The sequence below is a fragment of the Denitromonas halophila genome (assembly GCF_007625155.1).
Lineage (GTDB): Bacteria > Pseudomonadota > Gammaproteobacteria > Burkholderiales > Rhodocyclaceae > Nitrogeniibacter > Nitrogeniibacter halophilus.
This window is the reverse complement of sequence record NZ_VMNK01000003.1, coordinates 612,983-670,653: the sequence shown is the minus strand read 5'-3', so window position 1 is coordinate 670,653 and position 57,671 is coordinate 612,983. Positions and strand designations below refer to the sequence as shown.

The following is a 57,671-nucleotide window of genomic DNA, read 5'->3' as shown; positions in this document are numbered from 1 at the left end:
CGAAAAAAGCAGCAGGGTAAGACTCGGGCCGCCGACCACTTGTGGCAGCAAGCTTCAAGGCAAACAACGCATTCGGCACCACGCAAGCCAATCCGCCAACGGCGGCAGACAGCGCCCCTTTTGGCCCGAACAGCGCTGCGGACAGCACCGCGGCGAGTAATGTCGCGATGAGCTGAAAACCGACAGCCTTGAACATCCCTTCCCTTACGCGCTGATCCGCAAAATAGCCAATCAGCGACTCAAAAAATCTCGGCAATACTAGGGGTTTACCGTAGTAAAGTCAAACCCGTTTTGCACCGCAACAAGGCGCACTCCAAACCCTTGCCACGGCTGGAAAAGCGGCCCGTCGGGCCGTGATCCGCGCGGGGCCTTGGATCCAGCCCTGATGTTATTTATAAGACATTGCAGTCAACGCTGGTGCGCCATGCACCGGGATGACGCATTGGCTGGCTCAGCGCAGCCTCGACAGCAGACCTTCGAGCTGATCGAGGCTACCGAAGCCGATCGACAGCGCACCCGCCCCTTTGCGATTGGCCTTGATCGTGACGCTTGCGCCGAGCGCATCCGACAGCTCTTCTTCCAGACGCAGCAGATCCCGGTCGGGCGCGGCCTTGGCGCGCAGACTGCGCGGCTTCAGCTCGTGATGCACCAGGCGCTCGACCTCGCGCACCGACAAGCCTCGCCCCGCCGCGCGATTGGCAAACTGGATCTGTCCGGCCGGATCAAGCGGCAGCAGCGCGCGCGCATGGCCCATGTCAATATCACCGGCCATCAGCAACTCCTGCACCGGCGAGGCCAGTTGCAGCAGACGCAGCAGGTTGGTCGCCGCCGGGCGCGACCGACCGACCGCGTCGGCGGCCTGCTGATGCGTCATTTCGAATTCGTCGATTAGGCGCTGAATACCGGCGGCTTCTTCGAGCGGATTGAGGTTTTCGCGCTGGATGTTTTCGATCAGCGACATGGCCAGCGCGGCCTCGTCGGGGATCTCGCGCACCAGGCAGGGCGCTGAATCCAGCCCAGCGATCTGCGAGGCGCGCCAGCGCCGCTCACCAGCAATGATCTCGTAGCGATCCGGCCCCACCGGACGCACCAGGATCGGCTGCATCACGCCCTGGGCCTTGATGGAGGCGGCCAGTTCTTCGAGCGAACCGGGGTCCATGCGCGTGCGTGGCTGGTATTTGCCCGGCTGCAAGGCGCCTACTGGCAAGACCTGCAGTTCGCCCTTCTCGGTATCGTCTGCGTTTGCCGCGAGGAGGGCATCCAGCCCGCGACCAAGACCTTTGAGTTTCGGAGGCGCCATAGTCAGTCGTTTCCTAGAGGGTCTGCACCCGTTTGATCATTTCTTTGGCAAAGTCGAGATACGCCACGGCGCCCTTGGCGGTGCGATCGTAGACCACGCCCGGCATACCATGGCTGGGCGCTTCGGCCAGGCGCACATTGCGCGGCACCACGGCCTTGAACACCTTGTCGCCAAAATGCGATTCGAGCTGCGCCGACACCTGCTGCTGCAGCGTCATGCGCGGGTCGAACATCACACGCAACAGACCGATGATCTTCAGATCGCGGTTGAGGTTGGCGTGCACCTTCTTGATCGTGTTGACCAGGTCGGACAAGCCCTCCAGCGCGTAGTACTCGCACTGCATCGGGATGATCACGCCGTCGGCCGCACACAGGCCATTGAGTGTCAGCAAGGACAACGAAGGCGGGCAATCGATGAGCACGAAATCGTAGTCTTCCCGCACCGAGGCCAGCGCCACTTTGAGCCGATGTTCGCGCGCTTCGATGCCGACCATCTCGACTTCGGCGCCGGCCAGATCGCGGTTGGCCGGCAGCACATCGTATTTGCCGGTGGGCGAGCTCACCCGCACGGCGGCCAGGTCGGCTAGGCCGACCAGCAAGTGGTACACGGAGCGGGTCAGCGTGCGCTTGTCGATGCCGCTGCCGCCGGTGGCATTACCTTGCGGATCGAGGTCGATCAGCAACACGCGCTGCTTGCGCGCAACCAAAGCAGCAGCGAGATTCACACAGGTGGTGGTCTTGCCCACGCCGCCTTTCTGGTTTGCCACGCAAAAGATTCGGGCCATCAGGCATTTCCGTTTCGTTCGATGATGATCAGGTGGCGGTGGGCGTCGAGCGCCGGCACCGTCAGTTCGACCGACTCGACCACCCGAAAACCTTCGGGCAGGCGCGCGATTTCCTCGTGAGGGTACACGCCTTTCATGGCGTAGAAACGTCCGCCCGGCGCCAGCAAGTGGGCGGTCAGGCGAATGAAGTCCGACAACTCGGAGAAGGCGCGCGAAATGATTCCGTCAAAACTCGGATCGCGACGCACTTCTTCGACCCGCGCGCAGACCGGTTCAAAATTGGCCAGCTTGAGCTCGATCTTCGCCTGCTGCTGAAAGGTCGCCTTTTTGTTGACCGTCTCGATCGAGGTCACCGCCAGTTCGGGCCGGGCGATGGCCAGCGGAATGCCGGGCAGGCCGCCGCCGGAGCCCACATCGGCCAGGCGCGTCACCGCGCCCAGATGCGGCAGCACTGACAGCGCGTCAAACAGGTGCAGCGTCATCATCTGGCTGCTGTCGCGAATCGCGGTCAGGTTGTACACCTTGTTCCACTTGGCCAGCAGGGCGGCGTAAGCCACCAGTTTTTCATGGGCGGCTTCGGGCAATTCAATGCCCATCGCAGCCAGCCCGCGTTCCAGCGTTGCCATATCGCTCATGCGCGTTTCACTTCGTCGTTCAAGGCGGCGGCGCCGCGTTTGCGTTTGAGATAGACCAGCAGCAAGGAGATGGCCGCCGGGGTCACGCCCTGAATGCGGCCGGCCTGGCCGATGGTCTCGGGCCGGTGCTCGGCCAGTTTCTGCTGCACTTCTTTCGACAGGCCACGCACCTCGCTGTAGTCGAGATCCAGCGGCAGCGTGGTCGATTCGGCCTGTGCGGTGCGCGCCACTTCGTCGAGCTGGCGGTCGATATAGCCTTGATACTGCGCGGCGATTTCCAGCTGCTCGACCACCTGCGCATCCGTCTCCGGCGTCTCGGGCGCGGTCGGCAGGGTCATCAGATCGGCGTAGCGCACATTGGGTCGGCGCAGCAGATCGAAAAAGGTGTATTCGCGCTCCAGCGCCTTGCCCACCACGCGCTCGGCGTCCGCCGCCGGAATGCGGGTCGGATGTGCCCAGGTCGCCTTGAGGCGTGCCGTTTCACGCTCAATCGCTTCACGTTTGGCGCAGAACGCGGCCCAACGCACATCGTCCACCAGGCCCAGTTCGCGGCCTTGCTCGGTCAGGCGCAGGTCGGCGTTGTCTTCGCGCAGGCTGAGGCGATACTCGGCGCGCGAGGTAAACATTCGGTAGGGCTCGGCCACGCCGCGGGTGATCAGGTCATCGACCAGCACGCCCAGATAGGCTTCGTCGCGGCGCGGGCACCACGCCTCGCGCCCCTGCACCTGCAACGCGGCGTTGGCACCGGCGAGCAGGCCCTGCGCGGCGGCTTCTTCATAGCCGGTGGTGCCGTTGATCTGGCCGGCGAAGAACAAGCCCGAAAACGTCTTGGTTTCGAAGCTACGCTTGAGATTGCGCGGATCGAAGTAGTCGTACTCGATGGCGTAGCCCGGACGCAGGATGTGGGCGTTCTCCATGCCGGCAATACTGCGCACCACCTGCAGCTGCACATCGAAGGGCAGAGAAGTGGAAATCCCGTTCGGGTAGATTTCGTGCGTCTCCAGCCCTTCGGGCTCAAGAAAGATGTTGTGGCTGCTTTTATCGGCGAAGCGGTGAATCTTGTCTTCGATCGACGGGCAGTAGCGCGGCCCGACGCCTTCGATCACGCCCGAATACATCGGCGAACGATCGAGGTTGTTGCGGATGATCTCGTGGGTGCGCTCATTGGTGTGGGTGATCCAGCACGGCAGCTGCGCCGGGTGCTGCGCCACCGAACCGAGGAAACTGAACACCGGCACCGGGTCATCGCCCGGCTGCACGGTCATCACCGAATAATCAACCGAGCGGCCGTCAATGCGCGGCGGCGTGCCGGTTTTGAGTCGGCCTTGCGGCAGCTTGAGTTCTTTCAGGCGCTGACCCAGCGAAATCGACGGCTGATCGCCGGCGCGCCCGCCTGAGTGACTGGTCAAACCGACATGAATCAGGCCGTTGAGAAAGGTGCCGGCGGTGAGCACCACGGTCGGCGCCTCGAAGCGGATGCCCAACTGCGTGACCACGCCGGTGACCCGATCGCCCACCACAGTGATGTCATCCACCGCCTGCTGAAACAATGTGAGATTCGGCTGGTTTTCGAGCCGGCGGCGGATTGCCGCCTTGTACAGCACGCGATCAGCCTGGGCACGCGTGGCACGCACCGCCGGGCCCTTGGAGGCGTTGAGGATACGAAACTGAATGCCCGCCTCATCCGTGGCCGCCGCCATGGCGCCGCCCAGCGCGTCGACCTCTTTGACCAGATGGCCCTTGCCGATGCCGCCAATCGACGGGTTGCAGCTCATCTGACCGAGGGTCTCGATGTTGTGGGTCAGCAGCAGGGTATTGACGCCCATGCGCGCCGCCGCCAGCGCGGCTTCAGTCCCGGCGTGGCCGCCGCCAACAACAATGACATCGAATCGAGTGGGATACAGCATGACGCGTCCTGCGCGGAGAAACGGCAAAAAGGCAAGGCCGCGATTCTACTCGCTTGCGCCGCGCAAGGCCAGACTTGCCCTGCAATGTTTCACGAACTTATTGCTTTAAAACATGAGCTTACATACAACGAACCGCGCATCCCGAATCGCCCGGCCATTTCCGACGCGCAGGCCCCTGTTCTCGAGCCGCCCGACGCGCCTACGGTGCGGGCACGTGTCCATCGTCCGCTTCGCCCCCCAACCGCGCGCCGAAGCCTTCGATAGCCGCGGCGGACGCCTCGCCGGCACGACCGTGCTCTGGTTCTCCCCCGGCGCCGCCGTCCATCGGGCACCTTGATGCCCCGCTTGGTCCACATCAAGAAATCGCCACGTCGCGCTGGCCCCGGCGTTGCGGCCTGACCATACTGAAAGCACCCCAAACCACTGAGAACGACACCACAGATGTCGATCGCGACACCCGTTTTCTCGGCGCCAATTGCGCCCGTCCTTGGTCGCATACCCGGCAACAAGGCGATCTGGGTCGGCATTTATTGCGAGCTCACCGAGTTCGCCTTGATGTTTCTCGTCTACTTTGTGGCCCGCGCCCACCACCCGGACGCCTTCCGCGGCGGCCCACAGCAACTGTCCACCCTGGCCGGGGTCACCAACACGGTGATCATGCTCACCAGCAGCTACTTCGTCGCCCGCGGCGTCATGGCCATGCGACGCAACGCGCGCGCCACCTGTCTCAAGTGGCTCACGGCGGCGCTGTTCACCGGCATGGGCTATCCAGTCGTCAAGTTTTTCGAGGTGCAGTGGAATGTCGCCCAAGGCCTGTCGGGCAATGGCGAAGTCTTTCAGATGGCCTATTACTACCTCACCTTCAACCATCTGGTGCATGTGTGCTGGGGGCTGCTCGGGCTGATGTGGGTGATGTTCCGCACCTGGATGGGTGCCTACGACGCCACGGATCACGACGGTCTGGAAGCCTTTGCCTGCTACTGGCATGCCACCGACCTGATCTGGCTGATGATCTTTCCGCTGTTCTACGTACTGCCATGAGGACGCCACGCATGCACAACGAACGCAGCCTCACCCTCGCCTGGCTGCTACTGCTTGGCCTCACCCTGGTCGGCGCCGTGCTGGGCAACGCGGGCAGCCCCGGGCTGTGGGTTACGGTGACCGTCGCCGCCATGATGGCCTTCAAGGGGCGGGTCGTGATTGATCACTTTCTCGAGCTCGGCGGCGCGCATCCGTCAATCCGCCGGCTGGTGCGCTTCTACGCCGTCGCGCTACCGGTTATGCTGATCCTGACCGACCTGTTCGGACCACAGATTGCTTGGCTCACCACACTTTGAGTCGGCCCCACTGACACCCTCCGGGAGGCGCTGCCCATGACTGCCTACGTGATTTTCGATGTCGAGATTCGAGACGTGCCGCGCTACCAGGAATTCATCCAGAAGGTAAAACCCGCGCTCGAAGCGGCCGGCGGGCGCTATCTTGCGCGCGGCGGCGCCCACAAGGTGTACGAAGGCGACTGGTCGCCGCGGCGCATCGTGGTGCTCGAATTCCCCTCCATGCAGGCCTGGGAAGACTTCTACACCGGCCCGATCTATCAAGGACTCAAGGCCATTCGCGACGAATGCAGCTCGGCGCGGCTGATCAGCGTCGAGGGGCTCGACCCGTAAGGCGGGTTTCAACCCGCCGGATTGGGCAACGCCGATCCAACCTCGCCCAAGGCCGGATGAATCCGGCCCTACAACGCAAATTTTGATACCCCTCGCCTGAGGCCGGATTCATCCGGCCCCCAACACCCTCACAGCCGCCACACCAGCGAGCTGGTGTAATTGAAGTCGTTGCGCCCCACGCCCGGCTCGCGCGCCGAGTCGTACTCGTTGGTCACACCAATCTGCAGACCCGCCCCCAGGCTCTTGTCCAGGTCGATCACCCAGTCCACCGACGTAATGTTGCGAAACACGCCATGCTCACGCACATTGGGGTGGTAGGCATTGGTCAGGGCGACCGAATGCTGGCGCGTCACCCGCCAGTTCAAATCCACGCCGAGCAACAGCTCGGGCGCAAACCGGCTGCCGTCTTCACCCCCCCAGGTCTGGATCGCACCCACGCCGCTACGGCCGAGCAAGCGCCAGCGCTCGGTCGATACAAACTGGTAACCGATACCGGTGTTCACGTTAAGGCGGTTGCCCCAATCCTTGAAGTCGTCGCGCACAAACTGGCCGCCGGTGAAATAGAAGCGTGGCGAACCCGGCACCAGGCCGTCGCGGTTAAGCGCGACCGATAGCGTCTGCGAAGTGGTTTCGCCCTCCGACTGCCGGCGATAAAAACGCGTCCGGTGATTCCAGCGCTCCTCGGTGTCTTCAAAATCGGCCATGAAGCCAACGTTGATCCGCTGGTTCTGCGACTTGCCCGAGGCGCCGCTCACGCCCACTTCCATGCGGCGGCGCCAGTCGGTCAGCCAGCCCGAGCCGAGCAGCCCGTTGTCCGGCACGCGGGCAATCGTCGGCTTCGGGCGCGGCGGGGCCACGGTGTCGCCGTCTTCGAGCGTGCGCACCTTGTCGCGCGCCACCACCACATCGCCGAGCATCGGATGCTTCAAGCGCAATTCGGTGGGCGTCTCGGCCACCAGCTCACCGCGCAGGCGGTCGCCGTTTTCGAGTGTGATGGTGACCATCGCCAACGTCTGGCTGGCCCATACCAGGCCCGCCAGCGCGAGCCCCGAGCGAAACGTCCGCCCCATTCCGTGTCCTTTCACAAAGAAGTCCGTGCCGCCCCACCGGCAAGATCACGGCTTGCTTCGGCGCCCGATCAAAAGCGTCGTTGCCAGCGCCACGACAATCAGTGCCGCGGCAAAATAATCTTCAACAAACGGCTGCTCGCCAGTCAATACCATCGCCGAGCCCAGCCCGATCACCGGAATGAACATGATCGACAAGCCACTGGCCACCGGCGGCACGCTGCGCGCAATCGAAAACCACAAAATCTGCGCAATGCCGTAGTTGATGGCAAAGCCATACACCAGCACCACCCACATGGTCGGCGAAAAATCCAGACTCGGCACCGGCTCCAGCGACACCGCGAGCACCCACACCACCGGCACGACCAGCCCGATCATCCACACCGTCAGCGCCTCGGTGGACAGCGGCACAGACACGCGCTTGAGCAACAAGGTTCCGAGCGCCCAGCAAAAGGCCGCCGACAGCATCCACAGCACGCCCACCGGCCGGCCGGTGAGGGCATCCAGCTCGTGCCAGAGCAGCAACACCACCGCGCCCGCCGAGCAGACCGTGGCCAGCCACAGACGCGGCGTCATCTTCTCGCGGAAGAACAGCACGCCGATGATCACCACCCAGATCGGCATGGTGAAGCCGACAATCGCCGCCCGCCCCGAGGCCAGCGCCTGCACCCCGAAAATCGACAGCGCATGCCAGCCCAGAATGTTCGGCACCGCCAGCAGCACCACCTGCGGCAGCGCCGACATCGGCAGGCTCAGACTGACGCGGCGCGAACGATACCAGCAGATCAGCAGCAGCAGGCCGCCACTCATCGTAATGGCGCGAAAATACAGCGGCGACAGCTCGCGCAGCGAGAGCTTCATCACCGGCCAGTTGATGCCCCACATCAGGGTCAGCACCGCCAGCCCGATCAGGTTGCGGGCAGGGATCATGGCAACACCTCCGACCGGAAAGCGGCAGATTCAATACGCACGGCAGACTCCGAGACCAACAAAAAACGGCGAACCGCAGTCCGCCGTCGTGTGCGCAAGCCCGCAGGCTTACTGGAGTGCAGCCAGCGCGGCCGCGTAGTCCGGCTCGTCGCCGATCTCGCCCACCAGCTCGGAATGGGTCACTTTGTTGGCTTCGTCCAGCACCACCACCGCGCGGGCGGTCAGACCGGTCAGCGGGCCATCGGCCAGCGCGACGCCCCAGTCCTTGGCAAAAGCCGGGCTGCGGAAGTTGGACAGGGTCACCACGTTCTCGAGGCCCTCAGCCACGCAGAAACGCTTGGCCGCGAAGGGCAGGTCGGCCGAGATCACCAGCACCACGGTGTTCGCCAGGCTGGAGGCCTCGGCGTTGAACTTGCGGGTCGAGGTGGCGCAGGTCGGGGTGTCCAGGCTGGGCACAATATTCAGCACCTTACGCTTACCGGCAAAGGCATCCAGGCCGACATCGGCCAGATCGGCGCCAGTCAGCGTCAAAGCGGGGGCGGCATCGCCTTTTTGGGGCAGGCGGCCGGCCACAGCTACCGGATTGCCATGCAGAGTCACTGTCGTCATAACGCTTTCTCCTGTTGAAATTGGGGGCGTGCTTCACTGTATCGCGAAATCACACACTGCCAGTTTGGCACAGCCGGCTTGCGTTGGACACCGCGATCCATTGATCATGCCCCTGTCACTTCTTACGGGCTCGCCCATGCGCTTCGTCGCCTCGTCACTCCTCGTCGCCGTGTTTGCCACGGCCGCCCATGCCGCCCCGCCGCTGCCCGCGCTCGGCGTGCAAGCCGAGCACATCACTGTGTCGGGCATTTCCTCTGGCGGCTATATGGCAGTGCAGTTTCATGTGGCCCACTCGGCCATCGTCGACGGCGTCGGCGTGATCGCCGGCGGGCCGTACGAATGCGCCGCCGGCAGCATGTGGCAGGCACTGTCCAATTGCATGGAGCCAAGCGACAGCAAACCCGTGCCCGACGCCGCCACCAGCGCCGCGCGAGTGGCCGACGATGCCGCTGCCGGCCGCATCGACCCGGTCGCCGGTCTTGCCGCCGACCGCGTCTGGCTGCTCACCGGCGGGCAGGATCGCACCGTGGCCCGCCCGGTCATGGACGCGCTCGACGCCTTCTATCGTCGCTGGGTCGCCGCCACGCAAATCGCTTATGTGACCGTACCCGACGCCGGCCACGCCATGCTCTCGCTCGACGACCCGCAAGCCAACGCCTGCGACACCTCCGAGCCGCCCTACATCAACCGCTGCGAGGGCGTCGACGCGGCCGGCCAGCTCCTTGCCCACCTGCTCGGCCCGCTCCAGCCCAAAGCCGCCACCGCCAGCGGCGAGCTCGTCACTTTCGACCAGAGCCCCTTCACCCGCGCCGGTGGCAGTGCCGGCATGAGCGATGGCGGCTACGCCTACATCCCCATCGGCTGCCGCGCCGGCGGCTGCAAACTGCATGTGGCCTTCCATGGCTGCCGCCAGAGCGCCGACCAGATCGGCGATCGCTTCGCCACCCGCGCCGGCTACAACCGCTGGGCCGAGGCCAACCGCCTCGTCGTCCTCTACCCGCAAACCACGCCGCGCTACGGCTGGGCGTGGTCGGGCAACTGGCCGCGCTGGGTGTTCAACCCCAAAGCCTGCTGGGACTGGTGGGGCTATGAGTCGGTCGACTACGCCACCCGCAACGGCCCGCAAGTGAAGGCGGTCAAAGCCATGATCGACCAGCTCACCCGGCCCGCCGCGCCCAGCCAGTAAGCGCCATGCAGACCGACCAGATCCTCCTCTTCGCCATTCTCGCCGCCACTATCGGCCTGTTTTTATGGGGGCGCTGGCGGCACGACGTGGTGGCGCTGGCCGGCCTGCTGGCCTGCGTGCTGGCCGGCCTGGTGCCCTCGGCCGAAGCCTTTGCCGGCTTCGGCCACCCCGCGGTGATCACCGTCGCAGCCGTGCTGGTGCTCAGTCGAGGCGTGCAAAACACCGGCGCGGTCAACGCCCTGGCCCAGCGCCTTCTCGCCCCGGAGGCCGGCCCCACGCTGAGCATCGCGGTACTGATCGCCGTCGGCGCGGTGCTGTCGGCCTTCATGAACAACGTCGGCGCCATGGCGCTGCTGATCCCGGTGGCGGTGCAGACCGCCAGCCGCCACGAGCTGCCGCCCGGCAAAGTGCTCATGCCGCTGGCCTTCGGCACCTTGCTCGGCGGCATGACCACACTCATCGGTACACCACCCAACCTGATCGTCTCCAGTTTCCGCAAAAGTACCGGTGCCGGCAGCTTCGGCATGTTCGATTTCACCCCGGTCGGCCTTGCCGTGGCACTGGGCGGCATCGTCTTTCTGGCCGTGCTCGGCTGGCGCATCGTGCCCCACCGAGAAACCAAAGGAGCCGCCGGATTCGACACCGGCAACTACCTGACCGAGGCTTGGGTCACGGGTGACGGCAAGGCCGTGGGCAAGCATCTGCACGAGATCGAGCGCGCGCTGGAGGCGGCCGACGCGCAGGTGGTCGGCATGGTGCGCAACGCCTTCCGCGTCTCCGCGCCCAATCCCTGGCGCCTGCTGCGCGAGGGCGACATCCTGGTCATCGAGGCCGACCCGGAATCGCTCACCACTGCGCTCGCCGACCTCGGCCTCAGCCTGCAGGGGCCTGCGAAGGACGACGACGCCACACCCGAGCGGCGCAAGGGCGATGAAGACGAGAAGAAGTCGAAGGACGCTGACGAAACCGAACTGCAGGAGCTGGTCGTCCTGCCCACCTCCTCGCTGATCGGTCGCAGCATCGGCAACATCCACGTCGGCACCCGCTTTGGCCTCAACCTGCTGGCCATCTCGCGCCAGGGCCGGCAAAGCATCAAACGCCTGCGCTCGACCGCCATCCGCGCCGGCGACGTGCTGCTGATGCAAGGCACCCCCGAAGCGCTCGGCGCCTTCGCCGGCAGCTTCGGCGGCGTGCCGCTGGCCCCGCGCGACATCGCTATCCCCAACCGCGGCCGGGCCACCATCGCCGTCGCCATCATGGCACTGGCCATTGCCGGTGCCGCTTTCGGCCTGCTGCCCGCCGCCATCGCCTTCGCCTGCGCGGTGCTGGCCTTCGTGGTGCTGCGCATCGTCACGCCTGACAAACTCTTCGACGCGGTCGACTGGCCGGTCGTGGTGCTGCTCGGCGCCCTGATTCCGGTGGCCGGCGCCATGGCCAGCACCGGCGCCGCCGATGCCCTCGCCCAGGGCCTGCTCGGCGGCATCGCCCAGGGGCACCCGGTGGTCGCACTGGCGCTGATTCTCGTCACGACCATGACGCTGTCCGACTTCATGAACAACGCCGCCACCGCGGCCGTCATGTGCCCCATTGCCATCAGCATCGCCGAGCAGCTCGGCGCCACCCCCGACGCCTTCCTGATGGCCGTCGCCATCGGCGGCTCCTGCGCCTTCCTCACCCCCATCGGCCACCAGAACAACACCCTCATCCTCGGCCCAGGCGGATTCAGTTTTGGGGACTACTGGCGGCTGGGCTTGCCGATGGAGTTGCTGGTGGTCACCATCAGCGTGCCGATGCTGCTGTGGGTGTGGCCCTTGTAGGTTTGCTGAATGCCCCGGATTTGAGCAGGCGCGTCGCTACGGCGCCAAGGTGACGCCTGCAGGTGCGCGCCACCCACTGCGGCCTTGCGGTCGGGAGTTTGACGTATCCGGGTATCTGAACCGCCAACGCAGGCACCCGGCCATCGGGATCGGCACCTCAATGTCGTCACTCCCCGCCGGGGCGGTACGTTTCAGACGAGCCGGCTTACGACGGCAGCACGAACTGCCCGGCCTCCACCGGCTGGCTGAAGTAGAAGCCCTGCGCGAGCTCGCAGCCATTGCGGGCGAGGATCGCCAGTTGCGCGGCCGACTCCACGCCTTCGGCCACCACGCTCAGGCCGAGGCTATGGGCGAGCTTGATGATCGCCTCGGCGATGGCCGCATCGTTCTCGTTGCGATCGATGTCTCGGATGAACAAGCGGTCGATCTTCAGCTCGTCGATCGGGAAGCGCTTGAGGTAAGCGAGCGAGGAATAGCCCGTACCGAAGTCGTCCAGCGCCAGGCGCACACCCAGTGCACGCAGCCCCTCCAGCACGCCGATGATGCGTTCGCTGCCCTCCATCAGCATGGTCTCGGTGAGTTCCAGGGTCAGCTGGGCGGCGGGCATGCCGGTGTCAGCGATGACCCGCGCCACCATGGCGGTGAAGCCTTTGTCTTGGAACTGGCGAGCCGAGATGTTCACCAGCATGCGCAGCTCGCCGTGCCCGCCCTCGCGCCAGCGGGCGTGCTGCAGACAGGCGGTGCGCAGCACCCACTCGCCAATCGGCACGATCAGGCCGGTTTCCTCCGCCAGCGGGATGATGTCTGCCGGCGGCACCAGCCCCAGTTCGGGGTGGCGCCAGCGCAGCAATGCTTCGGCCGCCGCCGTGCGCCCAGCGCGGATATCGACCAGCGGCTGGTAGTGCAGCACCAGTTCCTCGCGCGCCAGGGCCCGGTGCAGGGCGCTTTCCAGCGCCAGGTGCTCCAGCGAACGGGCGTTCATGGCCGGCTGGTACAGCTGGAAGGCGTTACGGCCTTCGTCCTTGGCGCGATACATGGCAGTGTCGGCGTTCTTGATCAGCGCCACCGGGTCACAGCTGTCATCCGGGAAGATGCTGATGCCGACGCTGGTGGTCACGGTGAGTTCGTGTGCGTCCACCTGTACCGGGCGGCGCAGCGATTCGATGATGCGGGTGGCGGTGTGTGCGGCGTCGTCCGGATCGGTGAGATCGCTCAGCACCACGATGAACTCGTCGCCGCCCATGCGCGCCACGGTGTCGTCCTCGCGCAGGCAGGCGCGCAGCCGGCGGGCGACCTCCATCAGTAGCTGGTCGCCGACTTCGTGCCCGAGGCTGTCGTTGATACGCTTGAAGCGATCCAGATCAATGAACAGCACCGCGGCACGATTGCGATTGCGATGAGCGTGGGCCAGCGCCACCTGCAGCCGATCTTCGAGCAAGCGACGGTTGGGCAGGCCGGTGAGCGGATCAAAGTAGGCGAGGTGGCGGATGTGCGCCTCGTTTTCCTTGATCTGGCTGATGTCGCTGAACACCGCCGCATAGTTGGTCAAGGTGCCGTCGCGGTCCTTGATGGCGGTGATGGTGAGCAGTTCGGGGTAGAGCTCGCCGCTCTTTCGGCGGTTCCAGATCTCGCCCTGCCATTGGCCTTCAGCCGACAACTTCACCCACATCTCACGGTAGAACTCCGGGCCCTGGCGGCCCGAGTTGAGCAGCGACGGATTGCGCCCGATCACCTCGTCCGGGCGATACCCGGTGAGCCGGGTAAAGGCCGGATTCACCGAGATGATGCGCGACTTCTCGTCGGTGATCAGGATGCCTTCGAGCGAGCTTTCGATGACCTTTTCGGCCAGGTGCAGGTTGCGCTGCGAGGCATTGAGCGCCATGTCGCGCTCGCGCAACGCATGCTGCAATTCATGGACGTAAGCCAGCTCCATGCCCGACAGAATGTCGGTAAAGCTCACCAGGTCAGCCAGGCTGCCATCGCGACGCATAACGCCCACGTGCCGCACCCGGCGGTCGGTGAGCATGCAACGCACATGGTAAAGGCTGGCGTCCTCGCTCACCGTGATCATCGGGCGGCTGGCCAGTTCGCCGACCGAGCGGCTGCCGGCACGCTCAGCGATCAGGCGGGTCAGATCGCGCTCGGTGAGGATGCCGTAGCTACCGTCGGCATAGGCCACCACCACCGCGTCCTGCGCGGCGCTGCGCATCTGCCGCACGGCTTCGCCAAGCAGCGCCGACTCAGGCAGCGGCTGCAGGCTGCCCTTGATGATCGAATCGAGCTTGCGCAGCTTGAGGTAGTGCTCAATGCCCTGATTCAGCACCACGTCGGTCTGGGTAACAATGCCACAGCGCCGGCCGTCCTCATCCACCACCAGGTAGTGACGCATGTGTTCGTCACGAAAACGGATTGCCAACGCCTGCAGGCCCAGGTCGCGGGTGACGGTGCGCACCGGCGCGCTCATCGCATCGTGGACCGGCCGGTTGAAACTGTCGGGATGATCGAAGTCGATGGCCAGGGCGTCGCGCTCGGTCCAGATGCCGACGGGTACGTCATCCTCGACCACGAGAATCGAGCTCACGTGTGCGGTGCTCATCCGCCGGGCAGCTTCATGGATGGCAAGATCCGGCGCGCACTCGAGAATGCTGCCCCGAACGATCTGCCCCACCGTCACCTCGGACGAGATCAGCGCGCCGAGCACGGCATCTTCGGCAGGTTCGGCGTAAGCGTCTGTTTCATTCATCTCGGAGCGTTCGCGATCGTTGCGGATACCTGCCGCAGCATCGTGTGCCTGCAGCGCAAAGCCCCGGACTTCGGCAGATTCGGCCTTATCGGAGCGCGCGACACCTTAGCACCGCGAGAAAAGTCCCGCCAGCGGATAGAACAATACAAGAGATCAAACGAAACTCGACCGCGGCCACACGGGCGACGCGGTGGGGCAAGGCGTGTCGGTCGATGGCTCCGAGGTCATTCGTGATAACCCAAGCGTCGCGCCTCAAAGAGCTTGGCCGTGGGCGCCACGGGGTTGAGAATGTCGCAATTCAAGACCAGACCCTCGCGACTCTGTCCGACTTCATGAACAACGCCGCCACCGCGGCCGTCATGTGCCCAATCGCCATCAGCGTCGCCGAGCAGCTCGGCGCCACACCCGACGCCTTCTTGATGACCGTTGCCGTCGGCGGCTCCTGCGCTCTCCTCTCCCCCATCGGCCACCAGAACAACACCCTCATCTTCGGCCCGGGCGGATTCCGCTTTGGCGACTCCGGCTGCTGATGGAAATCCTGGTGATGACGGTGAGTTTTCCGATGCTGTTGTGGATCTGGCCGTTGTGAGGGGCTACTGGCTCAGACGAACCGCGCATGCAAGTGCGGCTAGCGCGCGTCAGGCAGAATCCGCAAGAACAATGCCGAGCTACTGAACCCTCGCCACACAAACAATCGAATAGCCTGTCAATACCGAAAGAGGTGTTTCACGCATTAATCAGCATCGGGAACGAACTGCACTACGTCAACATCCGGCAATAACTCAAAAGCACTTCGTGCATACTTTCTAACCTTGCTTGATTCCGCTTGAACCGAAACCATCTCAAGCAGATCTCTATACCTTGAATTACTGCTTTTTTCCAGAACCCGGCAAAACCATGCGATCGCGTCAATAGTATTTCGATCTTCCGTGCTTTTCGCAGACCAAATTTTTTTGGCTACCAAATCAAGGGTCTCAACATCAATTTCGTCGCGTCGATAGAAATTTCTAGCTACATGCCGCAAAATTGAACCTTCGGAATTTAGCTGCGCCTCTACTTCGGAGTCAAACTGCGCCTCAATTGGCGAGCCTTGTTGCAAATAATTCAGGGCTGGGGCTACCCTCTCGACGAATTCCGGCTCAGAGTTCCGCGACAAGAACAACACACTGCCTAGACCAGCATATTTATACGTTACCGTGGACGGACTATTTGAGAACACGCTCGCTCTATATTTCTCAACAGAATTCGGGGCCCCCAGCTTCTCCTCTACTAGGCCCACACTCTCTCCTCCGGACAGTCCGAAGAACAATTCCTCTCTTGTCAGGACGCGCTTTTCTGAGCGCTCGCTATCGCCTATCTTGAAGTATCCTGGTGCCTTTGCTTCCACCATGGTCGACACAACATTTCCATTTATATCTTCGATCCAGACAGCTGAATAGTACTCACCCAACTCTCCAGAAACCAAATACCTCTCTCCTGCTGTCGGAGTAAAACTCACCCGTCCTTCAACAATATAATTCGATTTAGAATTAATAAGATATCCGATTGGTGCTGAGTGATAAACTCGGCCGACGACATACAGGCTCAACGGCTCAGCGGGAACAAGGCGTGATGCACCCATTGCAATCAATTGCGCTCCTCTTCCTTCGGTGGCTTCATAGGTCGCCGTTAGCGCATTCTGAATATTTTTATCGTTCAACTGCCGTATATAGTAAAACTTTGCCGTGCTTCGACTGAGTCGTTGAAAGCTGTCATCTATGGTTGCGGTATCACCGGAGTAATTTTCCGGCAAGGATGGTGAGAACGAGGCACAGCCGGCCAATAGAATAATGACGACAACGCTAATTATATTCTGCACGCTCACCTCATCACTGATATATCATTCTTTGCCAATTAGATCGGCAACAAAACAGAACTTGCGAATCGACCTGTCTCTAGTATTTTGTATACGCACTGAGGTTTGCCCCGCGCCAGTATTCGTAGCAACTGCGCCAACGGCATCGGAATGCAAATCCGGAGGTTGCGCCGCTAGCCGAATCGTATATTAACACTGACAACCACTTTACCGCCGTATGTCTCTGGCGTGAATCCGAGATATTGTTCCGAGATGACTCCTCGCCCCCCAAACAAATGGCTCGCCACACTCCTCGGCTTTCTCGCCCCACCCGCTGGACTGCTCTACGCCGGTAGTGCGCGCTGGGCGGCAGGCTATTTGGCACTCGTGCTGGCTGCGGTTGGCTTTCTCTGGTTCGGACCGGCTGGGTTGGTTGCCGGCCTCATGGGTTTCGTGCTGTCGGTCCTCGCCGCGGGGCACGCCTACCGGCTGACCGGCAAGTGGCCCGCCAGGCGCATGCGGCCGTGGTACAGCCATTGGTATGGCGTGCTGGGCAGTGCGCTGGCCGTTATGGTGATGGTGTTTGGCGTGCGGGCCTTCGTGGTGGAGCCGTTCTCGATGCCTAGCGTGTCGATGCAGCCGACGATTGCACCGGGCGCGGTGTTGATTGTGAGCAAGTGGGGGTATGGCAATTACGGCAGCTACGGCATCAGTGTGGCGCATCGGCCGGTATCGGCCGAGATTCGGCATGGTGATGTGATCGTGTTCGCGTATCCGGTCGAGCCGCTGATACGCTACGCGAAGCGGGTGGTGGGTTTGCCGGGCGACACGGTGCGCTACCAGCGCGGACAGTTGAGCATCAACGGCCTGACGGTGAAGCGCGCGCCGGTGGCGGATTTTGTGGACCCGGCGCAGGCAACGGTGATGCTCCAGTTTGAAGAGCAGCTGTCGGGCACACGCTACCGGGTCATCTACGACCGCGCTGAACGGCCGTACTTTCAGGTCATCCAGGATTTTCCGATGCGCGACAACTGCCGTATCGACGCCGAGGGCATCGAGTGCGAGGTGCCGGCGGGGCATTACTATGTGATGGGCGACAACCGCGACAACAGCAGCGATAGCCGCGCCTGGGGCTTTGTGCCGGCCCACAATGTGGTGGGCAAGGTGTGGCGGGTGATGGCGCCCCGCTAGCGTCGGCGGCGAGCCTCGTGCGCCAGGCGTCCGGTTCGCCGAGGCGAGATTGTCCAACAACGGCCGAATGACGCGGCCTTACCTACTCAGATCTTTCAGGCAGGCCGGGCCGCGGTGAATAAACGCGCGGTGGACCTGCACGGCTGAGGCGCCGACCGCGTGGGCATCTTGGACATCGCGGGCGTTGCGTATGCCACCGACTGCGACGAGGGCGGGCCCGCCAGCCAGCCGGTGGGCCAGATCGGCGAGTCGGGCGAGTTGCTCGCTGCGCCGGGCGGGCGGATCAGCCAGCACCAGGGTGAGACAGTCAATGCCGGCGTGGGCGGCGGTATCGGCGAGGGCCGGCAGCGGGTCGTGCCGGTCGCCGAGCGGCAGTTTGAGCGCCAGAGCGATATACCGGGGCAGGCGATTGCGCTCGCGAACCAGCGCGCGCAGGGTAACGGCCAGCATGGGGTGATGTTCCGGTGCCAAGAGGGGGCGGCGGGCGCGGGCGCTGAGGTTGAAGCTCAGGTAGTCGGCGACGCTCCAGGCATCGTGCAAGGCGTCGAGCCATTGGGCCGGCAAGGCAGTGGCCGGCGCATCTGGCGACAGGCCAACGCTGATCCCGATGGCGCTGGTATCGACGCTGCGGGGTGGCAGGGCGGCAAGACGCGCGACCAGTGGGGCGAGCGAGTTGGGCGCCTGTGGATGGGCGGCGACGGTGCCGAACTCGACGCTGCCGAAGCCGAGCTCCAGCAAGGTGGCGGCCTGACGGCCATCGGTGTCGATGCCGCCGGCGAGGCCGGGGCGGTCGTGCCAGGGCAGGCTGGACCTGATCACAGGAGAAATCTGCCGTTGCTGCGCGACACGCTTGGCGCAAGCCAGTGCATGCGGATTGCCGGTGTTCGGACCAGCACGCTCACGGAGACGCTGCCCCGCCACGCGGGCGCGAGCGATGCGCCGTGCGACCTGACACGCTGCACACGCGTCACCGGGCTGTTGTCGCGATTCGATGATGAGCGGCTTCCACCGCGCCGAGTCATGCCCCCGATGCGACGCTGCGCAATGCGAGCGCTTCGCCCCGTCGTCGCGGAGGATGCGGGCGTCTTGCCGTCGGGCGGCCGCGCCAGCGTGCTCATCCATTCCGCCGCGCAAAATCGGCCATGAACTCGGCCAGCGCGCTGGCGCCGGCGTCGGGCATGGCGTTGTAGAGGCTGGCGCGCAGGCCGCCGATGCGGGGGTGGCCGCGCAGGTGATGCAGGCCGTGGGCTTCGGCCTCGGCGACGAAGCGCTCGGTGAGGGCGGTGTCGCCCAGGTGGAAGCGGATATTGGTGACGGAGCGGTGGGCGGGCACCACCGGGGCGGTGTAGACGCCGCCGCTGCCGTCGATGACGCGGTAGATCCCCTCGGCCTTGCGCCGGTTGGCGGCAGCCAGCGCGGTGAGGCCGCCGTTGTCGGCGATCCAGTCGAAGACCAGGGCGGCCACGTGGATGGCGGCGGTGGGCGGGGTGTTGTAGGTGCTGTCCTGCTGGGCCTGGATGCGGTAGCTGAATGCGGTGGGGACGTGCGGGGCGACGCGGCCGAGCAGCTCGTCGCGCACCACGAGCACGGTGAGCCCGGCGATGCCAAGATTTTTCTGGGCGCTGGCGTAGATCAGGCCGAAGCGGGTGACGTCGAGCGGCGTGGCGAGAAAGCAGGAGGTGGCGTCGGCCACCAGCGGCACGGCGCCGGTGTGCGGCAGCTCGGGGTAGGCCAGGCCGTCGACGGTTTCGTTGGGGGTGATGTGGCAGTAGGCGCAGCCCTGTGGCAGATGCCAGCGGCCGGTAGTCGGCGCGGCCAGCGGGGTGGCGCCGATGTAGCGCGCGGCAATGACCACCTCGGTGTAGCGGCGCGCTTCGTCGATGGCGCGCTGCGACCAGTAGCCGGAGTCGGCGTAGGCGGCGCAGCGGGCGGTGCCGAGCAGGTTCATGGGCAGTAGCGAGAACTGGTGCATGGCGCCGCCGGCGAGGAACAGGATGCGGTAGCCGGGTGGCAGGTCGAGCAGCGTGGCCAGGCGTTCGCGGGCATGGGCCAGCGTGGCGCGGAAGGCGTCGCCGGTGAAGGGGCGCTCCAGTGTGGCGGCGCCGTCTACGCCGCGGACGAACAGCTCGTCGCGGGCGCGTTCGAGCACGGCGTCGGGCAGGCGGGCGGGGCCGGCGGCAAAGCTGTAGGCCGTCACAGCAGACCGCCGTGGCTGCCGGTGGCCATGAAGAACAGCAGCGGGATCGACAGCATGGTGTTGGTGCGCGACGACAGGTGGGTGATGCGCGAGCAGCGCAGGCGCTCGTCGATGCTGGCGGGCACCAGGCCGAGCACCTTTTTCTGGTGCGGCCACAGCACCAGCCAGACGTTGAGCATCATCAGCGTGCCGATATACATGCCCACGCCAATCGGCGCCAGACTGCCTTGCAGGGCGAGCGCGTCGCTCAGCCAGCCCTGGCGCCACAGCATCAGCAGGCCGGCGCTCCAGGTGACCACCGAGGCCCAGCGGAAGAAGCCGTGCTCGCGGTTGAGCAGCGCCTGGAAGCGCGGACTGCGGTCGTCGCTCAGCTCCTCGGCGCGCAGCGGCTGCCAGCTCGGGCGCTGCACCACGCTGGAGTAGTTGTGGCCGACCCAGATGATGCCGGCGATGAAGTGCGCCCAGCGCAGGGTGAGGTCGAGCAGCATGTCCATGGCGCGCCTCAACCGGCCAGCAGGCGCACCAGCGCTGCCAACACCACGGTGAGCAGTACGCCGAGAGCGATGGTGCCGCGTGCGGTGTCGTAGGGATGGCGCATCTCAGTCCTCCAGGAAGGCGGTGGTGACGGTGCCGGCGGCGCGCTTGAACAGCGGCTTGCGGAAGCGCAGCGGGCGGGCGGCGGTGTCTGTCGCCTCGCGCACCCGGGCGTGATGCGGCGAGCGGCCACAGGCCGGGTCGGTGTTGCCGGCGTCGCCGGTGAGCAGGAAGGCCTGGCAGCGGCAGCCGCCGAAGTCCTTTTCCTTTTCGTCGCACGACACACAGGGCTCGGGCAGCCAGTCGAGGCCGCGATATTTGCGGAACAACGGCGACTCGTGCCACAGCCAGGCCAGCGGCTTGTCACGCACCGATTCGAATTCGAGGCCGGGGATCACACGCGCTTCCTGGCAGGGCATGGCCACGCCGTCGGGGGCGATGGTCAGGTGGATGGCGCCCCAGCCGTTCATGCAGGCCTTGGGGCGGCCTTCGTAGTAGTCGGGGATGACGAAGTAGATCGTCATTTTCTTGCCCAGCGTGTCGCGCCAGCGCTGCACCACCTGCTCGGCTTCGCGCACCTGTTCGAGCGTGGGCATGAGTTCGTCGCGGTTCATCAGCGCCCAGTTGTAGTACTGGATGTTGGCGAACTCGATGTACTCGATGCCCAGCTCGGCGGCCCAGGCGATCATCGCGTCGGTCATGCCGATGTTCTGGCGGAAGACCGGCATGTTGAGCACCATCGGAAAGCCGTGCGCCTTGATGCGGCGGGCGGCGTCGAGCTTGCGCTCATGCGCGGTGGCGCCGACCAGCGCGTCGGTGACCGCGGCCTCGGTGGCCTGCAGCGACAGCTGGATCTGCTTGAGGCCGGCTGCCTTGAGCGCCACCAAGCGCGCTTCGGTCAGGCCGATGCCGGAGGTGATCAGGTTGGTGTAGAAGCCCAGCGCGTTAGCGTAGGCCACCAGTTCTTCAAGGTCGGGCCGCTGCAGCGGCTCGCCGCCGGTAAAGCCCAGCTGCAGGGCGCCCAGCTCGCGCGCTTCGCGCAGCACGCGCTTCCATTCGTCGGTACTCAACTCACGGGCGGCGTAGTCGTCGAAATCCAGCGGGTTGTTGCACCAGCTGCACTTGAGCGGGCAGCGATAGGTGATTTCGAGGGACAGCCACAGGGGCTTGCCCTGGCCGTCGAGCGTGAGGCCGTTGCTGTCTTTTGGCATGGTGGTGCTCCTTGTGGCGGGTGGTCTCAGGCGTGCAGCCAGCCCTTGTCGGTGGCCACATCGAGAAAGGCGCGCACGCCCTGGTCGATGTCGTCGGCGGGGCCGGGGAAGGCGTCCTGCAGATCGGCGATCAGCTCGGCCACGGTGTGTTCTCCGTCGCAGCGCTTGAGGATCTCGCCGGCGGAGGGGTTGAGTTTGATCAGCCCTTCCGGGTAGAGCAGGATGTAGGCGTCCTGGCTGGCTTCCCAACGGAACATGAAGTGGGGCGACAGCTGCGGGCGGCGGTCGGTGGCGGTCGATGTGATGGTCATGGTGGCGAGCCTCTGGGCAATGGCGGGGGCGAGGGCGGCAAGCCGCCACCGCCCCGGACCGGCTTAGCGGACGTAGACGTAAGCCGTGACTTCGAAGCCCAGGCGGATTTCGCAGTAGGCGGGGGTTTCCCAGGTCATGTGTGTCTCCTCAATGGCGGCGCGGCCCCATGCCGTGCCTGACACCATTATTGGGAGCCACGTGCCGGGCGCGCCATCCACCATCTGCCGCAATCCGCTACAGAAAATCATGATTGGCGGGCATCGACGTGAAAATCCGGCTCGGCACAAGCAACTATTTGATATGTATCAAGTTTTCAGGCGTCACACGCCATGACGTCGGTCATGAAATGCACGCCGTTGTTATCCCAGCGGGCGGCGACCCTCCGGGCAGGCCGACGGCGCACCTCGCCCGGCCGGTTAACCACCGAGGCAGTCACCGACGAGTCCGGGAAACGGGACAACGATCAAGCGTGCATGGCCTTCCGCCGCGCCAACATCGCCGATAAACGCCGGACCACCGGCGGCGTGCACTCAACAAGGCCCACGAAAATGCCGCACTCTGCGCGATCCCATCGAACCACGATGGCATCGGCGGCGCCAACGACAGTTTCCGGGGGCACAAGGGGCGCGATCGAAGGTTCGCCGGCGTATCCTTCGGGTGCCGGTAGAGATGCCCTGCCCCACGCCGACATTCGACGTCCTTCTCAAAGCGGGCGCCTACCAACCGCACCGCCTCGCTGGCAAAACCCTGCCGCCAATGCGCACGGCTCAGCGCCCACTTGATTTCGGGCTCCACCAGTCGTTGGGATGCCACCGGTCCGGCGGCGCCGAGCACGCGCCCGGACGTCTTTTCTTCGATACCTCAGGGTCCGCAACCACACAGCGACCAGTGGCCGACCATGCAGCCACGGCCCCCCAAGCGTTCGCCTTCGCTCAGGACGAGGCGCGGTGTCTGCATGACACGCGCCATGCAGCCCGTGCGCCGGCAAGCGGCGCTCAAGCGGCTGCCGGCAGCGCGCATTCAGCGCACCAGATGCAGAAAGTGCATGTGCTTGTGGTACTGGTCGATGATGTCGCTGATCACGCCCTCTTTTGACCAGCCCATGATGTCGTAGTCCTGACCGCCCTCACGCAGGTGGATTTCGGCGCGGTAGTACTTCTGCTCCTCGGCCACCTCGCTCTCGGCCACGTCGGGGCTGAGGAAAGCCGGTTTGATGTGGGCACGGGCGCGCACCTGGTAGAGGAAGTCGATCTCATCGCCATGGGCCACGCTGAGCGCCACGTGGTCGGGGTCGGTGCTGGTCACCGTGGCGTCAATGCCCTTGAGCTTGAGCTCGGCGGCCACTTCGTCGCAGGCGGGCCGGCCGATCTGGGCGATGAAGCGCTGCACCACGTCGCGCGTGGGGTAGTCGACGATGTTGTGCAGGCGGTCTTTCCACGAGCCGCTGACGGCCGGCGGGCCGACGGGCGCGGAGTTCATCTGCAGGCTCTCGCGCTTGTAGAGGTCGATCCGCAGCGCCTTGATGAGGCCATAGGTGGCGATCAGCAGCACCACGGCAAAGGGCAGGGCGCTGGCGATGGTCATGGTCTGCAAGGCGCCGAGGCCGCCGGCCAGCAGCAACACGATGGCCACCACGCCTTCACCGCCGGCCCAGTAGATGCGCTGCCACAGTGGCGTGTTGTCATGCCCGCGCGAGCACAGCATGTCGACCACCATGGAGCCCGAGTCGGAGGAGGTGACGAAGAACACCACCACCATCACCATGGCGAGCATGGACAGCACACCCGAGAACGGGAAATTTTCCAGAAAGGCGAACAGCGCCAGCGCCACGTCGGCCGACACCGCCTCGCCCAGCGCCACCTGGCCCTGGTTGAGGATCAGCTCGATGGCCGAGTTGCCGAACACCGTCATCCACATCAGCGTGAAGCCGGTGGGCACGAAGAGCACGCCCATGGCGAACTCGCGGATGGTGCGCCCGCGCGAGACGCGCGCGATGAACAGCCCGACGAAGGGCGCCCAGGACATCCACCAGCCCCAGTACAGAATCGTCCAGCCGCCGATCCAGTCGGTCTTCTGGTAGGCGAAGAGGTTGAAGGTGTTGCTGACAATGTCCGAAGCGTAGGCGCCGGTGTTCTGCACGAAGGTTTGCAGCAGGAACACCGTGGGGCCGAGCACCAGCATGACGATGAGCAAAATCACCGCCAGGCCCATGTTCAGCTCTGACAAGATCTTGATGCCCTTGTCGAGGCCGGTGGCCACCGACAGCATGGCCAGCCCGGTCACGCCGACGATGAGCACGATCTGCACCGTGGTGCTGACCGGGACGTCGAACAGGTGGTTGAGGCCGGCATTGACCTGCATCACCCCGTAGCCGAGCGAAGTGGCCACGCCGAACACCGTGCCGATGACGGCAAAAATATCCACCGCATGGCCGATCGGGCCATAGATGCGCTCACCGATCATCGGGTACAACGCCGAACGCAGGGTCAGCGGCAGGCCATGACGATAGGCGAAAAACGCCAGAATCAGCGCCACAATCGCATAGATCGCCCAGGCATGCAGGCCCCAGTGGAAGAAGGTGATCTTCATCGCCGCGCGGGCGGCCTCGACCGTGCCGGGGTCGCCGACCGGCGGCGACAGGAAGTGCATGACCGGCTCGGCCACGCCAAAGAACATCAGCCCGATACCCATACCGGCCGAAAACAGCATGGCGAACCAGGTGAGGTTGGAGTAGTCGGGCCTGGAGTGATCCGGCCCGAGCTTGATCTCGCCGTAGCGCGACAGGCCCAGGAAGGTGACCGTCATCAGGATGATGGCCACGGTGAGCACATAGAACCAGCTACCGTTGGCCACGATGGTCGCCTGCAGCGATTTGAACGTGTCGTTGGCCGTTTCGGGCGCCAGGGCGGCGAAAGCCACCAGCGCAATGATCAGAATGGATGCCGGATAGAACACCGGCGCATGGAACCCGGCCTTGGCCGGTACTTCGGTTTGAGACTGAGTCATTGAACAGCGTTTTCCCTTTGAAACCAGGGTAAACCATAGATGAAAACGCTGCGTCTTTGCGGCCTAACTGCGGATCGACGGGTCACGGCAACCCGGTTTTCGCGAAAAAACCCATGTTGATTCGCGTATGTCAATGCTCTTTGCCGGCATAGATCCACATCGGCTCGGTCTTGCCGGCGCGCTCAAAGCCCATGGCCTGGTAGAAAGCCACGGCATCGCCATCGGCGGTGAGCATTTGCTGGTGAAAACCAGCATAGCGCTTGAGCAGCGCAGCCATCATCTGCCGCCCCAGCCCCTGGCGCCGGAACTCCGGATGCACCAGCAGATGCGGAAAATAGACCACCAGATGCCCGTCGGAGATCGCATTGCCCAGGCCCACCAGGCGACCGTCGACGCGTGCGGTGACCAGGCTGTGCGACGCGCGCAGCGCCGCCATCAATGCCTCGGGCTTGTCGGCGGCTGACCATTTGTTGGCGCGATACAGCGCCAGCACTTCGTTGGCCTTGACCGGGCGATTGAGGGCGATATCGAGTGGCATGGCGTGTCCGGGTCGGTAGGTCAGTAGGGCTGGCGCGAGGCCCATTTTGCGACGACTTTTGCGCCGGCGGTGGCGATCTTGTCGAGCCGGCCGCAGGCGCCGAAAGACACGCGCGACACGAGGTGTTTGCTCATCGTGCTGAGCACCTCGCCATCCTTGATGATGCTTGCCTTGACGGTCGCTTCCGAGCCGGGGCGCAGTGTCAGTGCATTCATCACGTTGGCGTCCACCGCTTCGTAAGAGACGAGCAGTACGCTCTGGCCCGGGCCCGCGTCACTGAGACGCTGACGCTTGTGGACCTTCATGGCATAAGCGTTGCCATAGCGCAAAACCGCCCCATTGAACGTACGGAGCATGTCGCACTCCTGCTTGACCCGATCAATGGAAAGGTGATCGGCAAAACGCGCGGGCAACACGATGAGCGCGCCCCGCTTGGCCGCCGCCGGTTTGGCCGGGGCGGGCGCGGCGGGCATGTCGCCTTCGACACGGGCGTCGGTCCCGGCACATCCGGCCAACAGGCTGACAACGATCGATGCAATGGCAAGTCGGTTTTTCACAGTCGTTAGGCTCTCGTAACACTGAGTTTTCAGATAGCGCCCATGACCGCGCGCCGGCACGTGGCTATTGTGCCGCACCCAAACAAAAACCGCATCGCATAATCAGAAAAACTATCGATACGCCGCCAGCACATCGCAGCGCGCATGTGCGAGCACATGCTTGGTGACGCTGCCAAGGAGGAGCTCTTCGGTCATGTTGGCGCCATGTTTGCCGAGCACGATCAGGTCGGCGCCGAGCTCTTCTTCCTGCTCGAGTACGCGCATCGAGGTGTCGCCATGGATCACCGACACCCGCCAGGCGGTGCCGGTGATCCCGGCGTCGGCAGCAAACTGATGAAGCCGGGCAACGGCGTCCTTGCGGGCCTTGATGCGGTGGCCGAGGATCACATCTTCCTCCACGAAGGCGAGCCGCAGCTTGCCTTCGTATGGCAGCTCGAAGGCGTGCATGAGCGTAATCTCGGCCTGCGGCGCCACGCTGCGGGCCAGTCGCACCGCACCCGCCGACCAGAGCGAAAAATCGACCGGCACAAGCACCTTCCGGTAGTGCTCGCGCGGCGGCTGCTTGACGGCCAGAATCGGTCGGCGAATCTTGCGCAGCAGGCGCTCTGCCGTGGCACCGAGCAGCCACTGGCGCATGAAGTCGGTGCCGCGCGCGCCCAGCACCAGCAGGCTGGCATCGAGGCGGTCAGCCTGAGCGGCGATGGTCTCGAGTACCGCGCCTTCTTCCAGATGCAGCCCGGCGGTGACGCCCAGCGGCTCGCCGATGTCGGTCGCCAACTGGCTGAGCGCCTCGCGGCCCAGGTCACGAATGCGTTGCGACAGCGCGGCATCCTGGTCGACAAAGGCCGCCTGCAAGGCGTCGAGCGCGGTTTTTTCAAGCACATGCAGCAGTTCGAAGCGCGCCCCGGCTTCACTCGCCAGCAGCGCCGCGCGCTGCGCGGCATGGCGGGCCGGCGCCGAAAGGTCGGTGGTGGCAAGCACGGTATGCAGGTGGGTCATGGCGAGTCCTCCGAAGGGTTGAGCGCATCGACCATGATCTGCGCGGTGTGGTCGGCCGAGTCGAGGCACGGATTGATGATCCGGCTTGCGCCGGCCGCATGCAATGCCTGGCGATGCACTTCGTCGCCCACCACGCCGGTGATGACGCCGGGCACGGCCAGGCTCTGGAGCGCATGGAACAATCCGCGGTTGGACTCCCAGGTCGGAAGCGTGGTGACAATCCACTGCGGCGGCGAGTCCGGCCGGCGCTGGCGTTCAACCGCCAGTTCGCGGTGCGGACGGCGGCGCTCGAAAACACTCAGCCATGGCCCGATCCACTCAAACAAGGGCTGCGAATACAGAATCATGTAAGTCGACAGCGCGATGGTGACGATGCCCACCAGCGTGGTCAGCCCGAGCGCGTCATTCCCGATATGGCCGAGCGTGATGCCCATGGCCACAAAGATGATCGAAAACCCGCTGATCTGCGCCACGGTCAGGCCGGCCATGAAACCGGTGCGCTTGCGATAACCCATCGCACCCATGATCGCCATCACGATGAGCGGATTGCCAATCAGCACAAACAGCGAGAGCACCAGGGCCGGCCACAGCTCGCCGCCAAGCGACGAAACGTCGAGCTTGGCACCGAGGTCGATAAAGAAAAACAGCCGCAGAAAGTCGCGAATGCCGGTCAGGCGTGCCGCGATGGCATCGCGAAAGTGCGTCGACGCCAGCGAGAACCCGGCCGGCCCCACCGCAATGCCGACCACGATGTGGGCAATCAGCACCGACTGGCGAAGCCGCACCGCCACCGCACCCACCGCTGCGGCGATCAGCCGCAACAAGGCCAGTTCGGCAAACGGTTCGTGCGTGCTCAATCGCTCCCTGGTGGTTCGCTACCCGGCTTGCGTCGCCAGCGACGATGCGCGCCATTGCGCCGTCGCGCCAACGTGCGCCAGCGCCACACCAGCGTGATGACCGCGTAAGTGGTCAGCCCGATCAGCGAGGCCAAAATGCTCAGGCCAATCATCAACGGCTTTCCCATCGCCTGCAGGCGCTCCCAGATGCCGGCGTCGGCGTTGATGTCTTGCGCACTGGCCGGATCGGCGGCGTGCTCGGGCAGGCGATCGCCGGTAACCCAGGTGCCCAGCCGGTAAGCGGCAAAGTACACCGGGCCGAAGGTGATCGGGTTGGTCACCAGGGTGCTCGCCGCCGCCGCCGGCACGTTGGCACGCAGCACCACCGCCGCGCCCACCGACAGCGGGATCTGCGCGACCGGAATCAACAGGCCGAAAAACACCCCCAGCGCGACGCCCATCGCCACGCCGCGGCGCGACCAGTGCCACAGCCGCGGATGGCCGAGCCACGGCGCCAGCCAGGACAACCAGCGATTGGCCTGGATCTGCTCTCGCGTTGGTACTTTGGCGCGCAGGCGCCGAAAAAAACCCATTCACATGCTCCGAATATTCAAGCGCCGCAACACGGCCTTTTCGGCTTCAACGGCCAGAAACTTGGCCGCCCCCAGCGCCAGAATCACGCCCCAGGTCGCGGCATCGAGCGCCACGCTGTGGAAGATCTGCTGCATCGGCGGTGTGTAAGTAAACACCAGCTGAAATCCGATCAGCAGGGCGCTCATCCACACCGCCACCGGGTTGCCGGTGAGAATCTCGCGGCTAAAGGCCGAGGCCGTGAAGTGGCGTACATTGAAAAGGTACACCAGCTCGCCCACCACCAGCATGTTGACCGCCGCCGTGCGCGCAGCGTCGAGTCCGGCGCCGCGCGTCAGCACCCATTCAAACACGGCAAAGGTGGCGGCCATCATGAGCACCGTCACATAGGCGATGCGACCGGCCAGCAAACGGGTAATCAGCGGTTCGCCGGGGGGGCGCGGCGGGCGCTGCATGACGCCGGCTTCGCCCGGCTCGAAAGCCAGCGCCAGGGCGAGAGTGATGGTGGTCACCAGATTCACCCACAGAATCTGCCCGGCCGTCACCGGCAGCGCCAGCCCGCCAAACACGGCGAGCAGAATCACGCCCGCCTCGCCGCCGTTGGTGGGCAGGATGAACAGCAGCGACTTCTTGATGTTGTCGAACACCACCCGCCCTTCGCGCACCGCGCGGGCGATGGTGGCAAAGTTGTCGTCGGTGAGCACCAGATCGGCCGCTTCGCGGGCCGCGTCGGTGCCCTTGTTGCCCATGGCCACGCCAATATCGGCGGCCTTGAGCGCGGGCGCGTCATTCACGCCGTCGCCGGTCATCGCCACCAGCGCGCCCTCGGCCTGCAGGGCGGCAATCAGGCGTAGCTTGTGTTCCGGGCTGGCGCGGGCGAACACGTCGGTGTCCTGCACGCGCTCACGCAGCGCGGCGTCGTCGAGCGCTTCGATCGCATCGCCGGTGAGCGACGCGCCGCCCGCCAGCCCCAGTTGCCGGCCAATGGCGGCAGCGGTCACCGCGTGGTCGCCGGTAATCATCTTCACCCGCAGGCCGGCGCGCTGGCACTCGGCCACGGCCTCGACGGCCGACTCGCGCGGCGGGTCGATCAGGCCAATCAGCCCAAGTAGCGAAAACCGCGCGGTGATGTCGTCCATCGACAGCGCCGCCGTGCCCGCCGGCAGGTCGCAACGCGCCAGGGCCAGCACCCGCTGACCTTCATTGGCCGCCGCGTCGACACGCGCCTGCCAGTCGGCAGCATCAAACCCCTCGCCATCGGCGGAGCCAACACACAGTGCCAACACCCGCTCGGGCGCACCCTTGAGCAAGGCATACGCATGGCCGGCATGGTCGTGATGCAGGGTAGCCATGAAGCGATTTTCGGACTCAAAAGGAATCACATCCACCCGTGGCGACGCGGCGTGTAGCGCCTCTGCATCGAGGCCAGCCTTGAGCGCGAGCGTCAACAGCGCGCCCTCGGTCGGGTCGCCCACCAATTGCCACTCACCGTCCGGGCCGTGCTTGAGCTGCGCATCGTTGCACAGCAGCGCCGCGTCGGCCAGGGCCTGCAAGGCCGCATTGTCGGCGCTATCGACCGCCCCAGCATCACAGGTAAAGCCGCCCTCCGGCGTATAGCCGGCGCCACTCACCGACAGGGTCTGCCCCGGCAACATCACGCGCACGGCGGTCATTTCATTGCGCGTTAGCGTGCCGGTCTTGTCGGTGCAGATCACGCTCACCGAGCCCAGCGTCTCAACGGCCGGCAGGCGCCGGATGATGGCGCGGTTGCGGGCCATCACGCGGGTGCCGATGGCCAGCACGATGGTCACGATCGCCGGCAAGCCTTCGGGAATGGCCGACACCGCCAGGCCGACCATGGCCAGGAAGATGTCGAGCATCGGCATCTCGCGCAGCCAGTAACCGTAGGCGAAGGTCAGCACGCACACGCTCAGGATGAAGGCAGTGATCTGGCGCGCAAACTGGTCGAGCCGGCGCGTGAGCGGCGTCGCCAGCGTTTGCACTTCGCCCACCAAGGTGCCGATGCGGCCGATCTCGGTCGCCCGCCCCGTCGCCACCACCACGCCCCGCGCCTGACCACAGCTCACCACCGTGCCCGAATACGCCATGCAGGCGCGGTCGCCAATCGCCGCCGCCACATCCACCGCCTCGGTGCTTTTATCGACCGGCACCGATTCCCCGGTCAGCGCCGCCTCGCTCACCCGCAGATTCTTCACCCGGATCAGCCGCAGGTCGGCCGGCACCCGCGCACCCGATTCCAGCAACACCACGTCGCCCGGCACCAACTCGGCGGCGTCAATCTCGTGCCGCTCGCCATCGCGCAGCACCGTGGCGTGACTGGCCAACATCGCCCGCACCGCCTCCAGCGCCTTCTCGGCCTTGCCCTCCTGCACGAAGCCGATGGCCGCGTTGATCAGCACCACACCAAGAATCACCCCTGCGTCGATGTAATCATCCAGCGCAAAGGTCATCGCCCCCGCCACCAGCAGCACATAGATCAGCGGATTGTGAAACTGCAGCGCCAGCCGCAACCATGCGCTGCGCGGTCGCGTCTCGGCAAGTCGATTGACCCCGTAAAGCGCCACACGCTCGGCTAGCTCGGCGGTGCTCAGACCCCGGCCCTCATCGACCGCCAGCGCAACCAATGCATCCTCCGCTGGCAACGCATGCCAGCACGGCGGCTTGCCCTCAGGAATTGGCGAATATGCGTTCATCACGCCTCCCGGTGCGCGCAGCCAAAGACCTCCGCGCTCACCGGAAAGACTATCCCAAGCCCATGACAGCCTGCTTGTCACAGGTCAGTCTCACGGCGTGAGGCGCCGCGTCAAAAGGTCGCCAGCCCTTGCGGATGCCTGGGGTCCGAAATCCCCGGACAGGCCAGGATTAGTTACGTACAAACAAAGTTTGGGGGTATGCTGGCGGGGTGCCATATCGGGCCTGCATGAAGTCAGAGTTCAGAAGGTGTCCGGCTGTTGGCGATGCAAAATGTTGTATTTCAAGACCTGACCCCCCAATCCTGGTCCACCTGGACCATGGCCGCCGTCATGAACAACACCGTGGGCGACGGCAACGGCTACGTGGGTGACGTGGACCTTGAACCCGAAAAGGCCACCACCATCTCCGCCACCTTCGACTGGCACGCGGCCGACCGCGCCTGGGAGTTCAAGGCCACCCCCTTCTACACCCGGGTGAGCGACTACATCGACGCCGTGCAGTGGGACCGCACCACCAACACCGCCGCCACCAGCAATGCCGACGACACCTTCACCGTGCTCAAGTACCGCAACCAGGCCGCCCGCCTGTATGGCCTTGAGCTGTCCGGCAAGATGCCGCTGGCCACCAACGCCTGGGGTGCCTGGGGTGTCGAAGGCCTGCTGAGCTACACCCGGAGCAAGAACCTCGACACCGGCGACGCCCTCTACAACACCATGCCGCTCAACGCCACCGCCACCCTCACCCACACCCTCGGCGGCTGGGACAACCGGATCGAACTGGTGATGGTCAGCAAGAAGGATGACCTGTCCGACGCGCGCAATGAAATCAGCACCGGCGGCTACAGCCTGGTCAACCTGCGCGGCGGCTACAGCTGGAAGCAGGTCCGCCTCGACTTCGGTGTCGAAAACCTGTTCGACAAATACTACGACTCGCCCACCGGCGGCACCTACACCGGCCAGGGCACCACCATGGGCATCAACAGCATCCCCTGGGGCATCGCCGTGCCGGGCGCCGGGCGTTCGCTGTATGCGGGCGTAAATGTGAAGTTCTGATGCGGCAGGGGCCCGGCGCCGGAAGGCGTCGGGCCGTAGCTGTACCAGCCGTCGCGGCGCCCGGATGGCGCAGCGCCAAACCCAACCGACCGAAACGGTATAAGCAGATAACCGCTTCGTCATTCCCGATCCATGCGCCGCAGGCTATCGTCGCAGCCGTCCCGAGTCCTTCACAGAAGACCGCTGCACCATGGCCCTGCCCGAGTCCCTGCATGCCCTGACCGTTGGCATCGCCCTGGTCGCGCTCTTCGTGTGTTTCGTGCGCGAATGGCTCAAGCCCGACGTCGCCGCCATGAGCGCGGTGGCGCTGCTGCTGGTCCTCGGTCTGCTCGACGCCAAGCAGGTGTTGAGCGTGTTCAGCAACAGCGCGCCCATCACCATTGCCTGCCTGTTCGTCATCAGCGGCGCCTTGAGCAAAACCGGCTGCGTCGATCGCCTCGGCGACTGGCTGGGCGCCATGGCCGGGCACAGCGAGCGCCGGCTGCTGCTGGCCATGCTGGCCGTCGGCGTGCTGGTGTCGCCCTTCATCAACAACACGCCGGTGGTGATGGTGATGATTCCGGCCGTCATCGCCATGGCCGGGCGCTATGGCGTGGCGCCCTCTCGGCTGCTGATTCCGCTCTCTTACGCCACCATTCTCGGCGGCATGATCACCCTGGTCGGCACCTCGACCAATATCCTGGTCGACGGCGTCGCGCGCGAGATGGGGCTGGCGCCCTTCAGCATGTTCGAAATCACCGCCCCGGCAATGATCATGGCGCTGATTGGCTGCGCCTTCATGGCCGTGTTTGCCCACCGCCTGCTACCGGTGCGCGAGACGCTGACCCAGCAACTCTCCGGCGCCGGCGACCGCCTGTTCATGACCGAGCTATTCGTGCCCGAGGGCTCGCGCCTGGCCGGGCGCACACTCAAAGAAGCGCGGCTGACGCAGGGCGACATCGAGGTACTCAAGCTGTTTCGTGGCGACGAAGCCTTCTCGGCGCCGCCCGCCCACACCCGGCTGGTGGTCGACGACCGGCTGGTGGTGCACAGCCGCAGCCAGGACATGATGACCCTGCACAGCACCGACCTGATCGGCCTGCACAGCCGCGACGACGACCCGCACGACCTCGAAACGCTGCGCCGACGCGACGTGGTGGTGGTCGAAACCATCGTCGGCCAGACCTCGCGCTATGTGCAGCGCCCCATTCGCGACCTCGACCTCGCCGCACGCTACGGCATCCATCTGGTCGCGGTGCATCGGCGCAACGCCTCGATTCTCGACATCGGCGACGACTTCCAGCTGCAGTTTGGCGACGTACTGCTGGTCGAAGGCTCGCCAGCGCAGATCAAGCGCTTCTGCGACAACGGCGACCTGTTCGCGCTCACCGACGGCAAACACGAAACCCCGCGCAGCGCCAAGGCGCCCATCGCCCTGGCCACCATTGCCGGCGTGATGCTGCTGGCCGCGCTGAACGTGATGCCCATCGAAGCGCTGGCGCTGATCGGCGCCGTGGTGGTGGTGCTCACCGGCTGCATTCGTGGCGATGAGGCCTACAAGGCCATCGAATGGCCGATCCTGATCCTGATTTTCGGCATGCTGGCCATCAGCATCGCCATGCGCGAATCCGGCCTCGCCGCCCTGATGGCCTCCGCACTGGTCGGCCTGGGCAGCGACATCCCGCCCTGGGCCATGCTCTCGCTGGTGATTCTGTTCACCTCCATCGCCACCGAGTTTCTGAGCAATAACGCGGTCGCCGTGCTATTCACCCCGGTCGTCATCGGCGTCGCCCAGCAACTCGGCGTCGACCCGCGCCCCTTCGTTGTCGGCGTCATGTTCGCCGCCAGCTGCAGCTTCGCCACCCCCATCGGCTACCAGACCAACACCCTGGTCTACACCGCCGGCAACTACCGCTTCACCGACTTCGCCCGCATGGGCGTGCCGATGAACCTCATCACCTGGCTCGCCGCGAGCGTGCTGATTCCGCTGTTCTGGCCCTTGTAGGGTGGGCGGCTCGCCGCCCACCAGACGGTGATGGTCCGCTGCAGCGGGCCTTCAAGGTCACGTCGTAGCGGTAGGGCGCAATAACCGAAGGGCATTGCGCCGGATGGCGGGCAGAGGCACCATGTCGACGTCTGCACAGTATTTCAAATGAATGAGGGGCGAGGGTGAGATTGCGTTCCGGATGAGTCGCTGTTTCCTCTCCGGGAGATTTCATGCGGCGCAATGCCCTTCGGTTATTGCGCCCTACGCGAGTCGATGGTAGGCGTTTGCCGCCTTTGGAGAAAATGAGATGAAGTTAAGCGACGATGAGAAAATCACGTATCTCGCAAATTTGGTCGCTGTATCACGTGCCGACGGCAGCGTTTCTCCCAATGAGATTCATGCAGTTGAGGAAGCGCAGAAGCGAATCGGAGCAAAAAGGACCGCTTTACGCAAGGCCGAAGCCCTAGCACAAGGCGAAGGATTCCTTCCAAGTGTCGTCGGTACCTTTTCTGCACGAATCGCGAACCTCGAAGACATGGTGTCGGTGTCGCTGGCGGATGGGGTACTAGACCAAGCAGAGAAACCCGTTATCCTCGCGTTCGCAAGACTCGTTGGTATTACAAACGAGCAATTTCAACTACTCGTGTCCGAAGTGCGAGCTTCATTCAATGACTCGGACGCCACGCGCGCATGCCCAAGTTGCTCCGCTAAGGTTCCACGAGATGCCAAATTTTGCCCTAAGTGCGGTAGCTCACTTGAAACAACTGATCGAGACGCCGCAGTAGCAGTCGAATACAGCATCCCAATCAGCGGCATAGCAGTTGAATTCGCTGAGTCCACTGCTAGCGGTTTTATTGATGCTGTCCGAAAGGCCAAAACAGCCCCGGAGAACGCTGAAAGCGTCAAAGGAGGGAAGACTTGGTACATGGCAGCATGGCCAAAAAATCAAATTGCAGAAGCTGCGAAGCTAGTCGAAGACCTGAAGGGCATGCGGAATCGTAAGGTTTGGGTCGACGGAAAGGAATCGCGTTGGGATGAGGTGTTCGGCTTTACGTGGTGCAACGATCAGCGTGGCTCTGCATACCGCCCTCTTGAGTACTGTTTTGGCGTAGACGAAAAGCGGCTCAATATTTGGGGCTGTAAGAACGCCAGGATGGACTGGAGTGGTTGGGCCGAATGGTTCTCTTACGGCAATTTCAAGAAGAACGGATTCCTCAAAGCAGGGCATATATTCGTATTTGACAAGAAGCGCATTCGACACGAGCTAGAGACCAATCTCTATCGCGTCAGGTTCTGCCCACATTTAAATTTCCGACTAATTGACGCTGTCCTGGTGAATTTGCCTGACGAAGTTGAAGCAACAGTCAAGGGTGACTGGACCTACAAACGAGACTACGAAGAATCTCCCGGCTCAATTAGGGTCAAGGAAAAAATTGTGGGAAATGGATATACGCATACCGATGAATACTATGCCTCGGGGGTTACACCTCGAACCCCAGCTATCGGACTGGCGATTCTCAAGAAGGCCTTTGACGCAACCGACGTAGACGCATCTGTACTAAAAGGCGTTTTGTCATACCGCGGTGAATAGATAACTCCATCATGTTTCCCAACAAGCGTTGCCCGGACAAGGCCCGCAGGGCCGCCTCCGGGATTCATCGGTTGATCGACCACTGACCCCGGATTGCGCTTCGCTCCATCCGGGCTACGAATCCAACACCCACTCCGCCATAGCGGCAAAGGCGGCTTCGGATCGAAAGCAAGCGTAGGTTGGGCTGACGAAGGAAGCCCAACACTCGGCGTTCCACAATTGCATGGCTGAATGTTGGGCTTCGCTGCGCTCAACCCAACCTACATGATGCCGTCGCGCACTTGCGGGAGACGGGGTCGGGTCGAAAGGGGCCAGTCACCCCCATCCGCACAAGCTCACTGCCACTGCGTCAACGCTTACCAACGTCCAAGGCTGCAATCGCCTGCTTGATGGCCGCATCGACCGCCTTCTGCCGATCGCCCAGCCCGGCCGCCCGCGCGTCCAGGGCCTTTGCGGTTTCGTCGGCGATGGTGCGGTAGGCGGGGGCGTCGGCGAGGGCTTTGCGCAGTTCGCCGCTCTTGAGCACGGCCAGTTGTTCCTTGCCGTCTTTCTGCACGGTCTTGAAGCGTTCGCCGAGCCGGTTGCCATAGTCGGAGACCGCCTCGGCGAGGTTGCGGGCGATCTGGGCGTCGGGGTTTTCTAGACTGCGGTTGGTCTTGGCGCGCAGTTCGGGCAGCTCGGGTACGCGCAGGATGGCGCCCTGGGGCACGGTGGCCAGTTCGCGTAGCTGCGGGTTCTCCTTGATGAGCGCGGCTTCGGCCTTTTCGCGCTGTTTGGGCGTGAGTTTGACGAAGAGTTTGTCGGCAATGGCGGACACGGACTTTTCGCCACGGAAGGTTGCTATAGCCATGATGGGGTCCTCACATTCCGATGATGTTGGTCAAGCTCATGTCGGCCGGCACGGGCGCGCCGCCTTGCACGCGGATGTTGCCGGTGCTGGTGTTGCCCATGACGATGGCCAGCTTCTGCTGCGGGTGCAGGTGCAGGGTGTCCAGGTCGCCCAGGGCGATGAGCCGGTTGTTGCTGACATTGAGCGTGCGCCCGCCGAACTCGCCGAGCAGCGGCTCCTTGCCGCCTTCACCCACCGTCTGGCAGTGATTGTCGGCGAACAGCAGGCTATCGACGCCGCCGCACTGGTTGAGCGGCGCCGCCGTGGCGTGGCCGCGCAGCTGGTTGCCGCGGATCGACACCGCGGCCGGGCGCAGCAGCACGGCAAAGGCGCGGCTGGCGGTGAGCAGGTAGGCGGTTTCGGCGGCGGCAAAGTAGCCGGCGGCCACGAAGCCGGGCACCGCGCCGGCCGGTTCGGGGGCGATGTTGATGGCCCGCCATTCGATGACGATGGGGTTCTGGCCGGCCTCGCCGATGCGCTCGACGCTGTTGTCGTCAATCGCCGTGCGGTCGAAGGGCGGCAGCACGCGGATGGCGGCGACCGGGGCGCTGATGCGATCCGGCCCGATGCCGAAGAAGCGGTTGCCGGCAATGCGCATCTGCCCCACGGCGGCGCAGCGCAGCGCGTCGATGCCGGGGCTGGTGAGCGCCGAGCGGGCGACCTGGGCGATGACGTTGTCGAGCACATCGCCGCGCTCGACACGGATGAGCTGCACCGCCACGAAGGCGGCGTTGTCGTTGCCCAGCACCTGACCGAGCCGCTGACACTGGTTGCCGGCAAAGCGCAGCAGGCCGGCGCCAGCGCCCTCGCCCATCACCAGCGCACCCAGACCGATGCTGTCGAGCTGGTTGTCGGTGATGATCGCCTCGTCCACCTGCTGGGTGACGAGCATGGCGTGGCCGCGCAGGCCGAGCAGGCGGTTGGCGTGGATGCGTACGCGGTCGATGGCGACCGGGTCCAGCCCTTCTTCGAGCACGATGCCGTGGCCGCTGCGCTCGCCGAAGCCGAAAATCTCGTTGCGCTCGACCGCGAGGCCATCGACCCCGGCGCGCACGCCGTCGCTGGCGGTGTAGATCACATTGTCGGCCACCGCAAAGCTCGAGCCCGCCAGCACCGCGCCGGTCGCGGTCACCGCGGCCTGGGTGCCAACCAGCATGAAGTTGCCGTCGATGCGGGTGTTGCCGTAGTGCAGGCTGGTGGCGTCGAAGCTGACCGCGCGCTGGCTGCAGAAGAAGAGGTTGCGCGCCATGCGCAGCTCGCCGGTGAGCACATAGTTGCTGTCGCCGCCGGCCACCGTGGCCACGCCGCGCTCGGCGACGATGGCGCAGTCGCTGATGCTGACGCCGAGCATGTTGCCGCTCAGGCCAATGCCCACGCTGGTGCCGTCGCCCACCGCCAGGCCGAGCACGTTGATGTGCTCGGCGCGCAGGTCGGTCACGCCGCGCGCGGCGATCATGGCGGTGCTGCCCGAGCTGACGGCCGAGCCGATCACGCTCAGGTTCTCGAGCGCCACGCCGGTGCTGTCGCGGATGTCAAAGACGCTGCCCGGCTCGGCGCCGACCAGCAGCGTAGCCCAGCCCTGGCCGCGAAAGCGCAGCGAGCGCGCGCCATCGACCACCAGCGGCGTGCCGATGCTGTAGTTGCCGATGCCCAGGCAGATGGTGCCGCCCACGTCCTTGATGCTGTCGATGGCCTGCTGAATGGTGGCGGTGCCGTTGTTGTGGTTCTCGGCGCTCACGCACACGGTGCAGTCGCAGCCCTCGCCCTCGGCAATCGGCGGCCACAGGGTGCGGCAGTCGGTTTCTCCGTCCGGAAAATTGACGATGGCCAGGCGCGCGTAGTGGTGGTGGATGCCCAGCGGCGGCGCGTTGGTGAGGATTTCGACGCTGGCATCGACCGTGCGCGCGGCGAACACCCAGTGGTCACCCGTCTTGAACTCGCCACCGGCCGGGTCGAGGCTGAAGTCGACCAGGATGCCGTGCTCCAGAAACAGCCGCGTGGTGCCGCCGGGGATGGGGATCTCGCCGGTGGTGCTGGTGTCGAGGTTGGTGGCCACGGTGCCGTTCTCGCGCCGCACCTGGCCGGACTGGTCCCAGCGGCGCACGCGGGTGTTGCGCGCCGGCTGGGTGGCCTGCTGCGCATCGGTGGGGAAAAAGCCGGCCGACAGCGCGATGTCGAAGCTCAGCGTGCGGGCGGTGTCGTCCACCCCGCCGGCCACGCGGATGCGGCGCAGCTCGCCGGGCAGGCCGTGCAGCTCGCGGTGGTCGTCGGTCACCTCCACCCAGTCGCCGTCATGAAAGCGCAGCACGTCGTCACGGCCGATGGATTCGACCGTGATGCGGTCGCGCGCCGGGTTGATGTGGGTCACCCGCGAGGCCACCGTGGCGTTGTCGCGCGACCACTTGAAGGTGGCCGTGCCAATCGGCCCGCCGGTGTGCACTTCCACACGATAGGTCTGGTTCTCCAGCCCGCGGTAGCCGGCGGCGGGCGGCACCTGGCAGGGGTTGGGGTCAAAGGCCGGGTCGCCGGTGTCGGTGCTCAGGCGGCCGGCCGAGGGCGCAGTGGCCGCCAGCCAGCCGGCGATGTCTTCATCCTCGGTGGCGCAGGTGGCGTTGCCGACGTTGGGCAGCACCTTGACCTGCCAGACGGTCTGCAGCCGGCCGGTGGTGTCCACGCCCACAGCCGGTTCGATGAGGCCGGGGTCGATGATGGCGCTGATGTCGCGCTGCCACACGTCCACATACACCAGGTGCGGGCCGCCGGCCGGCAGCGCGGGCGGGTTGGGGTAGTAGGGCTGGGCGGTGTAGGCCAGCGGCGTGGTGCCGGTGAGCTCGGCCAGGCGCGGGTCCCAGGCGTCGGGCGTGCCGCCGTGGTTCTCGGCCAGCAAGCCGTCCACATAGATGCGCCCCGGGCCGATGCTCAGCGCCCCGCCGCTGGCCTGGATGCGGAAACCATCGGGCGTGATGCGCGGCACCACGTTGCCGCCAAAAGTGTCGAGCGTGCCGGCCTGCAGGCGGCGGCCGAGCTGGGCGACCCACTCGTTCCACTCGGCGTCCAGCTGCACACGGCCCTGCTGCACGACCAGTCCGAAAAAGTCCTTGCGGGCGTCGAAGCGGATACGGCTCAGATCGAAACTCATGATGTGGACTCCCTCGCGTGTTCGTGATTGACGGCAGCGGTCACAGGGCGGGTTTCAAGCCGCCTCGTGATGGGGGTGTGGCGGGTTGAAACCCGCCCTACGGGATGCGACCGTCTTCTGGTTGTCGATTGGCGTTTCATGATTCGTAGAAGATGCCGGCGCGCAGGCCGACCCGCAGGTATTCCGCGAGGCGGATCCGCAGGTTGGTTTCGCGCTGGGCACCGTACAGGTGATGGAACACGCCCATTTCGCTCTCATCGTCGGCGCCACGCAGCACCTCGACCGGCGTGGCGGTGGTGAGCTGGCCGTAGGCCGGCGTGCCGTAGTGCAGGGACGTGAAGCGGGGCGCAATGTGGCGCGCGCTCTGGGCAGAATCGGGCTGGCAGCGGTGGCGCGCCGGCACGATGGATTCAAACGGCAGCCACGAGAAGCGCACGCAGCCGACCTGCTTGCGCGCCGCGCGTACCGGCGCAACGCCGGGGGCGGCCGAGGCGAGCAGGATGCTGTTGGAGATCAGCCCCACCTCGGCGGTATGCACGGTGCCGACCACGGTGCAGGCGATGAGCGACAGCGCCGCGCCGGGAGCGGCGCCATCCATGGCAGCAAAGGCCACGCCATCGCGTGCGGTGGCGTCGATCAGGCTGTCGGTGGCGCGCAGGGTGGCGCGCTCGTGGCTGCGGATGCCGCCGAGGATGCAGCGGTCGATCTCCGTTTCCAGCCCGGCGATGGCCAGTTGCAGGCTGGGCGCGGCGGGCTGGGTGGGGCTGCCGTCGGGGTTGAGGGCAATGCCGGGCACGAGGGTGCAGTGGATGAGGTTCAGCCGCGCCAGTGCGTTGCCGGCGGCGTCGGGCACGGCCAGCGGCGCGCCGGTGATGAGCAGGCCGTTGAGCGTGCAGGCGGCGTTGGCGGCGCCGGTGACGGTCAGCCCGCCCAGCTCGAGCACCGGGCGGCGGCCGTTGGCGGCGCGGATCTCGACGGCGCCATCGGCGATCACGTTGATCGTCAGCGTTTCGCTGTAGCGGCTGCTGTCGGTGATCTCGACCACGCCGTCGCCGGCCAGCGCGGTGAGCGCGGCCGCCAGCGTGGGGTGGTCGTCGGGCACGCGCAGCACGGTGACGCTGGCCGGCGGCAGCGGCAGGGTGTCGCCACGCTCGTACTCGCCGCCGCCGATGGCGGCCGAAAAGCCCTCGCGCCAGCTGAGGCGCACATCGGCCGGGTCGGGCGCGTCGGCAGGCAGGGCGACACGGCCGAGCACCGGGTCGATGGCGTAGAAGCCGTTCGGCGGCGGGGTGTGCGCCCACGTGCCGGCCTCGTCGCCGAGGTGGCAGATGTGGATGTGATCGCGCTCGATGACGGTGCCGTCCACCTGCAGAATCAGCGCCGGATCGGGGTTGTCCAGCGGCGCGCCGGCGCTGGCGCGTTCGCCATAATGGCGCGCCAGATGCGTGGCGAGGCGACGGCGCGACAGCGGCCAGGGCACGTTGTCCGGCTCGGCCAGATGGGTGATGTCGTCTTCGGCGAGCGGGCGGTTGTAGAGCGGCAGGTCGTGGCCCAAGGGGCTGGCGCGGTAGCGGCGCACGCCGGCGCGGGTGGTGGGCGACTCGCGGTGCGGCCAGGCCTGGATGCGCCACAGGTGCAGGCCGATGTTGGGGATGTTGTGCCGCCCGCGGCCGGACTCGATGCGCCGCACATCCACCGTGCGGTTGGCGGTCTCGAAGGCGGTGCCGATCCATTCGAGCGGTTCGGCACGGCGCAGGTCGGGGGTGTGCAGGTTGGCCGGGCGCAGGTGGTTCATGTACTGCGTGGTGCACAGGCGCTGGAAGTATTCGACCGCGCGGGCGTCCCAGCCGGTGACATCGCGCGCCAGCTGCTCGAGCACCAGCGCCGTGCCCTTGCGCCGGCGCAGGGCGATGGTGTGTGCCACTTCGGCGCGGGCGCTGGCCGCCTCGGGGGCGGCCTGGTGCAGGCTGCGATAGCCGATCAGGTCGCCGATGTAGGGCACTGCCCACTCGGCGCAGGTCTCGATGAAGAGGTCGTCGTAGAGCTGTTCCAGGCTCTCGTCGGCCACCGCCAGCTGCTCGGCGAGCACGCCGATGAGTTCTTCGAGCGGGCCGCGATCCAGCCCCTCGGCGGCGGCCAGCTCGGCATCGCGGATGCGGTGGATGGCCGGCAGCAGCTCGAACAGTTTCTGGGTGTCGGTACTCATGGCAGCACCTCCAGTTCGATCGGGTCGGTGGCCAGGGTGAGCAGCTCGGCGGCCAGCGGCACGCCGGTGAGCGAAGCCACCGGCAGCGCGGCAAACAGGCGCGGCACCAGCACGGTCGGACTCTGGCCGACGCGGTAGAGGCGGGTGACATGCACCGCCACCACCCCGGCCACGCCTTGCGCCACGGCGGCCACCTCATCGACCGACACGGTCTGGCCGAAGGCGCGGCGGACAAAGCTGAAGGCCTCGCGCAGCGCCGCGTCGACCGCCAGCAGCACGGCGTCCGTCTCGAAGGCCTTGTCGATCTTGACCGACAGCCGGCAGCGGAAGCGCGCGTCGCGGTAGTTGAGCAGGCGCAGCGGCACCAGCGGGTCGCCATAGGTGACCAGCGCGTCGCGCAGGTTTTTGTAGGTGTCACTGTCCTCGGGCACCACGGCGCCACCGATGCCGGCGATGCTCAGGAACACGCCGCGCGCCGGCCCGGCCGGAATCCACAGCGCGTGGGCCTTGTCGATGCCGGCGAAGGCGCGGGCGAAGTTAGCGTAATCATCGATGGACACCGCGCGATCCAGCGTGAGCACGGTGAGCGGGGCGTTGTCGCGGGCGCGGGCCAGGGTTTCGGCGTCTTCTCCGCCGGTGGCGGGCGCGGGGTTGACCGCAGCGGTCACACCCAGCGGCCGGCTGAGCAAGGTGGTGAGCTTGCCGGCGGCGAGGTTGCCGGCCACGCCCAGGCCCTTGCGATAGCGCACCCGCAGGTTGGTCGAGCCGCTGGGCAGGCGCGCGCCCTCGGTGCCGTCGCCGAACAACACGGTGGTGCGCCCCTCGTCGTCCTGCGTGGTTTCGTACACCCGCGCATCGGGCGCGGCGGCGTGCAGGGTCGGCACCTCGGACCACAGCACCTCATTGACCCGCAGTTCAAGTGAAGACGCCCGGCCGCTGGTGGTGTTGGCGCTCACGAAGGTGAGCGGCGCCTGGCCGAGCACAAAGCGCTGGTTGGCCACGGCACCATCGCCACTGCCGAGAATGGCCTCCACCGTTTCGCCATGCGTGGCCGGGGCGACGTTGGCGTTGATGCGCAGATCGGCGCGCGCATACACCTGCGCCAGCGGCGCGGCGAGCTTGAGATGGGTGTGGTCGCGGTCGAGCACGATGGGGTCGTTGGCGGTGGCGATGAAGGCGATCTCACTCACCAGCGCGTCGTCCTTGCGGCTGTCGGCCAGCCGCAGCTCGCTGCCCTTGGCGGTGAGCGTGCCGGTGCGTCCGTCGCGGTCTTCGAGCGCGAGGCGTAGCACCACGCTGGCTTTACCGAGTTGCGCGACGAAGGTCTCGGCACTGAGCGCCACCGGCGTACTGCCAAACATCCGAACGGCCGGCGCCCGCATGAACAGCTCATCGCCCTCGGCCAGCGCCACGCTACCGCCGCCGTCCACACTCAGCGACAGCCCGGCCGCGCGCGGCGCGATGGCGATGCGCTGACGCGGGCCGGAGAGCGCAATCGGCTGGCCGGGCTGCAGGTCGGCCACCCGCAGGCCGAGGGTGATCGCCTCGCCATAGACCGGATGAAAAACAGGCGTGTCGACCGTGGCGAGCTGCTCGCTCTGCGCCAGCACCAGCGTACGGCGCAGCGGAAAGCGGCTGGCGGTGAGGTTTTCGGTGGTGTCGGGCGTGACGCGGGTGACCTTGCTGGAGATGGCAAAAGCGTTGCGGCTGCGGTGGATGACTTTGCTCGCGCGGTACAGCTCGGTGTAGCCGGGCAGCGCGGCGCTGCCCAAACCCGGCTCGTTGGAGACCAGCGCGATCCAGCTGCCGGCGGTGATCTTGGGGTTGTCAGTGTCGAGGTCGAGCGCGGCGGTGTCGAGGGCAAAGTTTTTCCACACCCAGGTGCTGCCGCTGGTGTCGATCAGGCTGGCGACGTTGGAATCGTCATTGCCCATCAGATTGGGGTCGGGCGCGTTGTGGCCGAACAGCGCGGTGCGCTGGCGCAGGGCGTGCACCTGTACGCCAAGGCTGGTCGGGCTCATGGCCGGGAAGGCGCTGCCCAGCGGGTGGTCCCAGCGCACGCGGGTGCGGCCACGGGTGTTGTCGGGCGTGACGCTATCGAGCACGCGCACATCCCAGCGCTCGCTGCCGGGGTCGGACTCGCGCTCACTGCCGACGATGAGGATGGCGTCGCCCGGCTGCAAGCCGGTGGCCAGGCCGTCCAGCCACAGCTCGGTATCGCCGGACTTGGGCTGCCAGCGCACCCGGGTCTGCACCGGGATGGCATTCCACTCGGCGCGCGCCGGCGTGGGCGCGACGGTTTCGAAGCTCTGCGCCTGTTCGTCCTGCCCCGGCACGCTCTGCACGCGGGTGCCCACCGGGATGGTGATCGGCTCGGCCGGCGCGCCGGGAATGGTCTGCAGGGTGAAGGCCAGATGTGTGCCGGCGGCCACGCCGGGGGCCAGTTCGTAGCCGATGAGCCGCGCCATCTCGCGCACCGACAGGCGCTCGGTGGCGGTGCGCAGGTAGTGCTCGTTGGCGAAGCGCTCGGTGTAGAAGCTGAGCACGTCGAGCGAGGTGGCCAGCGCGTCGGTGATGGCGAGGGTGAAGTCGCTGGCCTCGCGGGTGGTGAGCGCGGCCAGGGCGGGGTTATCGGCGCTGGACAGGCGCGCGCGCATGGATTCAACAAAGTCGCCATGGCGGCCGATGCGGTAGGCGATCTGCGACAGGCCCGGCGGGTTGCTGATGCGCGCGGGGGTGACTACGTCGATGCCGGCGCAGCAATCGCAATCGGTTTTGGCGGACACGCGGGCGGTGCTCATCATTTGCCTCCGTGCAGTTCAAGGCGCAGCACGCCGTGCTCGGGGAAGTTCGGGTCGTTGTCGAGCCGCGCGATCTCCAGCCGGCCCAGCGGCATGAAGCCGTCGGCCAGCGGCGTGGGGTCGGGCTGGCCCTGACGCTGGAAGCGGGTGACCTGTACCGAGGCCACGCCGGCCACGGTGCGCGCGGCGGCATACAGCGGGCTGAGGAAGACGGTCTGGCCGAAGCTGAAGTTGTCGGGGTGGAACAGGCCGCGCGTGCCGTCGGCGCGCACCCGGCTGCCCAGCACATCGAGCAGGGCGCGGCGCACATTGCTGCGGAAGGCCTCGGGCTGCACGCAGACCAGCAGGTCGATTTCGAGCGAGACATGGATCGGGTCGGTGATGCGCAGGTCGTGCCCGGCCATGCGGTAGCGGTCGAGGTGCTCGACAGCGGTGATCGCGAAAGCGTCATCCACCGGCTCGCCGCCCTCGCGGTCGACGGTGACGAACACGGTGTGCCAGCTGCCCGTCCAGCGCAGGCCGGCGGCGGCGCGCTGCACGCCGGCGAGGCGCTCGGTGACTTCGGCGTAGTCGGCCGGGGTGACGGCGCGTTCCAGCGTGCGGAAGGCTTGCGGCGCATGGCGGCGCAGCTCGGCGGCGGTCTCGGGGGCCACGCCACCGCAGGCCGGCAGCGGGTTGGTGACGGCCACGATGCGCCCTTCGGTGGTCACCACATGGGCGATGGCGTTGGCGCCGACATTACCCTCGGGCCCGTTGCCGATGCGGTAGCTGGCGGTGAAGGCGGTGCCGGTGTCGGGCCGGCGGCCGTGGCGGTCGTCGCCAAAGCGCGGGTGGGCGCTGCCGTCGTTCTCGGTGTCGAGCACGAAGTGGGTGTCGGTGCCGCGGCTGGCGAGCAGGTCGCGCCGGGCGGTCCAGGTTTCGACGCTGCTGCCGAAGGTGCTCTCCAGCGTGATGGCCGGGATGGCGTCGGCGGTACGCCAGGCGAGCGCGGCGCTGGCCGAGGCGTCGGGGTCGAAGGTGAGCCGCTCGCTGCGACGCAGGCCGTGTTCGACGGTGGTCTTGAGCACCGTGCCCTGCCGGGTCACCGGCGCCTCGGCCAGCGTGGGCGAGAAGCGCGGCGGCAGCGGCTCGGGGGCCGCGCGGTCGCAGGCATTGCCGGCGGCGGGCGGGAACTGCAGGCGGGCGGCGGGCACGCTGCCGAGGGCTTCATCGGCAATGCTGCGGCCGTGATCGACCAGGATGTTGTTGCCCAGCACGATGCTCACATCCTCGACCAGCACGCTGCCGTGAGCTTCGTCGGTTTCGGCCGACAGGCACAGCGGGAAGGGCAGCGCGTCATCGGCGTGCCAGCGGATCTCGGTGATCTGGGTGCCGTCGAGCGGGTCGGCCAGCGGGCTGCCGCCATCGAGCGCACGCACAGCGGTGAGGCGCACGGCATGGCGGCGGGCGGGGTCGGCATCTTCGGCCACGCCGCTGAGCGGGCCGAGCACTTCCTGAAAGATGAGCACATCGCCGACGGCCAGATCGGGCCAGTGGCCGCGCAGCGTGGCGGCGGTGGCGCCTACGGCCAGGCAGCAGCGCGCGTCGCCCCAGGAGTAGAAGGCGAAATCGTTGTGATCGATGCGCAGCATGGCGGTGTGCATGGGCTCGAACACCAGCGGCGCGGCCCGCAGCGCGGCGCGTTCGTCGGGTGAATCGGGAGTGATGCGCGCCGGCACGCCGGGCACTCGGGTGGTAAAGCGCAGGCCGGCGGGCAGCGCAAAGGGCGCGCCGCTGACCTCGACATGCAGCCAGGCGCGGGCGTTGCAGCCCTCGTGCATGGCGTAGTCCACCAGCAAGGCGTGGCGGCGCAGACTGCTGCGCCGGCGCGCGGTGTGCAGGTAGGCCTCGGTGGCGATGGCGTCGAGCTGGTAGTGCTGCAGGTCACCGACATAGGCGATCAGCTCGGCCAGCGTGGTGGCCATGTCGGCCGGGCTGCGGTCACGCCAGCCGGGCAGCTGCCGGGTGAGGCGGTCGATGACCAGCCGGCGCAGGCTGGCGTAGTCGCGCGCGAGGTAGTTGATATCGGGCGCGGGCGGCGGGTCTTGCGGGCAATCGTGCGTCGGCGCGCAATCGAAGTCGCTGGGGCACTCGACCTTGAAGGCGAAATCCACCGACGACAGGCGCGGATCGAAGCCCGGCAGCGGCGCATCGTTGCCCAGGCCCTGCACCAGCTGCAAGCGGTAGGTGGAGAAGTCGCCGGCGGTGTCGGTACGCACCAGCAGCACATGATCCGCCTCGGGCAGCGCGGTGAAGTAGGCCTGTTCGGCCGGCGTGGCCGCGGCCGGCGGCGCGCTGGCGATGCCGATCCATTCGATGCCGACGCGGCGGATGCGCTCGCCGCCGGTGATGCGCACGTTCTCGATAGTGAGCCCCGCCGGCACCGGCTTGAGCAGGCGCAGCATCAGCGTGCGCTGGCGCGGGCTGCCGGCGGGGGCGTCGAGATCAAGCACCTCGAGATAGTCGATGCCGTTGAGCGTGGGGTGCGCGTCCACCGCCGCGCGACGGTTTTCTTCGCAGCAGGTATAAGTGCTCATGCGGGCGCCCCTTTGACAAAGCTGTCGCGCTGGCGGGTTTCGGTGCGGCGGATGAGGTATTGCACGGTCACCGACAGGCGCGAATCGACCGCCTCGACCTCGACCGCCTCGACGGTGATCAGATCGGCCAGCCACTGCTGCAGCGCGCCCTGCACCAGAAACTGCGTGGTCGCCGCCAGCTCGGGGCTGTTGGGCGCGAACACCAGCTCGCGCAGGCCGGAGCCGAAGTCCGGCCGCATCACCCGCTCGCCCGGCGCGGTGAACACCACCTGCTCGATCAGGCCGCGAATCCAGGTAGCTTCGTCGTCGTCCCGCGTGCGGCCACGGCCGTCAAACTGGTAGGGGAAGTGGAGTCGGGTGGTCATGGGATATCCCCCTGAGCCGGAATGTTGAACGTCGGGCCGGTTTCAACCGGCCTCGGCCCGCGCGGCGGGATGAATCCCGCCCTACGGCGGATCGCGCGCGGCCGTCGGGATGGCGTAGCTTGGACTGACGCAGGAAGCCCAACATGCGGCGTTCCGGTCTGGCAGATCGTCTGTTGGGCTTCGCTGCGCTCAACCCAACCTACGGCTGTTCCACGTAGGGCGGATAAGCCGCAGGCGTCATCCGCCGGATGCGGCGGTCGTGGGTGGCGGATGGCGCCGCGTTGCGGCTTATCCGCCCTACGGAGAGTCGTCATGATGTTCATCATCAGCTCCCGATCACCCGCGTCTGCGCCGCCACCGGCAGCAGCGGCGTGCCGTTGGGCGCGCACACGGCCTGGCTGTCCATCAACACGACGGGCTGGCCGTTGGACATCACCCGCGTGGCGGCGACCACCCACTGGCCGGTCACGCAGGGCACCGGAGAGCCGGAGACATTGAAGGGGCAGCCGGCCACCACATAGGGCGCGGTCATCAACACCGTCGGCTGGCCGCTGACCAGCACCCGCGGATTCGGCGCCGTCGGCGTCGCACTACCGCCGTGGGCACACAGCACCGTGGCACCGACATGGAGGAGAGGGCCGGGCATCTTAAGGGCCCCCACGCTCACTTCGTTCGCTGCCCCCCGAGGGGGCCGCGCCCGCCCTTGGGGCGGCCCGGCGGAGAGGAGAAGGCCCCCAACCTCGCTTTGCTCGCTGCCCCCCGAGGGGGCTGCCCGCCCTTGGGGCGGCCCGGCGGGCGGGCGGAATGCCCCTGTGAAGCGTAGGTTGGGCTGACGAAGGAAGCCCAACATCCGGCGTATCGGACTGGCACATTGCTTGTTGGGCTTCGCTACGCTCAACCCAACCTACGTGATCCGCGCCAAGGAAGGATTCGCCTCCTCGGGGGACTACGAGCCAAACGGGTATGGGGGCCAGAATATTCATCAGATCACCGTCAACGCGCCGTTGTTGATCGTCACGGTCGGGCCGACCAGCGTGATCATCGCGCCCTTGCCGTTCTGGATGTAGATGCCGGTGTCGTTCACGATCAGCGTGGCGCCGGTGGCGCTCTTGAGCATGATGCCGCCGGTGGGGCCGGGCATATCCGAGATGGTCAGGCCGTTCTGCGCGAGCGTCTGAAAAGTGATGGCCTGGAAAGGCGGCGTTGTCGCGCGGGCGAGCACCGGCACCTCGGCGGCGCTGCCCCAGAAGCACCCGACCCAGATCGGCTTCTCGGGGTTGCCCTGCTCGAACTCGATCCAAACGCCCGAATTCATCTCCGGCATCGCGAACATGCCGTTCTGTGTGCCGGCCACCGGCACGCAGGGCATGGCCCAGGCGGACGGGATGACACCCCCCACATCGAGCACTTCGACGAAGAGCCGCCCCTCCTGCATGGGATCGATATTGGTCACCACGCGGCCGCGATATTTTCCGTAGAACTTCTGGCTCATCGTTCCTCCTCGCAACGCCGCCCGTTCTGGCGTAGCCCGGATGCAGCGCAGCGAAATCCGGGAACACCGGCCCGATCAGGCACACCGCCCCGCATCGAAAAACCGTCCCCGACCGCCACACCGACCGCGGATTCCGGCCTGCGGCCTGCATCCGGGCGACGCGAGAGCGGGCGGCGGTCGTATCTCATGCCGGCACCGTCGGTGTGATGGAAATGAGCCCGTTGCGCGTCAGGCTGAAGCTTTGCTTGAATTCGCCGCGCTTGAGCGTGCTGGTGACGCTGCTCACGTAGTACAGCCCGTCGTAGGCGACGCCTGCGCCGCGCACGCCGACCAGTTTGCGGGCCTTGAGCATGCGGCCGTAGCGCAGCACATCGAGTGAGCCGCTGCCGCTGACCGAGTCCTGCGACTTTTTGGCTTCGGCCAATCCGCGCGAGATCGCCTGCATGGGGTTCATGCTGGCGGTGTCCTTCATCATCCTGATGTTGGCCAGCGGCGTACTCAGCACCCCCAGCGGCGGCTGCAGCGGGTTGAGGTTGGGGATGGGAATCGGGATCGGTACCCGGGTCATCTGGTTCTGGATAAAGACAATCGGCAGCACGCCCTTGGTCGGGTCGAAGCTGAAGTTGAGCGACTCGACATTGGTGTGCGCGTCCATGTCGATGTTGAGCGCCGGCTGCGGCGGGCCGACTTTGATCTCGGGCCCGAAGTAGGCGATGTTGGTCATCGGCACCTCGCCGGGCTCGATGTAGAACACATGGCCCACTTCCTCGGCCATCTGCTGGATGTAGGCCAGGTCGGTGCCCTGCTGCGCGGGGATGCGCTGGATCGGAATCGGCACATCGGGAAAAAAGGCCGGAATCGGCAGCGGAATGATGCCGAAGGCGGCATATTTGGCGCAGATGAGCGCAAATCGCGCTTCCAGCGGCATGGCCGGATAAGGCAGACCGGAGAAGTCGATCATGTCCATCACCTTGGACAGATCCTCGCCCGTCACGGTAATGCTGCCCGGCTGGCCCTGACTGCCGGCCTGCACCTCCACATTGGTGACCACGCCGTCGAACAGCGGCTGCGGCCGCCCGCCCAGGGTAACGATCAGCACCACGCGCAGCGGCGGCGTGCCCGCCGAGGTGTTCTGCCCCACGGCGATCAGGAAAATGGTGTTCAGCTCCGACTTGCTGTTGACCTTGAAGCGCAGCTGAAAGCCACTGGCCGCGCCGGCCGATGTGGTGGCGGTGACCGATTCGAGCGCGTCGATCATCATCGCCGGCACCGGGATCGGAATCACCGGGCCGATCAGCAGCGAGAGATGAATGGCGCTGCTACTCACCGCTGCCTCCCGGTACGCCCTCGGGCAGCGTGATGCGCAGACGCCGGCCGACAGTGTCGGTCAACTCGACCGGGCGCACCGCGCCGTTGCCATCGCACAGGCGCCAGTACTGCTGCGGGTCGCCGAGGTACTGGGCGGCCAGGTTGTCGAGCCGGTCGCCGCTCTCCACGCGGTGCTCCTGCAGCGTCGCAAAATTCTCGGGCGGCGGGATGAAGCGGCGGCGCACATAGGTCACCGCCTCGCCGTCGGGCCGGGTCCACTGCGCGGTGTCGAGGCCGTGATAGCGGCTGTCGGGCGCAAAGCTCGGCGCGGTCAGCGCGTTGGCCTGCATGAAGGCCTTGAGCGGATCGGTCATGGCAGTCCTCCAATACCCAGGGCGTCAAAGCCGAAAGTGGCGGCCTTGCTGGCCAGTTTTTCGCGCGATTGCAGATAGGCCATGAACAGCCCGCCGCCCTTGTGATCGAAGCCCAGGTCGTCGATGGACAGCACGCGCAGGCTCAGATTGACCTTGGCGTTGATCGGGTTGAGCGCCGGGTCGAAGGCTTCTTCAGAGATCGAAAACTCGGTCACCCGCACCGGCGCGATGCGGTTGGCGCCCCACACAAACAGCGCCAGCGCCGACTCCATGGCCGCGATCTCCAGCGTGCCCGCAGCGGCCAGCGCCTTGCCAGCGAGCAGGTCGGCCGCAGTCGGATTGACCAGCGATTCGAGCACCGCCAGCTGCGGCGCGATGCCGGCGGCCACCACGTTGGCGTGCTGGTCGGGGAATTCGAGCTGGTCGGCCGCATCGATATCGGCCTCCAGGCGGAAGGTCTCGATCGCCGGCCCCTTGAGGCGCAGCGCCTCCGAGCGCTCCGCCCCCTCGCCCGCGCCCTGCACCTGCAGGCTGCGCGAGAGCTTTTCGGGGTTGTACTGCAGCGCGATCACCCGCCTGACCTGCGCGGACTGCGGGTCGATCAGCACGATGCCGCCTTTGACGATTCGGGGAGACTGGCTGTAGCCGCTCATGATGGTTCCCTATTTGGCCTTCGCCTTGGCGCGCTTGGGCTTGGTGGCTTTGGCGCGGCTGGCAGATGCCTTGGCCGGCGCTTTCGCCTTGGTGGCCGCTTTCTTCTTGGGCCGCGCGGTCGCAGGCGCCGCCGCCTGCAGGCTGATGTCGAGCGACCAGCGGTTGAGCTTGCCCACATCGCGCGCGGCCAGGTCCTGCACCTGCAACTTCCAGGTGCCCGCGCTGGGCTCGCCGGCCAGCACCTGCAACACGGCCACGTCGGCCGAGGCATAGGTGGCGCGCAGATTGTCGGTGTTGCCGCCGCTGCGGCTGTGCAGCACTACCTCGGTGCCGGCCGGCGAATGCAGGGTGACGCGCAGATCGCCGATGTAGGTGTGGGTGATGTCCAGCGCCACCGCGATGGCGGCGATCGCGCCCACCTCGCTCACCGCCAGCGTCCGTGTGATGCCGGCCGCACGGTTGTCGGGGATCGCCATGCCCGGCGCGTCTTCGACAAAAACCGTACGCGGCGGCACGAGCACGCCCAGTTCCAGCGACCATTCTTCCAGCCGGCCGGTGTCGACCGCCGCCTCGTCACGCACCGACAGCGTCCACGCCCCGGCCGCGTCCTCACCTTCGAAGCCGCGTAGCGCCGGCAGCGTCGTCGCCTCCCAGGTGGTCGCCAGATCGTCGCGGCCGCCGCCGGCACGCTCATGCAACACCACCTCGTGACCCGAAGGCGCGCTAAGCGTCACCACCAGATCGCCGATGTAAGCGTGGCGGATATCCACCGACACGCGCACGAAGCTGACCTGGCCAACGGTGTCCACCTGCACGGTGTCGACGATGCCGCCCGGCCGATTGTCGGGGATCGCGATGCCGGGTCGCGAGGTCCAGCGATTGTCGGGCGCGGGCGCCGGCGCCTCACCCCCGCCGCGCAGCTGCAGCGCCAGCGCCACGGCCTGCTCGGCATCGACCCGGCCATGGCCGAACCACGGGCTCCAGCTGCCGTCGGCATGGCCGATGTCGACAAAGTCGCCGCTGTCGAAAGGTGCAACCGGCGACACATCCCAACTCGGGTTGGGGTCGAAGTTGGCCGCCGGGGTGCGCGCATAGGGCGTGGTGTCGAGATCCTTGGCCGCCGTGCGGCGAAGCACCGAGCCCAGCTCCAGCGCGCTCAGTTCCGGGTGGGCCGACAGCACCAGCGCGGCGATGCCGGCCACCAGGGGCGTGGCGCTGGAGGTGCCACCGAACTCGTGCGTGAGCTGTCCGCTCTCGCCGGTGGCGGTGGTGATGCCCCGGCCGGCCACCGGCATCCGGAAGTAGGCGTGGCTATTGCTCGACGGCGCGCAAATCTCGATGCCGGTGCCGTAGTTGGAATAGTGGCTGCGCTGCGCGGTGCTGGCCAAGGCCGCCACATGCAGCAGACCCGGTACGTCGACCATGTTGTTAACAAAGCGGCGCGTCCTCGCCGGCCCGGCCCAGCGCCATGCCCCGTTGGCAAACTCCCAGCCGTGCGTATAGGGCACATCGACATCCGCTTCATGCAGGATCGGGCAGTTCTCATTGCCCGCCGCCCACAGCAACAAAATGCCCCGCCCGCGCCGCCCGCCGCTGACCGCCAACTGCGACAGGCGGTTGATGACCGCGGTGGCAAACAGGAAACGCGGCACGCTGCCCCAGGAGTTGGACAACACATCCACCTTGTCGGCCACAAAGCTCAGCGCCGACAGCATTTTCGAATCATTGATGAGCAGCGACGGGCCTTGCGATTCCCACTTGATCGGCAGCAACCGGCAACCCGGCGCCGCGCCCACCGTCAGCACACCGTCGGTTTCGCCGGCGATCACGCCCGCGCAGGAGGTGCCGTGGTTGGCGCCGGTCTGATACATGCCCGCGGGCTGGGCATCGACATCGCGACTGGTGACCAGCCGAGTGCCGGCGAAGTAGCCCCAGGCGGCGAACTTGCCGGGCGAGTCGAAATCGGGGTGATCGAGCTTGCAGCCATCGTCCGTCACCCCGACCACCACCTCCGGGCTGCCGAAACTGTCGAGCAGATGCCACGCTGCCTCGCAGCGCGCATTGGCACGCGGGTCGACCTCGGGGTGAAAGAAATGCCCGTGCAAATGCCACTGGCTAGCGTAGTCCGGATCGCTCGGCGGCGACAGCTCGTACTTGGTGACGAGATAGTTGAGGTCGTTCTCGGCCAGCGCGACGCGCGCATCATTCTCGGTCAGCGCGACCACCAGCTTCACCGGGTTCATGCCGGTGTGCTCGGTGAGCTGGAAAAGGTAGTCGCGCTCGGTGTAGCGCTCGCGCAGCAGCAGCCCGTAACGCCCGGCAAACTCGGCCACCTGATCGTTCGTCAGCGCCGTCTTGAAAGTGACGAAAACGCGATCGGTGATCAGGAAGTCCTCACCCGTGTCCGCCATCTGGTAGGCGTGGTGGGTCGGCCCCAGCGCCCGCGACCGGGCCATCATCGCATCGAGATCCTGCGCCCGGGCCCGCACCCGCGAGGACGCCGAGGACACCTGCTCGGCGTCCTCGGCGATGCCGGCGCGTTGCAATGCCTCGGGCAAGGCCCGCGCCACGAAGGCGTCGGGGCGCTTGGCCAGTTCGATTTTCTGGCCGCCGCGATAGGTATAGGTCATGACGTCCCTCCTTCAGGCCCGCAGTTGTCCAGCGCGCCACGTCCGGGCACCAGGACAGCACCAGCCGACGCGATACCGCTTTCGACGATTTGGGGCGATGGGCTGTCGTCGCGCATGGCGTCTCCTAAAAGCGAAACCGCAGTGAGCCGCCGATGAAGCTGGCCGGCGGCAAGCTGCCCGGTGTGGGTGGGGTGTCGGGCGTGGTCAGCTGGCCCTGCGCGCCAAATTCGAATTCGGCCACCGGCACCTCACGACAAGGCGCGCCGACGCGCTCGATCTCGGAATGCACATTGGCCATGGCAGCGACCACCTCGGCGTAGCGCGCCTGCGGGGCGACCGTGCGCGACAGCTCGCTGGCCTCGGGGTCGGGCGGCGGTGGGGTCTGCACCGCCTGAATCGCGTCACGCAGGCGCGTGCCGGCCGCCGTCAGTGCCGAGCGCGCGGCGGCCGGGTCCACCGCCCGGCATACGGTGCGCGTGGTCTGCACCGTCAGCCCGGCCGCGCCGCGCCCCTCGGTCGTCATGCTGGCGCGGGCGATGATGCGCACATGCGGCACGGCATTGACGGTGACGCTGAAGGAGAACTCGCTCGGGCTGGCGTTGAGCGAGAACACCACCCGCTCGGCGCCGCGAAAGGGCACCGGCAGGCGCACCGCCAGCGAGGCCGGCAGGTCGATGGTGACCGCCGCCGCGCCGAGGCTGAAGGCGATGGTGGTCGAGGGCAGCGACAGCCCGCCGCCCGCCGCCGGAGCCGGAGCCGGTGTGCCACCGGTCGGTGGCGTGGTGCCCGGCGCACGGCGCGGCCCCGGCGCCACCGGGCCCGGACGAGTGGGCGTCGGCAGGCCGAAATTGGGCGTCAGGCAGGGGTTGCCGGCCACCAGCGAGGCGAGGCTCACGCCCGGATGGCAGGCGCGGTAGATCTGCAACAGGCGGGTGCGGCTCACCGCCTCGGGCGAGCGCAGGCTGAGCCGGCACAGGGTGCCGATGTCGCAGGTGGCCTCGGCCATCGAGGCCTGGAAGGACGCGTCGTCCTCGGTGCCCGGCACCGGATCGCGCGACACCGCCGGGCTGGCCGCGCTGATCGCCGGCATCGGCGCACCAGTGGCCACGCTGTGCGCCGCGCGCCGGGCCTCGCCTTCACGCTGCGCAGTGCTCAAGTCCGCCCCGCCCGGCCGGCGCTGCTGAATCGCATGGGTCAGCTCATGGGCCAGGCGCTGCCGCCCGGCCGGTGCCTGCGGCGCATAACCCGCCGGCCCGAACACGATGTGCCGGCCCACGGTGTAGGCCCGCGCCGACAAGGCCTCGGCCGACTGCGCCGCGGCGGCGTCGGTGTGCAGGCGGATATCGCCCAGATCTTGGCCGAAGCGCTGCTCCATGGCCGCCCGGGTGAGCGCATCGAGCGGCCGGCCGGGGCGGCGCAGCACATCGGCGGCAATCGCCGGCACAACCGCGTGGCCGGTGCGTTGCACCCGGGTGTGGGCTTGCGCGCTCATCGCCCCCTCCGTCGCCCACGGCCGCCCCGTGCGCGCGGCACGGTGATCGTCACCGCCGGCAGGCCGCCGGCGATGGCCGTCTCCCAGGTCGCTTGCTGGCCAGCGTTGCAACCGTGATTGGTCTGGCGGTCGTAGAGCCGCTGCTGGCGCGACAGCGTGGTGCGCGCGGCGCGCAGCAGGGCGTCGAAGTTGGGCGCGGTGGACAGCATGCCGTTGGCCTTGCGGGCCATGGCGCAGGTGAGGTTGAAGTGGCCCTGCTCGTGGGCCAGCAGACGACCCGACTCGGCAGTGGCGCGGTCGCTGCAGTCGGTCGCCACCACGGTGGCGCACTCGGCGCGCGAGGTGGCCTGGTCGCCGCGCGCCCGCGCGCTGGCCGGGCAGGTGCGGCTGGCCGCGCTGCTCATGCCGAAAGTGCCACCGCTGCGGCCGGCCCGCGCCTCGCGGTCGAAGAAGGCCTCGCAGCTGGCCACGGTGCGATTGCAGCCGTTTTGCGCCGGGTCTGACGCATTGGCGAACTCGGGTTTGACCCACGACCGCCCCGGGGTGAAGACGGCCTGGACGCCCCGGGTGTTGGGCTGAGTATAGGGGGCGCAGCGGCTCAACGCGGTGTTGATGGCACGCTCCGCCAGGCGCGAGTGGGTCATGGCGCCGAAGCGGCTGCGCCGTGGCGCGGTTCCGCTGAAGTCGGCCCAGGTCAGCGCGGTGGCCGGATCGCATTCGGCCGGATCGGGCGCTGCGGTGGCCAGGCAGGCGCGTTCGGCCTCGACGGCGTCGCGCTCAACGCCCAGCGGCAAGGGCGCGCCCTCGAGCGAACTGTCGAAGGGCGCGGCGTAGCGTTCACTGATCGGCCCACCGATGCCCCCGGCCGAATGCGCCTCGGCGGGTTCTTCATCCATGGGGTCCGGGGCACGCGGTTCTTCGTCCTCCGGCCGGTTGCTGCGTGTTTCGGGTTCCGGTGCGGCGGCGCTGCGTTGCAGGGTGCCGCTTTGCTGCACCACATGGGCCAGCTCGTGCGCCAGCAGGCCCTGCCCGGCCGCCGTGCCCGGCGCGTAGCGGCCGGTGGCGAACACCAGGTGGTGGCCCACCGTGTAGGCGTGGGCCGAAACCTCACGCGCCGAGGCCGCCGCGGCGGCATCGTGATGGACCCGCACGCGGCTGAAGTCATGCCCGAAGCGCGGCTCGAAGAAGGCACGGGTGGCCGGGGCCAAGGCTTCGCCGTTGCGCGCGAGCGTGCGATCCACACTGGCCGGGACCGCACCGGCATGCGCCCCGGCCGCCTGGCCGCGCCGGGTGAGCCGCGGCGTGGCGGTACGCGACAGGCTGCCATCGACGCTGCCCATGCGCATCACCTGGTCAGCGGCGCGATCGGCTTCATGCTCCAGCGGATCGTGGCTGGCGCCGATGCTCAGCCGCGCCTGCAGGCCGAGGGCGTCGCGCTGCTTGCAGGCCTCACATTCGCCGTCCGCCGCGCTGGCGGTATTGCCGCAGGCGCACTTGCGCTGCAGGACGGGCAACACGGGCCGCAGGGCGAGGGTCTGGACGGCCTTGGGGGTAGCGATGGGTGCGTTCATAGCTGTCCCATGCCTCCCCGTGTCCGGGCCAGATCGAGCACGAAGGCGTCGAATCCGGCGATGGCCGGCTCCTCGTCGAGCAGCGCGCCGAGCACCACGGGCAGCTGCGCGCCGACCGGCTGCTTGCGGAAGCTGCGCCAGTCGGGGATGGCCACCTCGATGCGCTTGTCCGGCTTGTCGAGCACGAAGCGGCGCCCGAGCACCACCTTCTTGTCGCGGATGCCCGTGCTCAGGCGCGTGAAGGCATCGACCAGCGCCTGCAGCCGCGCCAGCGCGGCGGCGTCGGGCTGGCCGAAATCGGTCTCCTTGCCGAGCGTGGTCAGCGCCGTGACCACCTGCTGCGACAGCGTCGGAAAGAGCGACCAGCCACTCGACCCACCCTGCACCGACTGGACTTCC

Annotated in this window: 49 protein-coding genes (2 of these 49 running past the window's edge); 10 read left to right on the top strand and 39 right to left on the bottom strand. The window is 66.4% G+C overall.

Translation table 11 applies throughout. The features are described from left to right. The 5 genes from FHP91_RS05245 to mnmG all read right to left on the bottom strand — a co-directional run. Positions 1-196 carry the 5' portion of an ATP synthase subunit I gene (locus FHP91_RS05245; RefSeq protein ID WP_144308563.1) on the bottom strand. Its footprint begins 146 nt before the window's first position, so only the first 196 of its 342 coding nucleotides appear in the window; it begins with the start codon at positions 194-196; the stop codon falls past the left edge of the window. 255 nt (positions 197-451) lie between these two features. Beyond that, a complete protein-coding gene (locus FHP91_RS05240) occupies positions 452-1,300 on the bottom strand; it encodes a ParB/RepB/Spo0J family partition protein (RefSeq protein ID WP_144308562.1) in 849 nt (282 codons plus the stop codon). A gap of 13 nt (positions 1,301-1,313) precedes the next feature. Beyond that, positions 1,314-2,084, bottom strand: coding sequence for a ParA family protein (locus FHP91_RS05235; protein ID WP_144308561.1), 771 nt, complete (start codon positions 2,082-2,084; stop codon positions 1,314-1,316). Further along, positions 2,084-2,719: a 16S rRNA (guanine(527)-N(7))-methyltransferase RsmG gene (gene rsmG / locus FHP91_RS05230; protein ID WP_144308560.1), complete on the bottom strand. Its 636-nt coding sequence runs from the start codon at positions 2,717-2,719 to the stop codon at positions 2,084-2,086. The genes FHP91_RS05235 and rsmG overlap by 1 nt, the downstream gene beginning before the upstream one ends. Continuing rightward, on the bottom strand, positions 2,716-4,626 hold the full coding sequence (gene mnmG / locus FHP91_RS05225) for a tRNA uridine-5-carboxymethylaminomethyl(34) synthesis enzyme MnmG (protein WP_144308559.1): 1,911 nt from the start codon (positions 4,624-4,626) through the stop codon (positions 2,716-2,718). The genes rsmG and mnmG overlap by 4 nt, the downstream gene beginning before the upstream one ends. Positions 4,627-5,067: 441 nt before the next feature. Here mnmG and FHP91_RS05220 point away from each other — a divergent pair, with 441 nt between their 5' ends. Genes FHP91_RS05220 through FHP91_RS05210 form a run of 3 tightly spaced genes read left to right on the top strand, consistent with a single transcriptional unit; the run spans position 5,068 to position 6,293 of the window. Continuing rightward, positions 5,068-5,667, top strand: coding sequence for a cytochrome c oxidase subunit 3 family protein (locus tag FHP91_RS05220; protein ID WP_186301448.1), 600 nt, complete (start codon positions 5,068-5,070; stop codon positions 5,665-5,667). Positions 5,668-5,678: 11 nt separating this feature from the next. Beyond that, positions 5,679-5,963: a cytochrome C oxidase subunit IV family protein gene (locus FHP91_RS05215; protein ID WP_186300242.1), complete on the top strand. Its 285-nt coding sequence runs from the start codon at positions 5,679-5,681 to the stop codon at positions 5,961-5,963. A gap of 36 nt (positions 5,964-5,999) precedes the next feature. After that, a complete protein-coding gene (locus tag FHP91_RS05210; RefSeq protein ID WP_144308558.1) occupies positions 6,000-6,293 on the top strand; it encodes a DUF1330 domain-containing protein in 294 nt (97 codons plus the stop codon). 128 nt (positions 6,294-6,421) lie between these two features. Here FHP91_RS05210 and FHP91_RS05205 read toward each other — a convergent pair whose 3' ends face one another. From FHP91_RS05205 to tpx, 3 genes are all read right to left on the bottom strand, one after another. Further along, complete coding sequence (locus FHP91_RS05205; protein ID WP_144308557.1) at positions 6,422-7,363, bottom strand: DUF481 domain-containing protein; 942 nt, start codon at positions 7,361-7,363, stop codon at positions 6,422-6,424. Positions 7,364-7,408: 45 nt separating this feature from the next. Continuing rightward, positions 7,409-8,290: a DMT family transporter gene (locus FHP91_RS05200; protein ID WP_144308556.1), complete on the bottom strand. Its 882-nt coding sequence runs from the start codon at positions 8,288-8,290 to the stop codon at positions 7,409-7,411. A gap of 108 nt (positions 8,291-8,398) precedes the next feature. Further along, a complete protein-coding gene (gene tpx / locus FHP91_RS05195; RefSeq protein ID WP_144308555.1) occupies positions 8,399-8,899 on the bottom strand; it encodes a thiol peroxidase in 501 nt (166 codons plus the stop codon). 106 nt (positions 8,900-9,005) lie between these two features. Here tpx and FHP91_RS05190 point away from each other — a divergent pair, with 106 nt between their 5' ends. Next, positions 9,006-10,085, top strand: coding sequence for an extracellular catalytic domain type 2 short-chain-length polyhydroxyalkanoate depolymerase (locus FHP91_RS05190; RefSeq protein ID WP_186301447.1), 1,080 nt, complete (start codon positions 9,006-9,008; stop codon positions 10,083-10,085). A 5-nt stretch (positions 10,086-10,090) separates the two neighbouring features. Next, on the top strand, positions 10,091-11,902 hold the full coding sequence (locus tag FHP91_RS05185; protein ID WP_144308554.1) for an SLC13 family permease: 1,812 nt from the start codon (positions 10,091-10,093) through the stop codon (positions 11,900-11,902). A 205-nt stretch (positions 11,903-12,107) separates the two neighbouring features. Here FHP91_RS05185 and FHP91_RS05180 read toward each other — a convergent pair whose 3' ends face one another. Further along, a complete protein-coding gene (locus FHP91_RS05180; RefSeq protein ID WP_144308553.1) occupies positions 12,108-14,645 on the bottom strand; it encodes an EAL domain-containing protein in 2,538 nt (845 codons plus the stop codon). Positions 14,646-14,875: 230 nt separating this feature from the next. Between FHP91_RS05180 and FHP91_RS05175 the strand changes: the two genes are divergently transcribed. Beyond that, positions 14,876-15,175: an SLC13 family permease gene (locus FHP91_RS05175; RefSeq protein WP_222105114.1), complete on the top strand. Its 300-nt coding sequence runs from the start codon at positions 14,876-14,878 to the stop codon at positions 15,173-15,175. A gap of 203 nt (positions 15,176-15,378) precedes the next feature. On the opposite strand, the gene FHP91_RS05170 is transcribed toward FHP91_RS05175, so the two are convergent. Then, the gene (locus tag FHP91_RS05170) at positions 15,379-16,503 is read right to left on the bottom strand and encodes a hypothetical protein (protein WP_144308552.1); all 1,125 of its coding nucleotides are present in this window, start codon (positions 16,501-16,503) and stop codon (positions 15,379-15,381) included. A gap of 249 nt (positions 16,504-16,752) precedes the next feature. Between FHP91_RS05170 and lepB the strand changes: the two genes are divergently transcribed. Continuing rightward, entirely contained in the window at positions 16,753-17,670 is a 918-nt protein-coding gene (gene lepB, locus FHP91_RS05165; RefSeq protein ID WP_144308551.1) for a signal peptidase I, read from the top strand. Positions 17,671-17,748: 78 nt separating this feature from the next. Here the strand turns inward: lepB and FHP91_RS05160 are convergent, their stop codons facing one another. The 14 genes from FHP91_RS05160 to FHP91_RS05100 form a co-directional block, all read right to left on the bottom strand. Continuing rightward, positions 17,749-18,489, bottom strand: coding sequence for a hypothetical protein (locus FHP91_RS05160; RefSeq protein WP_222105113.1), 741 nt, complete (start codon positions 18,487-18,489; stop codon positions 17,749-17,751). A gap of 295 nt (positions 18,490-18,784) precedes the next feature. Beyond that, the gene (gene serC, locus FHP91_RS05155) at positions 18,785-19,867 is read right to left on the bottom strand and encodes a 3-phosphoserine/phosphohydroxythreonine transaminase (RefSeq protein ID WP_144308549.1); all 1,083 of its coding nucleotides are present in this window, start codon (positions 19,865-19,867) and stop codon (positions 18,785-18,787) included. Beyond that, positions 19,864-20,361 (bottom strand): urate hydroxylase PuuD, encoded by a 498-nt coding sequence (locus tag FHP91_RS05150; RefSeq protein ID WP_144308548.1) that lies wholly within the window; start codon positions 20,359-20,361, stop codon positions 19,864-19,866. The genes serC and FHP91_RS05150 overlap by 4 nt, the downstream gene beginning before the upstream one ends. A 105-nt stretch (positions 20,362-20,466) precedes the next feature. Further along, positions 20,467-21,612 (bottom strand): pyrroloquinoline quinone biosynthesis protein PqqE, encoded by a 1,146-nt coding sequence (gene pqqE / locus FHP91_RS05145; RefSeq protein WP_144308547.1) that lies wholly within the window; start codon positions 21,610-21,612, stop codon positions 20,467-20,469. Positions 21,613-21,638: 26 nt separating this feature from the next. Next, entirely contained in the window at positions 21,639-21,923 is a 285-nt protein-coding gene (gene pqqD, locus FHP91_RS05140; protein WP_144308546.1) for a pyrroloquinoline quinone biosynthesis peptide chaperone PqqD, read from the bottom strand. Between the two features lie 63 nt (positions 21,924-21,986). Continuing rightward, entirely contained in the window at positions 21,987-22,061 is a 75-nt protein-coding gene (gene pqqA, locus FHP91_RS21700) for a pyrroloquinoline quinone precursor peptide PqqA (RefSeq protein ID WP_081455968.1), read from the bottom strand. A gap of 295 nt (positions 22,062-22,356) precedes the next feature. Next, positions 22,357-22,782: a GNAT family N-acetyltransferase gene (locus FHP91_RS21695; protein WP_391527560.1), complete on the bottom strand. Its 426-nt coding sequence runs from the start codon at positions 22,780-22,782 to the stop codon at positions 22,357-22,359. Positions 22,783-22,944: 162 nt separating this feature from the next. Continuing rightward, positions 22,945-24,930: a BCCT family transporter gene (locus FHP91_RS05130; protein WP_144308545.1), complete on the bottom strand. Its 1,986-nt coding sequence runs from the start codon at positions 24,928-24,930 to the stop codon at positions 22,945-22,947. A gap of 130 nt (positions 24,931-25,060) precedes the next feature. Further along, positions 25,061-25,468: a GNAT family N-acetyltransferase gene (locus FHP91_RS05125; RefSeq protein WP_144308544.1), complete on the bottom strand. Its 408-nt coding sequence runs from the start codon at positions 25,466-25,468 to the stop codon at positions 25,061-25,063. A 20-nt stretch (positions 25,469-25,488) separates the two neighbouring features. Then, a complete protein-coding gene (locus tag FHP91_RS05120; RefSeq protein WP_144308543.1) occupies positions 25,489-26,025 on the bottom strand; it encodes a hypothetical protein in 537 nt (178 codons plus the stop codon). Between the two features lie 111 nt (positions 26,026-26,136). Continuing rightward, on the bottom strand, positions 26,137-27,024 hold the full coding sequence (locus tag FHP91_RS05115) for a universal stress protein (protein WP_144308542.1): 888 nt from the start codon (positions 27,022-27,024) through the stop codon (positions 26,137-26,139). Beyond that, positions 27,021-27,881, bottom strand: a complete 861-nt coding sequence (locus FHP91_RS05110) for a cation:proton antiporter domain-containing protein (protein WP_144308541.1) — start codon at positions 27,879-27,881, stop codon at positions 27,021-27,023. The genes FHP91_RS05115 and FHP91_RS05110 overlap by 4 nt, the downstream gene beginning before the upstream one ends. Continuing rightward, the gene (locus FHP91_RS05105) at positions 27,878-28,453 is read right to left on the bottom strand and encodes a DUF2062 domain-containing protein (protein ID WP_144308540.1); all 576 of its coding nucleotides are present in this window, start codon (positions 28,451-28,453) and stop codon (positions 27,878-27,880) included. Before FHP91_RS05105 ends, FHP91_RS05110 begins: the two co-directional genes overlap by 4 nt. Next, entirely contained in the window at positions 28,454-31,165 is a 2,712-nt protein-coding gene (locus tag FHP91_RS05100; RefSeq protein WP_144308539.1) for a cation-translocating P-type ATPase, read from the bottom strand. It abuts the gene before it with no gap. 264 nt (positions 31,166-31,429) lie between these two features. Here FHP91_RS05100 and FHP91_RS05095 point away from each other — a divergent pair, with 264 nt between their 5' ends. From FHP91_RS05095 to FHP91_RS05085, 3 genes are all read left to right on the top strand, one after another. After that, positions 31,430-32,218, top strand: coding sequence for a TonB-dependent receptor domain-containing protein (locus FHP91_RS05095; protein WP_144308538.1), 789 nt, complete (start codon positions 31,430-31,432; stop codon positions 32,216-32,218). A gap of 190 nt (positions 32,219-32,408) precedes the next feature. Continuing rightward, on the top strand, positions 32,409-34,202 hold the full coding sequence (locus tag FHP91_RS05090) for an SLC13 family permease (protein ID WP_144308537.1): 1,794 nt from the start codon (positions 32,409-32,411) through the stop codon (positions 34,200-34,202). A 289-nt stretch (positions 34,203-34,491) separates the two neighbouring features. After that, positions 34,492-35,775 (top strand): zinc-ribbon domain-containing protein, encoded by a 1,284-nt coding sequence (locus FHP91_RS05085; RefSeq protein WP_144308536.1) that lies wholly within the window; start codon positions 34,492-34,494, stop codon positions 35,773-35,775. Positions 35,776-36,124: 349 nt separating this feature from the next. On the opposite strand, the gene FHP91_RS05080 is transcribed toward FHP91_RS05085, so the two are convergent. From FHP91_RS05080 to FHP91_RS05010, 15 genes are all read right to left on the bottom strand, one after another. Further along, positions 36,125-36,625 carry a hypothetical protein gene (locus FHP91_RS05080; protein ID WP_144308535.1) on the bottom strand — a complete coding sequence of 167 codons (501 nt, stop codon included), beginning with the start codon at positions 36,623-36,625 and terminating at the stop codon, positions 36,125-36,127. Positions 36,626-36,635: 10 nt separating this feature from the next. Then, entirely contained in the window at positions 36,636-39,803 is a 3,168-nt protein-coding gene (locus FHP91_RS05075; RefSeq protein ID WP_144308534.1) for a DUF6519 domain-containing protein, read from the bottom strand. A gap of 136 nt (positions 39,804-39,939) precedes the next feature. After that, positions 39,940-42,009, bottom strand: coding sequence for a hypothetical protein (locus FHP91_RS05070; protein WP_144308533.1), 2,070 nt, complete (start codon positions 42,007-42,009; stop codon positions 39,940-39,942). Then, the gene (locus FHP91_RS05065; protein WP_144308532.1) at positions 42,006-44,810 is read right to left on the bottom strand and encodes a putative baseplate assembly protein; all 2,805 of its coding nucleotides are present in this window, start codon (positions 44,808-44,810) and stop codon (positions 42,006-42,008) included. The genes FHP91_RS05070 and FHP91_RS05065 overlap by 4 nt, the downstream gene beginning before the upstream one ends. Further along, positions 44,810-47,386 (bottom strand): putative baseplate assembly protein, encoded by a 2,577-nt coding sequence (locus tag FHP91_RS05060; RefSeq protein ID WP_144308531.1) that lies wholly within the window; start codon positions 47,384-47,386, stop codon positions 44,810-44,812. The genes FHP91_RS05065 and FHP91_RS05060 overlap by 1 nt, the downstream gene beginning before the upstream one ends. Further along, the gene (locus FHP91_RS05055; protein WP_144308530.1) at positions 47,383-47,751 is read right to left on the bottom strand and encodes a GPW/gp25 family protein; all 369 of its coding nucleotides are present in this window, start codon (positions 47,749-47,751) and stop codon (positions 47,383-47,385) included. Before FHP91_RS05055 ends, FHP91_RS05060 begins: the two co-directional genes overlap by 4 nt. Positions 47,752-48,076: 325 nt before the next feature. Then, positions 48,077-48,397 carry a hypothetical protein gene (locus FHP91_RS05050; protein ID WP_144308529.1) on the bottom strand — a complete coding sequence of 107 codons (321 nt, stop codon included), beginning with the start codon at positions 48,395-48,397 and terminating at the stop codon, positions 48,077-48,079. Positions 48,398-48,733: 336 nt separating this feature from the next. Further along, positions 48,734-49,243, bottom strand: a complete 510-nt coding sequence (locus FHP91_RS05045; RefSeq protein ID WP_144308528.1) for a phage baseplate assembly protein V — start codon at positions 49,241-49,243, stop codon at positions 48,734-48,736. A gap of 184 nt (positions 49,244-49,427) precedes the next feature. Continuing rightward, positions 49,428-50,570, bottom strand: coding sequence for a hypothetical protein (locus FHP91_RS05040; protein ID WP_144308527.1), 1,143 nt, complete (start codon positions 50,568-50,570; stop codon positions 49,428-49,430). Next, positions 50,563-50,925: a LysM domain-containing protein gene (locus tag FHP91_RS05035; RefSeq protein WP_144308526.1), complete on the bottom strand. Its 363-nt coding sequence runs from the start codon at positions 50,923-50,925 to the stop codon at positions 50,563-50,565. Before FHP91_RS05035 ends, FHP91_RS05040 begins: the two co-directional genes overlap by 8 nt. Further along, complete coding sequence (locus FHP91_RS05030) at positions 50,922-51,578, bottom strand: hypothetical protein (RefSeq protein WP_144308525.1); 657 nt, start codon at positions 51,576-51,578, stop codon at positions 50,922-50,924. Before FHP91_RS05030 ends, FHP91_RS05035 begins: the two co-directional genes overlap by 4 nt. 9 nt (positions 51,579-51,587) lie before the next feature. Continuing rightward, positions 51,588-54,209, bottom strand: coding sequence for a proprotein convertase P-domain-containing protein (locus FHP91_RS05025; protein ID WP_144308524.1), 2,622 nt, complete (start codon positions 54,207-54,209; stop codon positions 51,588-51,590). Between the two features lie 124 nt (positions 54,210-54,333). Further along, positions 54,334-55,701, bottom strand: a complete 1,368-nt coding sequence (locus tag FHP91_RS21275; protein WP_222105111.1) for an eCIS core domain-containing protein — start codon at positions 55,699-55,701, stop codon at positions 54,334-54,336. After that, entirely contained in the window at positions 55,698-57,272 is a 1,575-nt protein-coding gene (locus FHP91_RS05015) for an eCIS core domain-containing protein (RefSeq protein ID WP_222105110.1), read from the bottom strand. The genes FHP91_RS21275 and FHP91_RS05015 overlap by 4 nt, the downstream gene beginning before the upstream one ends. Next, on the bottom strand, positions 57,269-57,671 hold the 3' end of the coding sequence (locus FHP91_RS05010) for an eCIS core domain-containing protein (RefSeq protein ID WP_222105109.1). It continues 1,616 nt past the right edge of the window; the window shows 403 of its 2,019 coding nt (coding positions 1,617-2,019); its start codon lies off the right edge, out of view; its stop codon occupies positions 57,269-57,271. The genes FHP91_RS05015 and FHP91_RS05010 overlap by 4 nt, the downstream gene beginning before the upstream one ends.

What these genes read in the sequence shown, in the direction of transcription:
- FHP91_RS05105 (WP_144308540.1), bottom strand. Translation starts at nt 28,453, where the DNA reads ATGGGTTTTTTTCGGCGCCTGCGCGCCAAAGTACCAACGCGAGAGCAG.
- FHP91_RS05115 (WP_144308542.1), bottom strand. Translation starts at nt 27,024, where the DNA reads ATGACCCACCTGCATACCGTGCTTGCCACCACCGACCTTTCGGCGCCG.
- FHP91_RS05025 (WP_144308524.1), bottom strand. Translation starts at nt 54,209, where the DNA reads ATGACCTATACCTATCGCGGCGGCCAGAAAATCGAACTGGCCAAGCGC.
- FHP91_RS05220 (WP_186301448.1), top strand. Translation starts at nt 5,068, where the DNA reads ATGTCGATCGCGACACCCGTTTTCTCGGCGCCAATTGCGCCCGTCCTT.
- FHP91_RS05210 (WP_144308558.1), top strand. Translation starts at nt 6,000, where the DNA reads ATGACTGCCTACGTGATTTTCGATGTCGAGATTCGAGACGTGCCGCGC.
- tpx (WP_144308555.1), bottom strand. Translation starts at nt 8,899, where the DNA reads ATGACGACAGTGACTCTGCATGGCAATCCGGTAGCTGTGGCCGGCCGC.
- FHP91_RS05045 (WP_144308528.1), bottom strand. Translation starts at nt 49,243, where the DNA reads ATGAGCCAGAAGTTCTACGGAAAATATCGCGGCCGCGTGGTGACCAAT.
- FHP91_RS05080 (WP_144308535.1), bottom strand. Translation starts at nt 36,625, where the DNA reads ATGGCTATAGCAACCTTCCGTGGCGAAAAGTCCGTGTCCGCCATTGCC.
- FHP91_RS05085 (WP_144308536.1), top strand. Translation starts at nt 34,492, where the DNA reads ATGAAGTTAAGCGACGATGAGAAAATCACGTATCTCGCAAATTTGGTC.
- pqqE (WP_144308547.1), bottom strand. Translation starts at nt 21,612, where the DNA reads ATGCCAAAAGACAGCAACGGCCTCACGCTCGACGGCCAGGGCAAGCCC.
- FHP91_RS05095 (WP_144308538.1), top strand. Translation starts at nt 31,430, where the DNA reads ATGCAAAATGTTGTATTTCAAGACCTGACCCCCCAATCCTGGTCCACC.
- FHP91_RS21275 (WP_222105111.1), bottom strand. Translation starts at nt 55,701, where the DNA reads ATGAGCGCGCAAGCCCACACCCGGGTGCAACGCACCGGCCACGCGGTT.
- FHP91_RS05150 (WP_144308548.1), bottom strand. Translation starts at nt 20,361, where the DNA reads ATGGACATGCTGCTCGACCTCACCCTGCGCTGGGCGCACTTCATCGCC.
- pqqD (WP_144308546.1), bottom strand. Translation starts at nt 21,923, where the DNA reads ATGACCATCACATCGACCGCCACCGACCGCCGCCCGCAGCTGTCGCCC.
- FHP91_RS05125 (WP_144308544.1), bottom strand. Translation starts at nt 25,468, where the DNA reads ATGCCACTCGATATCGCCCTCAATCGCCCGGTCAAGGCCAACGAAGTG.
- FHP91_RS05065 (WP_144308532.1), bottom strand. Translation starts at nt 44,810, where the DNA reads ATGAGCACCGCCCGCGTGTCCGCCAAAACCGATTGCGATTGCTGCGCC.
- FHP91_RS05075 (WP_144308534.1), bottom strand. Translation starts at nt 39,803, where the DNA reads ATGAGTTTCGATCTGAGCCGTATCCGCTTCGACGCCCGCAAGGACTTT.
- FHP91_RS05200 (WP_144308556.1), bottom strand. Translation starts at nt 8,290, where the DNA reads ATGATCCCTGCCCGCAACCTGATCGGGCTGGCGGTGCTGACCCTGATG.
- rsmG (WP_144308560.1), bottom strand. Translation starts at nt 2,719, where the DNA reads ATGAGCGATATGGCAACGCTGGAACGCGGGCTGGCTGCGATGGGCATT.
- FHP91_RS05180 (WP_144308553.1), bottom strand. Translation starts at nt 14,645, where the DNA reads ATGAATGAAACAGACGCTTACGCCGAACCTGCCGAAGATGCCGTGCTC.
- lepB (WP_144308551.1), top strand. Translation starts at nt 16,753, where the DNA reads ATGACTCCTCGCCCCCCAAACAAATGGCTCGCCACACTCCTCGGCTTT.
- FHP91_RS05185 (WP_144308554.1), top strand. Translation starts at nt 10,091, where the DNA reads ATGCAGACCGACCAGATCCTCCTCTTCGCCATTCTCGCCGCCACTATC.
- FHP91_RS05055 (WP_144308530.1), bottom strand. Translation starts at nt 47,751, where the DNA reads ATGACCACCCGACTCCACTTCCCCTACCAGTTTGACGGCCGTGGCCGC.
- FHP91_RS05090 (WP_144308537.1), top strand. Translation starts at nt 32,409, where the DNA reads ATGGCCCTGCCCGAGTCCCTGCATGCCCTGACCGTTGGCATCGCCCTG.
- FHP91_RS05035 (WP_144308526.1), bottom strand. Translation starts at nt 50,925, where the DNA reads ATGACCGATCCGCTCAAGGCCTTCATGCAGGCCAACGCGCTGACCGCG.
- FHP91_RS05015 (WP_222105110.1), bottom strand. Translation starts at nt 57,272, where the DNA reads ATGAACGCACCCATCGCTACCCCCAAGGCCGTCCAGACCCTCGCCCTG.
- FHP91_RS05190 (WP_186301447.1), top strand. Translation starts at nt 9,006, where the DNA reads ATGCCCCTGTCACTTCTTACGGGCTCGCCCATGCGCTTCGTCGCCTCG.
- FHP91_RS05030 (WP_144308525.1), bottom strand. Translation starts at nt 51,578, where the DNA reads ATGAGCGGCTACAGCCAGTCTCCCCGAATCGTCAAAGGCGGCATCGTG.
- mnmG (WP_144308559.1), bottom strand. Translation starts at nt 4,626, where the DNA reads ATGCTGTATCCCACTCGATTCGATGTCATTGTTGTTGGCGGCGGCCAC.
- FHP91_RS05070 (WP_144308533.1), bottom strand. Translation starts at nt 42,009, where the DNA reads ATGAGTACCGACACCCAGAAACTGTTCGAGCTGCTGCCGGCCATCCAC.
- FHP91_RS05235 (WP_144308561.1), bottom strand. Translation starts at nt 2,084, where the DNA reads ATGGCCCGAATCTTTTGCGTGGCAAACCAGAAAGGCGGCGTGGGCAAG.
- FHP91_RS05130 (WP_144308545.1), bottom strand. Translation starts at nt 24,930, where the DNA reads ATGACTCAGTCTCAAACCGAAGTACCGGCCAAGGCCGGGTTCCATGCG.
- FHP91_RS05205 (WP_144308557.1), bottom strand. Translation starts at nt 7,363, where the DNA reads ATGGGGCGGACGTTTCGCTCGGGGCTCGCGCTGGCGGGCCTGGTATGG.
- FHP91_RS05100 (WP_144308539.1), bottom strand. Translation starts at nt 31,165, where the DNA reads ATGAACGCATATTCGCCAATTCCTGAGGGCAAGCCGCCGTGCTGGCAT.
- FHP91_RS05215 (WP_186300242.1), top strand. Translation starts at nt 5,679, where the DNA reads ATGCACAACGAACGCAGCCTCACCCTCGCCTGGCTGCTACTGCTTGGC.
- FHP91_RS05060 (WP_144308531.1), bottom strand. Translation starts at nt 47,386, where the DNA reads ATGAGCACTTATACCTGCTGCGAAGAAAACCGTCGCGCGGCGGTGGAC.
- FHP91_RS05050 (WP_144308529.1), bottom strand. Translation starts at nt 48,397, where the DNA reads ATGCCCGGCCCTCTCCTCCATGTCGGTGCCACGGTGCTGTGTGCCCAC.
- FHP91_RS05240 (WP_144308562.1), bottom strand. Translation starts at nt 1,300, where the DNA reads ATGGCGCCTCCGAAACTCAAAGGTCTTGGTCGCGGGCTGGATGCCCTC.